Genomic DNA, 57,671 nt, shown 5'->3' on the forward strand with positions numbered 1-57,671 from the left:
AGGTGTCTCTGACTTCTCTGGCCTTCTCTCCGAAGATAGCTCTCAGCAGACGTTCTTCCGCGGTAAGCTCAGTCTCTCCCTTCGGCGTTACCTTTCCTACCAGAATATCGCCGGCACGCACTTCCGCCCCGATACGGATAATTCCCCTTTCATCCAGATCCTTCAGGGCATCATCACCCACGCCGGGCACATCCCTGGTAATCTCTTCGGGTCCCAGCTTTGTATCCCGGGCCTCCGCCTCATATTCCTCTATATGCACAGATGTGTATACATCATCCTGCACCAGACGCTCGCTGAGCAGTACGGCATCCTCGTAATTGTAGCCTTCCCAGGTCATGAAGCCAATCAGAGGATTCTTGCCCAGCGCCAGCTCGCCCATGGCTGTGGACGGACCATCCGCAATCACCTGTCCTGCCTCCACATGGTCGCCCTTGTATACAATGGGCTTCTGATTATAACAGTTGGACTGATTGCTCCTGGAAAATTTGGTCAGATGGAACTCCATCTTCTCTCCATCGTCACAGGTCATTCTGATTAATGCGGAGGACACATAATCGATGGTTCCCGCCTTCTTCGCCACCACACAGACACCGGAGTCCACCGCCGCCTTGGGTTCCATCCCGGTACCCACCACCGGCGCTTCCGTCTTCAGCAGCGGAACTGCCTGTCTCTGCATGTTGGACCCCATCAGCGCACGGTTTGCATCATCATTCTGCAGGAAAGGAATCAATGCAGTTGCCACTGAGAAAACCATTCTCGGAGACACGTCCATGTAGTCGAACATGGAACGGGGATATTCGGAAGTCTCATCTCTGTAGCGCCCGGAAACACTGTTCCTCACAAAATGTCCTTCCTCATCCAGCGCCTCACTTGCCTGCGCCACATGATAATTGTCTTCCTCATCCGCAGTCATATAGACCACTTCATCCGTAACCCTGGGATTCCTGGGGTCAGCTTTGTCCACCTTTCTGTAAGGCGCTTCTATAAAACCATATTCATTGATTCTCGCATAGCTTGCAAGATAATTAATCAAACCGATATTGGGACCTTCAGGGGTCTCAATAGGGCACATTCTGCCATAGTGGGAATAATGTACGTCACGCACTTCGAATCCGGCCCGGTCTCTGGACAGACCGCCGGGGCCCAGCGCAGACAGACGTCTCTTGTTCGTCAGCTCAGCCAGAGGATTATTCTGGTCCATAAACTGTGACAGCTGGGAGGAACCGAAGAATTCCTTCACAGCAGCCGTTACAGGCTTGATATTGATCAGAGACTGAGGTGAGATTTCGTCCGCATCATGGGTAGTCATTCGCTCGCGCACCACACGTTCCATTCTGGACAGACCAATCCGATACTGATTCTGAAGCAATTCACCCACCGAGCGAATTCTTCTGTTGCCCAGATGATCGATGTCATCATCGTTCCCCAGGCCATATTCCAGATGCATATTGTAGTTGATGGAAGCAATGATATCCTCTTTGGTAATATGCTTCGGCACCAGTTCGTGAACATTTTTGCGAATGGCTTCCGCAAGCTTCTCCGCATCTGACGCATATTCCTCCAGAATCTGCGCCAGCACAGGGTAATAAACTTTCTCCTTAATGCCGAAATCTCTGGGATTACAGTCCACAAAGCTGGTAAGTTCCACCATCATGTTAGACAGAACCTTTACATTCTTCTCCTCTGTCTGAATGTACACAAAAGGAACAGCCGCATTCTGAATGTTGTCCGCCAGCTCCAGAGTTACCTTATCGCCGGCTGCCGCCAGAATTTCTCCTGTGGACGGGTCCACCACATCAGCCGCCAGAATCTGGTCCTTGATTCTGTTCCTGAAGGACAGCTTCTTATTGAACTTATACCTGCCCACCTTTGCCAGATCATATCTGCGTGGGTCAAAAAACATGGCGTTAATCAGACTTTCCGCACTTTCCACGCTCAAAGGTTCGCCGGGCCGAATCTTCTTGTACAGCTCCAGCAGACCCTCCTGATAATTCTCGGCAGTATCCTTGGCAAAGCTTGCCTCTATTTTGGGCTCGTCTCCAAACACTTCCCGGATCTCGTCATTGGTGCCGATGCCCAGCGCGCGGATCAGTACCGTCACCGGCACCTTACGCGTTCTGTCCACACGCACATAAAACACATCGTTGGAGTCAGTTTCATATTCCAGCCATGCGCCGCGATTGGGGATTACAGTACAGGAATACAGCCTTTTTCCGATTTTGTCATGTCCAATGGCATAGTAAATGCCGGGGGAACGGACCAGCTGACTTACAATGACACGTTCTGCGCCATTGATTACGAAAGTACCGGTCTCTGTCATCAGGGGAAGGTCACCCATGAAAATCTTATGTTCACTGATTTCTTCTTTTTCTTTATTATAGAGCCGAACCGTTACCGTCAAAGGCGCCGCATAAGTCGCATCTCTCTCCTTGCATTCTTCAATCGAATACTTCACATCATTCCTGCTCAGTTCAAAGTCTACAAATTCAAGACTCAAAGAGCCGCTGTAATCAGCGATAGGAGAGATATCATCGAAAGCTTCCTTCAGTCCTTCATCCAGAAACCACTGGTAGGAATCCTTCTGAACTTCGAGCAGATCTGGCATTTCCAGAACCTCTTTTTGCTGCGCATAACTCATACGCATAACTCTGGTGCCGGCAACTGGACGTATTCTGTTTTTCTCCATTGACATTTCACCCCGTTCTTCTTTCTATTATGCCTGATGCAATCGGACGTAAAAAACCAACCGATGCCAGGAAACAGCGCAAAAAAACATTCTGCTCCACAAGGCAGACCTTCCCGTGCATCAGTACATTATCACTTTCATACAATACACAGCATTTTCATACGAGTGCATCGCACAATAGTGCACTATCCATAATATCACAAATCGAAAACCGGGTCAAGTTGATTTTAGGAAATCTTAGGAAATTTGTTCGCAGAATTCAGGGAAATCAGACATAAAATACGAAAAAGGCAGTCCTTTTTCTCTCTCGGAACTGCCTTTTCAATACACCGCTTCTTATTTCAGAGTAGCCTTTGCGCCTACCTCTTCCAGTTTCTTCTTCACTTCTTCGGCTTCTTCCTTGGAAACGCCTTCCTTTACAATCTTCGGTGCGCTCTCAACGGCATCCTTTGCCTCCTTCAGGCCCAGACCGGTAATCTCACGTACCACCTTGATTACCTTAACCTTCTCTGCGCCGATTTCGGTCAGTTCAACGTCGAATTCAGTCTTCTCTTCCTCTTCCACTGCGGGGCCGGCTGCTGCAACCACAACACCTGCTGCTGCAGATACACCAAACTCTTCTTCGCAAGCCTTTACAAGTTCATTTAACTCTAATACGGTCATCTCTTTGATCGCTTCGATCAGTTCCTGAGCTGTTAACTTAGCCATTTTTAGTATCCTCCATTTTTTATTGTTTTTTAAATTCTAAATTACTTTCCTCATGCAGCTTATGCCTGTTCAGCAGGAGCCGCTTCGGGTGCAGGCGCTGCACATGCGGAAGCGCCGCCTTTTTCCGCCAGCTGATTCAGCACACGGGCGAAATTGGTAACAGGGCTCTGCAGACTGCCAAGCAACTTGGAAATAAGCACTTCCCTGGACGGAATGCTGGCAATTGTCGCCATTCCCTTGGCATCATACAGTGTACCTTCCACTACGCCGGCCTTGATCTCCAGCTTGTCTGCTGTCTTCGCGAACTCGGAAAGCACTCTGGCAGGAGCCGTGGCATCCTCAGTGGAAATAGCCACTGCGCTGGGACCTTCCAGGTAAGGGGCCAGACTTTCAAACTCTGTACCCTTGAACGCAAAGTTCATAAAGGTATTCTTGTACACCTTGTAGGTAATTCCCGCCTCGCGCAGATTCTTACGAAGCTTTGTATCCTGCTCGACAGTAAGTCCGCGATAATCAACCAGAACCACAGACTGCGCATCTTTGATATTTGCAGAAATCTCGTCTACAATAGGTTTCTTTAATTCAACCTTTGCCATTTTTCTACCTCCTTATAGATTTTAATGCCGATAAAGAAGTACATTTAAGTAAAAATCCTTCCGATACAGTCGGGAGCTCTCCTCCGGACAAGCCTTCGGAAAATTCTCCCCTCCGCTTCGAAAGGATGAATCATCAAATGTATGCCCCGATACCCGGATGTAAATAGTTCTGCATTTTCCTCTGGTACCCGGCTCATTCTTCTCCTCGGTAGGATTTACGCCCGGACAATAAAACCTTTCCGCACACCTACTGTCTTCGGCCTGATTTTATAACAATAACACAGTCATTTTCAAAAGTCAATCCCTTTGTGACTGTATTATTTCTTTTTGCTTTTTATGACAGTTCAAACAGCTCGCTGAACGATTGCTTTAGAACTTCGCAACATTCACCTTCACGCCGGGGCCCATGGTACTGGTCAACGTAATGCTCTTCAGGAACTGTCCCTTTACCGCACTGGGTCTTGCCTTTGTAATGGCATCCATCAATGCATTAAAGTTCTCCTGCAGTGCTTCGTCCGTAAAGGAAGCCTTACCTACCGGAACATGAATGATATTGGTCTTGTCAAGCCTGTACTCGATCTTACCTGCTTTAATGTCCTTCACTGCCTTCGTCACATCCATGGTAACCGTGCCTGCCTTCGGGTTCGGCATCAGTCCCTTGGGACCCAGCACCTTACCGAGACGGCCTACAACACCCATCATGTCAGGGGTCGCTACCACCACGTCAAAGTCCAGCCAGCCGTCCTTCTGAATTCTGGGAATCAACTCTTCTCCGCCCACATAATCAGCACCGGCCGCTTCCGCCTCGTTCACCTTGTCACCCTTTGCAAATACCAGTACCTTCACGGTTTTACCTGTACCGTTGGGAAGTACCACCGCACCTCGGATCTGCTGTTCTGCATGACGTCCGTCACAGCCGGTTCTGATGTGTACTTCAACAGTTTCGTCAAATTTTGCCGTTGCAGTCTTCTTCACCAGAGCGATCGCATCACCGGGCTCATAGACTGCAGTGCGGTCTACCAGCTTTGCAGCCTCAACATATTTCTTGCCATGTTTCATTATTCTACCTCCTAGGTTCAAACGACAACTTCTGTTGTCTCCCAATTCTCGTTTTTACAAGTCTCCTGTTCGTTACTCCTCGACTGTGATGCCCATGCTGCGTGCCGTTCCCGCAATCATGCTCATGGCAGCTTCCACACTTGCCGCATTCAAATCCGGCATTTTCAGCTCTGCAATTTCCTGAAGCTTCGCTTTGGAAATAGAAGCAACCTTTGTCTTGTTGGGTACTGCGGAGCCTGACTTTACATTGCACGCCTTCTTCAGCAGCACTGCCGCAGGAGGGGTCTTCGTAATGAAACTAAAGGATCTGTCCGCATATACAGTGATTACCACGGGAATGATGACATCGCCCTTATCCGCGGTCCTCGCGTTGAACTGCTTTGTAAATTCAACGATGTTCACGCCATGCTGTCCAAGTGCAGGACCAACAGGCGGAGCCGGTGTTGCTTTGCCGGCAGGAATCTGTAATTTGATATAACCTGTTACTTTTTTTGCCATTTTGGCACCTCCTATATTGTGGTAAACCGCCGCCATCGGTTTCGGCACAGCTGCCTTAACCCCCTGGTCTGACGGCACTTCGGCGCAGATGCGGCAGAAAAAGCTTCCCGCTTCCCAATGAAACGGTATATTCTGCAACTCTGCTCCCACTTTTTGCCGGGACATCTGTTATGGGTTTTCCACAATGCATATGTCCGCACATGTATTCAACCGCCCTTCCGAACGGGAAATACCTACTTATAACTTTCTGACTTCCGCGAAACTGATTTCCACCGGGGTCTCTCTGCCGAACAGCTCCACATTAATGGTTGCTGTCTGTTTGCTGTAGTCAAGCTTATGCACGATACCGATGGTATCCTTCCAGATACCCGCCACAACAGCAATGCTGTCCCCTTCCGCAAAATCAATGGAAATATTCTCGGTTTTGATTCCCAGAGGCTTCATTTCCGCCTCTGTCAGGGGCACCGGCTTGCTTCCCGGTCCCACAAAGCCCGTAACGCCCCGGGTATTCCGGACAACATACCATGTGTCGTCATTCATTTCCATATTGAGAAGCACATAACCCGGAAACATCTTTTTCTGCACGGTCTTCCTGGCTCCGTTCTTCATCTCCACTACGTCCTGCAGGGGAACCCGCACTTCCAGAATCTGCTCCGCAAGATGCTTATTGTTCTCTATGGTCTTCTCAATGTTGGCTTTGACTTTGTTCTCATATCCCGAATAGGTATGAACCACATACCATTTTGCCTCTGCCATAATCACCCTCGCCTAAATCGATATAATGAAGTCCACACCTGCTTTTGCCACATAATCCAGTATCGCAATGACAACGCCCACCACCACTGAAATCGTAACCACCGCAATGGACTGCCTTAAGGTAGACTGCCTGTCCGGCCACACAATTTTCTTAAATTCCTGCTTAACCCCCTTGAAAAATCCAGGGCCTGCTTTCTTTTCTACAGAATTTCCCATCTTGACCATACCTTTCCCTGGCAACTCCGAGCTGACTGTGCTGCCGGTTCCTTATTTGGTTTCTTTATGCAGTGTATGCTTTCTGCAGAATCTGCAATACTTCTTGATTTCCATCCTGTCGGGATGTGTTTTCTTTTCCTTGGTAGTATTGTAGTTACGCTGTTTGCACTCTGTACAAGCTAAAATGATTTTTGTACGCATTTTGCTACCTCCACATGTTCTTTCGCCGTTTTATTTTAAGCATAAAAAAAGACCTAAAATCTTATCTCGTTTCTCTACTATAACACAGCAAAATATGCCCGTCAACTGTTTTTTCTCGAATTCGTCTGTTTTCGTCTGTTTTTCATTACAGTTCAGTGCCCCTCCGAATGGTTACGTTTTCCGGCCAAACATAACCCTTTCCTTCTCTACATATATTATAACAATATTTTCATTCAGGTGATCCTTTGAAAAAGCATTCTTCCATTTCCTTCAGACAACTGTTTTTCGGCCTCTGCTTCCTGCTGGCCTTCTCCGGCATGACACTGTTCCTTTTTTCCTGGCGGCGGGATGAAAAACGGTTCACCAACATTACCAACACCCTTTTCGTAAACGACATGAAGGCCAATACGCTGAATATGCACTATACCCTGGCAAATCCGGAGGACTTCGGCATTCATGACTATGAGCCTGTTCTGTCCTGCTATCATGCTGACCTTGCACTGCAGAGCCAGGCCGAAACGGAAAATACGCTGGCCGCCCTGAAAGCCATACGTCCGGATAAGCTTTCCGAGTCCGATGCCATCCTCTGGCGGCTGATGACGCGTTCTCTGGAAAACACCCTGGCTCTGGACAGTTTTCCTTATTACAGTGAACCGCTCTCTCCCTCCTCGGGCGCCCAGTCCCGTCTGCCCATCCTGCTGGCGGAATATACATTCCGCGGTAAGCGGGATGTGGAAGATTATCTGGCACTGCTGGACCAGACCGATGATTACTTTGCCTCACTGCTTGTCTATGAACAGGAAAAATCTGCCGCCGGATATGGCATGCCCGGCTCTTTCCTGAGAGAAGTCCGCAGACAATGCGACACCATTATCACCGGAGAAATTCTGGACGCAGGAACCCATTTTCTCCAGACCACTTTTCAGGAACGACTGGAGAAAATGCTTCAGGAAAAGCTGATAACCCCCAAAGAGGCTGCCTCCTATGCGGCACAGAACAACCGGCTGCTGAAAACCGTACTGCTGCCGGCCTACATTGCCCTGGGGGACGGCCTCCTTCAGCTGGAGGATGACTCCATACTGCCTTCCGGCCTGGCAGCACTGCCTGACGGGCAGACCTACTATGAACAGCTGCTGATTTCCGAGACCGGTTCCTATCGCCCGATCAGTGAGATTCAGAAAATGCTGACCGCACAGTTTGGCAGAGAATATGACGAAATCAAAAAACTTGCCCGGAATCATCCCGAAATCGTGCAGAATCTCACCCTGGATACGACAGAAGATTTTCCATATAAAAATGCTTCTCAGATGTTACTGGATTTGCAGAACAGAATGGCAGAAGATTTCCCGGCCATTCCCGGACCTTCTTCGGACATAGCGGTCAAAGCGGTATCCCCCAGCCTGGAAGCATACTGCGCGCCGGCTTTTTATCTGACCGCCCCTCTGGATGACACGGCCGCCAACAACATTTACATAAACCGCAGCAAGACACCCGACGGGCTGGAACTGTACACCACACTGGCACATGAAGGCTATCCCGGACATTTGTACCAGACAGTGTATCACAATCGTACTGCTCTCTCCTCCGGCGAACGTCCGGCCAGACAGCTGCTCTGGTACGGTGGTTATCAGGAAGGCTGGGCATTATATGTGGAATTTCTGTCTTATGATTATGCTGTGCAGCTTCTACTGGAAGATAATCAGGAGACGGCTGCTCTCATGGCCCGGCTCGAAAGACACAACCGCAGTCTGCAGCTGTGTCTGTATTCCCTGCTCGATATAATGATACATTATGAAAACGCTGGCTACAGCCAGATTGCAAAAGTACTGGAAAGTTTCGGTATCACGGACTCCGAATCCTCCCGTTCCATCTATAATTATATCATACAGTCCCCCTGCAATTATCCCAAATATTATCTGGGATATCTGGAGATTTTATCCCTTCGGGAACAGGCGAAAGAGCTGTGGGGAAAAGAATATACGGATTATCGCTTCCATTGTTTTTATCTGGACTGTGGTCCTTCGGACTTTCTCAGCCTTCAGGAGCGGCTGCAATCCTGATCTGCGCCATCACGCCACCGCAGCAGACACCCCATCCGGTCGTCTGCTGCGCAATCTCAAAAGCTTCTCTCCTCTTCAGCCATACTTTCAAGATATCCCCTGTCCCACAGGAGTATCCTGAGCTTCCTGGCCGCTTCCACGGCAGGCTGGGTAAAATATTGATTGGTGAGCACTGCCCCCACCATTCTGTCATAATAATCCCGGCCGGCATATGCTTCCTGAACCGCCTTTACCCCCACCGGCGCACTGTAGCATTTGCATTGAATGGCATATGTGACCCCGTCCTTTTCCGCAAGGACATCTATACCGTAATCACCGCTGCCCCTGGTAACTTCCACGTCCTGGAAACCGCATTTCTTCAACAGCTCCGCACAATAATATTCAAATTCATGCCCTTCCATCAGGTCAAAGTTCTCCGGCATTCTTCTCTTTGCCCGCTTCAGCAGATAGAGCACTGCGCTGACCAGCATGGCTCCCACGGAAATGGCCGTGATAATGATTATCTGATTTGTATTCATAAAATTCTCTTGTCTCTTCCGATCTCTTTCCTGTAATAATGTGATATCTCTATTTTATTCGACAAAAAGAGTTTATGCAACCCCGGTTTGCAAAATCTATCTGATTATTGTACAATAAAGCTACATTTTCAAGCTGTGTAATACCTTCGCGTTTACTTCACAAGGGGCAGGTCCCTGCAAGGACCTGTAAAGGTCCTGAGGCCAGAGGCCAGGATACCCGCAAGGCCCAACAGGGCCCTGCCGCTAAAGGCCAGGATACCTGCAAGGCCCAACAGGGCCCTGCCGCTAAAGACCAGGATACCTGCAAGGCCCAACAGGGCCCTGCCGCTAAAGACCAGGATACCTGCAAGGCCCAACAGGGCCCTGCCGCTAAAGGCCAAGATACCTGCAAGGCCCAACAAAGGCCCTTCCTTTAAAGCGAAGGGACGGCGGAGAAGGGGTGGGAGGTTCTTTCCTCGGCAGGGGTAACGCGCCGATGAACTAACTGCCAACAGAAACTAAGGAGCGAAAGTACCGCTCCCAAGTTTCAGTAGGCAGTGGATTTCATCTCTGCTAAGAGCACCCCTTTGGTGCTGTCGGAAAGAGCCTCCCACCCCTTCTCCGCCTGTCTTTCCGCATGGATTAGTGGGCAATATCACAGCTCAGCTTATGGCTGCAGAAGACTGGAACTTCACGAACCATGCCGGCCATCAAAGGAATCGTCCATACCTGTCCCAGGCCAGTGTAACCTGCAATAAACAGGCAGAGGAGGCCGGTGGTTCTTTTCGACAGCACTGAGGGGTGCCCTTAGCAGAGGTAAAATCCAGCCTCTACGCAGACTTAAGCGCGGTACTTTCGCGCTTTAGTCGAAGTTGAGGCTTAGTTTACCGGCGCGTTACCCCGCCGAGGAAAGAACCACCGGCCTCCTCTGCCGTCCCTTTGCTTTGCCCTGACCTGCCGCAGGAATCTGGACATTAGCGACAGGCCCCCTGTAAGTCCTTGCAGGAATCCCGGCCTCTGGGGCAGTCCCTCGTTGGTCCTTGCAGGAACCCGTCCCTTGTGAATTAAACGTGAAGTTAACAGCCAATAGCTCTACTCAAAAATGATAAAGGTGGTAATTCTCATGAAACATATCTTAATTGTAGAAGACGATGCAGAAAACAATCAGATGCTGCGGGAGTACCTGGAAAGCCACGGCTATACATGCACGCAGGCCTTTTCCGGAAGCGAAGGAAAGCTGCTCTTTTCCATGGAAAGCTTCGACCTGGTCCTGCTGGACCTGATGCTCCCCGGTATCGCCGGAGAAGAGCTTGTCTCCATTTTCGCCCGGAAAACACCTGTGATAGTCCTGTCTGCCAAAAGTGAACTGGACAGCAAGGTAAATGTACTCTCAGCAGGAGCCGATGACTATATCTGCAAACCCTTTGATCTGCCGGAACTTCTGGTACGGATTCAGGTACAGCTGCGGAGACGTACAAGAGATGCGGGCGGACGCGAAGAAGCGTTACCGGAAGGCCGGATTTATCAGTACCGGGAATGGATACTGAATCCGGATACTCTGGAAATGCAGGCCTGCGGCAGACAGATTATCCTGACAAAGCACGAATTTTTAATTCTGGAACTCCTGATACGCAATCCGAAACGTGTTTTTTCCAAACAGATGATATATGAATATGTCTGGGGCGAAGACTATGTTGCCGATGACAAAACCATCAATGTGCACATCAGCAATATTCGCGCAAAATTAAAGGAAAGCGGAACAGATTCCTATCTTCAGACAGTGTGGGGGATGGGCTTTAAACTTTGTTAGGTCACTGCTCTCATATCTTTACCTTTTCTTAAACTTTTCTGAGCGATATATGAACCTTTTTCTCTTAATATATCTTTCAGAAAAGCAAATACTGTTTTTGCAAAGGAAAGGAGACTGGAATGTAATGGAAAAAAAATGGGATTCACTGGCTGTGGAGACAATCGCCCTCACCAAAACTTATAAGGGAAAAGCAGCCGTAAACCATCTGAATCTTCAAGTTCGAGAAGGGACAATTTATGGATTTATCGGAAGGAACGGTGCCGGGAAATCAACCACTCTGAAAATGCTGTGCGGCCTGGCCAAACCTGTATCCGGTGAAATCAGACTGTTTGGAAAGCCTGTGTCGGATCCTCTGGTTGCCAGGAGAATCGGCTGTCTGATTGAATCTGCCGGTTTATATCCAAAAATGACCGCAAGGCAGAATATGCTCATGAAGGCAAAATGCATGGGCCTGTCTGACGAAAAAAGCGTGGACCGGATACTGGACCGGACCGGCCTCTCCAACACCGGCAGCAAACAGACGAAACTTTTTTCCATGGGAATGAAGCAGCGGCTCGGCATTGCCCTTGCCCTCCTGGGGAATCCTGATCTGCTGATTCTGGATGAACCCATCAACGGCCTGGACCCGGAAGGCGTCCGGGAAATTCGCCAGCTGATTTTCTCATTGAACGAAGAAGGGAAGACTTTCCTTATCAGCTCTCATATTCTGGGTGAACTCAGCAAGATTTCCACCCACTATGGAATCATCAAGGACGGAAACCTGGTGGAACAGGTCAGCAAGCAGGAGCTGGAAAGGAGCTGTGCGGATTATTACCAGATAGAAGTAGACGATGTAAAGCGTGCTCTTCCGCTGATCGAAGAACATATAGACAATATTCGGACAGAAGTACAGGATAATCGAACTATACGCATCTATGGGCTGGCCGAAGGCGCCATGCTGAACCAGATTCTCGTGGAGAACCGGATACAGGTCTACGCATCCGGGTTCCACCATATGGATCTGGAAGAATATTTTCTGGCCCGTATGGACAACAGCCATTCAGATGACAGTCAAAGTGTAAAGAAAGGAAATGGAAAAAATGTTTAATCTGCTGCGCATGGATTTATACCGGCTCAAAAGAAGCCGTTCCGTTTATATCTGTTTTGCCATTTTATTGGTAATATCCATAATCTGTTTCTGGTTCGTATGGATGGCGACCACGCCCAGGGGACTGACGTTCGCAGCGAAAATCGGTATCGCGGAGACGCTCAGAGACGACAGTTTCTCCGCAGGAGATTATGATTCTCTGTTGATGTTCCGGGAAATCGCAATAGACGGCGGCGGATACAGCGTCATTCTGGGAATTCTGGTTGCGCTGTTCGTCTGCCTGGATTTCCAGAGCGGCTTCCTGAAAAATATTATGTCACTGCACCGGTACAGATGGAAATACGTGATAAGTAAGGTAATAACCGCAGGAATCTTAAGTTTCTTATACCTTACGCTGCAATATGCCTTCTGCATCCTGCTCAACCTGCTGTTCGGACATCTGGCTCCTTTTACCGGTTTCAGAGATATCCTGTTCTATCTGACAAATGCCTGGATCAACACCACGGCCTTCTCGGCATTGATTATTATGGTCTGCTTCTTCACACGGAGCATTACCGCCGGTGTACTGACAACATTGCTGCTGGCAAGCGGCATTGTCCAGGCTGTCATTTACAGTTTCACAGGCTTATTCCATTTAGAGGGCTGGCAAAATTATACCCTGTATTACAACCTTGCCTTCGCGCCCTCCTCCTATGCCAAAATGGAGGATCTGAGAGGTATTTTCGTGGGACTGGTATTCCTGATTCTCTATTCCGTTATCGCCGCTGTCTCTCTTAGCAGGCAGGACATCTGACAGACAGAAGAATCCGTTTGTATCACTGAAAATTTTCCGGAAAGGACGAGAATAAAAATGTGTGTCTTATTTATCCTGTCAGTTACAGCCTGTGCCCTTCTCGCTCTGTTTTATATACGGCTCTGCCTGGATATCCATTCTCTCTGCGGTCAACTTGACGAAATCGCCCGGGGAAGCCATCTGGAGCTGGCGGTTAACAGCCGCCAGCGTGTTCTGCTCGTCCTGTGCCAAAAAATGAATCAGGTTCTTGCGGCAAAGGATACCAGTCACTTCCGATATGATAAAGCGGAAAAACAGCTGAAGCAGAGTATTACGAATCTGGCCCACGATATCCGCACTCCGCTTACCGGAGCTTCCGGTTATATCCAGCTGGCACGGGAATGTCAAAATTCGGACAAAGAAGACCATTATCTGGAAATTGCTTCCATCAGATTAATCGAGCTGGAAGATATGCTGGAAAAGCTGTTTCTGTACACAAAACTCACAAACGAGGAGTTTGTCTTCCCCGAAGACAGCCTGAAAAAAATACAGGTATTTCCCCTTCTGGAAAGCTGTCTGTTAAGCTTTTATACCGAATTCGAAGAAAAAGGAGTTTCACCGGAAGTTTCCTTTTCCTCGGAATCTTTCTGCATTTTGGCGGAAGAAGACGCCCTGAAGCGTATTTTTATGAACCTGATTCAGAACGCTCTCATCCATGGAACAGGGGGGCTCACTATCTCTCAGCGCGAAATCGTCTCATACCCGCCCAACAGTGCACAGTATTCCTGCCGGAACACTGCCTGCCATCCGGAACTTTCCTCTCAGAAAGTTTCCGGTATCATTTTCGAGAATCCGGTACAGGCAGACTGTACCCTGGATCCGGCCCGGATATTCGATCGTTTTTACAAGGCGGATCCGGCCCGGGGTAAAAGTTCCTCCGGCCTTGGCCTGTTCATCGTACAGGAGCTGATGAAAAAAATGGGCGGCGATGTAAGAGCAGAATTTCACGATCATATACTTCGGATTATACTGCTGTTTTCGATATAATCCGACAGAGCCCTCCTCTGAAAGGCTTTTCACAATTTCCTTTCAATTTCAAAAAAGATTTGCATCTGTGTTCTTTCTGTGGTATAGTCACTTTAGCACTTTAAACTTTCAATGTGTTGAATCAAAAATGCAGAAGGAGCATTGTCATGAAACTTGTATTACTCATCATCTATTTCGCAGTATTGGTTGGCATAGGTCTCTATTGTCGCAAGCATTCCACCGATGTCAACGGCTTTGTACTGGGCGGACGTTCTGTGGGCCCATGGCTGACTGCATTCGCCTATGGTACTTCCTATTTCTCGGCGGTTGTGTTCGTGGGTTACGCCGGACAGTTCGGCTGGAAATACGGCATTGCCGCCACCTGGGCGGGAATTGGAAATGCCATTATCGGCTCCCTGCTGGCCTGGGCGATACTGGGACGCAGAACACGCATTATGACCCAGCATCTGAACTCAGCCACCATGCCGCAGTTTTTCGGGGAACGTTTCGGAAGCCGCTCCCTTAAAATCGGCGCTTCCGTAATCATTTTCATCTTCCTGATTCCGTATACTGCCTCACTGTATAACGGTCTGTCAAGGCTTTTCGGAATGGCATTCAACATTGATTATTCTGTCTGCATTATTCTCATGGCCGTACTGACAGCAATCTACGTCATTGCAGGCGGCTACATGGCCACTGCCATCAATGATTTCATTCAGGGCATCATCATGTTGGGCGGTATCGTTACCATTATCGCCGCCGTCTTAAAAAGCAAAGGCGGTTTCATGACAGCGCTGGACAGCCTGGCAAAAGTCACAGACGAAGCTGTCTCTTCAACGCCGGGCACGTTCTCCTCATTCTTTGGCCCGGACCCGCTGAATCTGCTGTTTGTGGTCATTCTTACCTCTCTGGGCACCTGGGGGCTGCCGCAGATGGTACAGAAATTCTATGCGATAAAAAATGAGGCGTCTATTAAAAAAGGCACCATCATCTCTACCCTCTTTGCCCTGGTTGTAGCCGGCGGCTGCTATTTTCTGGGTGGATTCGGCAGATTATTCTCCGATCAGGTAGATATCGCCGCGGACGGCTTCGACGCCATCATTCCCGCTATGCTGTCCGGGTTATCTCCCCTGCTGATTTCGCTGGTGGTGATTCTGGTTCTGTCGGCCTCCATGTCCACTCTTTCCTCCCTGGTCATGGCCTCCAGTTCCACCTTGACGATTGACTTTATCAAAGAATTGTTCCGCAAAGACATGAGTGAGAAAAAGCAGGTACTATGTATGCGTGCCCTGATTGTTGTATTTATCGCCATCTCCTCTGTTCTCGCTCTGATTCAGTATAAAAGTGCCGTAACCTTTATCGCCCAGCTGATGGGCGTGTCATGGGGCGCCCTGGCCGGATCGTTTCTGGCTCCCTTCCTGTACTCGCTTTATTCCAGAAGAGTCACCAGAGCATCCTGCTGGGTCTGTTTCCTGTTCAGCTCCGTTCTGATGGTAGCCAACATTTTCTTCCGGCCTTCCTTCCCGGAGATTATGCAGTCCCCTATCAACTGTGGCGCTATCGCTATGCTGGCAGGTCTGGTAATTGTTCCGATTGTCAGCCTTTTCACGCCGAAGCCGGATCAGAATCTGGTAAACAGCGCTTTCGCCTGCTATGAAAAGAAGACGGAGGTAGCTCAGAAAACGGCACTGAACAATTGAATACAATTCACGGCAGCTATAAAGGGGAAATCAAAATGACAGTACAGGAAAATGAAATGATTCAGAACACAGAAAAGAAGAGTCTCATATCCATGCTCCAATCTGCGGAGGAGACCTTCAAACTGCTCCGTCAGCAGCAGGATCAGCTTTTGAAACAGGAGGTTTTGCTGGCCGAAAAAGATGTGGAACTGGCAAAAGTCAAATCTGCACTGGCAGAGAAAACCATGGAGCTGGCAAAAGTCAGAACACTCCTTGCCGATAAGGACATGGAACTGGTAAAAGCAAAAGCAGGCCTTTCTGAAAAGGATACGGCTCTGTTCGGGGCCAAAGCGGCACTGGCGGAAAAAGATGCCCGTATCGCCGCGCTTGTTTCTGAATCGGAAAAATGGAAGCAGTCTTCAACCCTGACCCGCTTTTTTCAGTGATATCAGCACCGGCAGCGCCACAATTCCTCCCAGTAACGCTGTGACAAGCTGCGGAACGGAAAACATCCCCGAAATCACAGTGGCCTGGGGTTCTGGCAGTTTCAAAAGCAGGGGCACCGCAATCTTCACAATTCCCAGATACAGCACCAGAAATTTGACTGCCGCCGCTCCAATCACTGCCGCTGTCCGTGCGGCATAAAGCGAAATTCCCCGCAGTCTGCCCAGGAAATGCCAGGCAGTCACAAGAGAAATATTCCCTGCTGCAATAAAGGGAATCAGGCTCCAGAGCGGCCCTATCCCCAGCAGCTTCGCCATGACAGGGGAAACCACGGCAGCAAATACGCCTGACCAAAGTCCCCCTGTCACAGCGGCAATAATTAAGACGGCATTGACCAGTGTTCCGGTGACAATCGTGTTCCCCAGCCCCGCGGTAACTGCCTGTATCACTACCAGCAGTGCTGTCAAAGCTGCTGTATAAGTAATCCGTAATGTTTTCGATTTCATGTTGTCGTCTGGTTCCTCCACATCTGCAGGCTGTCTCCTCTGTGCCGCAAATATTTCTGTTTCCAGTTCAGCTTACCACAGGCGCCGATTCTTTGCAATATCCAACCTGCCAACTTACCGTCAGCTGTTGAATTCCCACTGATAAGCCCTGTACTCTCCCATTTCCACAGGTATGGGAAGCCCTGCCTCCATCAACGCGGAACCGTAATATTTCTTCCCGGAAGCAGTATCCTCATACAGCCTGTCCGCCTTCAGCCCCCGCAGTTTCACATAGCTCACTGTCATGTTCCCATGGTTTTCCAGCATCACCACATTCAGCAGTGCATGGTTCCCCTCCTCCGCCACGAACATCCAGGCTCCGAAATCGTCCTGAAAAGGATTGGACAACCGATAATAGTCCCCTGTCCGGATCAGATCTGCGTATTTCTTATACTGCCGGACCTGTTCCTTTACGGTCTCCTTCTCCTCTTCCGTCAGCTTTCCCGGGTCAAGTTCATAGCCGAAAGTGCCGGCCATGGCCACCACACCTCTCGTTTTCAGACTGATACAGCGGCCTGTCTGATGGTTGGGCACTGCGGACACGTGAGCCCCCACCGCGGAAGCAGGATAAAAAAAGGATGTCCCATACTGAATCCGCACCCGGTCCGCAGCATCCGTATTGTCGCTGCACCAGATCTGGGGCGTGTAATACAGCATACCTGCGTCAAATCTTCCGCCGCCCCCGCTGCAGCCCTCAATCAGAATATCCGGATATCTGGCAGTCATCTTTTCCAGAAAGTCGTATACACCCAACACATAGTCATACAGGACCTTTCCCTGTGGCTTTTCCATGGAGTACACATCGGAAATACTCCGATTCATATCCCATTTCACATACTCGATATTTCCCTGATCCAGAATATCGCAGATTCGGTCAAAGACATAGCTGCGCACATCCTTCCGGGAGAAATCCAGCACCAGCTGGTTCCTGCCCCGAACCGGCTTCCTTCCCGGAACACGCATAGCCCAGTCAGGATGCGCTCTGTTCAGTTCGCTGTCCTCGGAGACCATCTCCGGTTCAATCCAGATACCGAACTTCACTCCCCGGGCATTCACCCTCTCAATCATTTCTCCCAGCGTGCAGCCCAGCTTCTTCTCGTTTACCTGCCAGTCTCCCAGCCCGCTGTTGTCATCCTCTCTCTTTCCAAACCATCCGTCATCCATGACCACCATATCGATTCCCAGCCCGGCAGCATCCTCCGCCAGCCTGACAATGGTCTCACCGTCAAAGTCAAAATAGGCCGCCTCCCAGCTGTTGAGAAGAACCGGCCGGGTCTGATGAGCAAATTTCCCCCGGCAGATATGATTCCTGATACAGCGCTGGAACATATTCGACAGTTTTCCCAGTCCCTGGTCCGTATATCCCAGAATAGTCTCCGGAACCGGCAATGTCTCACCCGTCTTCAGCGGATAATGGAATAAATCTTCCTGCAGCCCCATCAGCACTCTGGTCTGTCCGAACTGGTCCTTCTCCGCCTCACACAGGAAGTTCCCGCTGTAGACAAACACACAGCCATAGCAGCTTCCACTGTCCTCCGTGGTATCCCGTCCCGCCAGAATCACCGCCGGATTATATTGGTGGCTGGAGGTTCCCCTGCGGCTTCCAATGGAAAAACAGCCGTGTTCCACCTTTGTCCTCTGGAAATTGCGCTCCATGGCATGCCTTCCGTAAAATGTCAGCAGGTCATACTCTCCTGTGACAAAGTCCAGACAGACTGAAGCCGCCTTCTCCACAGTTATCTCACTGCTGCCCTTGTTGCCGATTACAGCCCCTCGTGTGATAATATCTTCCTTTGGCAGCACCCCGTACAGCAACCGGACCTGTACCTTGCTCACCGGATCCTCCAGCAGAATCTCCAGTGTCTCGGCTTCTTCCCTGGACGCAGACACTGCCGGAAGCCCGGGCAGGGCATACTTTCCCTTTTTTATCTCATATCCTGCATAACGCAGATCACAGCATTCAGAGCCGTCTGCTCCCCGAATGACAATGGCGCTGTTCCGGTAATCTCCGGTCCCCAGATCCGGATATTCTCTGGGCAGTGCATCCATGGAATAGGTTCTGTCCGCGCCCACATCGAAAGGATTCCCCGAGAATCCCCTGTCAAGATAGGTGAGAAGATAATCCATCTCTCCGGATATCTTTCCGCCATAATACAGATGCAGCAGAAAGCCGAAATCATCCACTTTCATCTGATAAGTCGTATTCTCCGTCTGTAATGTAAATATGCGCTTTTCACTTTGATAACTAATTGCCATAACTTTTGTCTTACCACCTTTTCACAATTGGATAGTAACATTTTAACTAAATTTTCAGCTCTCCGCAAGTGAAAAAATGGCCGGCCTTTCTCGGGCCGGCCGCGTAAGGTTCCTGTTCATTCCATACACAGTACCCCCGAAAATTTCCTTCACTGTAAATGCAGATTTCACATTTTCCTGTTTACTTCACCGCTCCGTTTGTCACGCCGTTCAGAATCTGTTTCTGACAGATCAGATAGAAGATCAGAATCGGAATCAGCGAAAGCAGATAGGATGCAAACGCCAGGTTATAGTTTGTGCCGAACTGGGACTGGAAATTCAGCTGTGCCAGCGGCAGCGTATTCTGTCCGGAGCCCGCCATAATGATCAGGGGAGTCATCACGTCATTCCAGACAGCCAGTGCGGTGATAACTGCAACAGTGGCATGCATGGGTCCCATGATGGGAAAGATAATACTCCAGTAAGTCCTCCAGGTGGAAGCACCGTCCACTCTGGCCGCTTCCTCCAGGGCAATGGGAATATTTACCAGGTATCCGGAATACAACATCACATTCATGGGCATGTAGAACACTACATACAGAATGATAACACCGGCCCAGTTGGCCAGATGCAGCTCTGCCGTCTGCTTTGCCAGAGGCATCATCAGAATGGCAAAAGGAACGAACATACCGCTGACGATAAAAAGGTATACGAAACTGTAAAATTTGCTCTTCGCCTTATTTCTTCCCAGTGCATAGCCCATCAGGGAATGAATGGCTACCGACAGTACAATAGTGGTCACGGAAATCAGAAGACTGTTCCCCAGAGAGCGCCAGAAATCAGTCACCCTCATGGCCTCTCTGAAATTATCCAGACTCCAGGTCTTTGGCAGAGACAGGATGCCTCCGATGCTGTTCGTCATCTCCGAAGGCTGCTTAAAGGCAATCACGATGGTCATATACAAGGGGAATATAATCGTGGAAAGCCCCAGAATCAGCAGGATCATAACGGTTTTGTTCGGTTTACCAATTGTGGATGTATGTTTCATAGCTGCTCCTCCTTCGAACCGGAAAATTTCATCTGGGCAACGGAAATAATAACTATCACGATAAAGAACACCACTGCGTTGGCACTCTGGAATCCGAATTGTCCTCCTGACACACCATTATTGTAAATCAGGTAAGAAATGGATTCTGTACTCTGGGAGGGCCCCCCCTTAGTCAATGCCACAATCTGATCGAATACCATCAGGAAATTCTTCACACTGAGCACCATGTTGATGGAGAAAAACGGGATAATCAGCGGGAAGGTCAGGTGCTTGAACTGCTTCCACCCTGTGGCGCCGTCCAGGCCGCCGGCTTCATATACATCCTCGGGCACTGTCTGCAGTCCCGAAATATAAATGATGGTGTTCATGGCAATAGCCTGCCATGCACATACGATCATAACCCCGATCCAGGCTTTGCCGGGGCTGGACAGGATACTGGTGCTCAGAGACTTGATTCCGGTCATGTCCGCCAGGGCCGGAATAATATATGTAAAAAAGTAATTGAAAATATAACCTACAACCAGAGAGCCAAGAATATTGGGCAGAAAGTACGCTCCCCGGAAAAAGCCTTTCGCTCTGATCTTGCTGTTCAGACCCAGCGCCAGAATCAGGCTGAGCACATTTACCACAATGGTGGTCACCACAGCCAGCTTAATGGTAAACCAATAAGATTTTCCTACCCTGGCATCCGTAAATAAGTCCATGTAATTGCGGAACCCTACCCAGTCATACTTACCGAATCCTCTGAAATTGGTGAAGCTGTACACTACACCTCGAATCAGGGGGATGGTATTAAAGCAGACAAACAAAGCCAGAATCGGTATGGTAATCAGTAAAAATGTTCTCTTTCTATCATTTTTCATCGTCTCTTCTCCTCTCCCTCACAGTTTTCAATGACTTTGTTCATAATCCTGCACCATGCGGATGATATCCCTGTTGTACCGCTGCCAGTTCGTATCAAAAATCGTGAGGAAATTGTCCACATCCTTCTCAATCAGGAAGGTCTGAAGCAACGCATCCACCGACATCTCCGAGGGATAGTAATGGTCCTGATAGTCCGTCATATTCCCCTCTTCGATAAAGGGAAGCATTCCGTCCAGCATGGAGGCAAGCTGAAATTCTCCATTTTTGCAGGGAACCGCATTCTGTGCGTCTATATACTGCTGCAGATTCTCATCCGCCAACAGAAAATCCAGAACTTCATATGCCGCTTCTCTGTTCTCACAGCCTTCCATAATACAGAATCCCAGGTCAATTCCAGAGTTCAGCGTTCTGTCCTCTTTCGCATTGCTGGCCGGCATGACAAAGGAATCAATATTCAGATCCGGATTCACGGACAGAATCTGAGGCGTCGCATAGCTTCCGATAGGGTACATAGCGGATTCTCCCCTGGCAAAAGCGGTACATGCGTCATTGTATCCATAGGCAAAAGGGTCATCCGGTCCATAGGGCAGCAGCTGCACATATTTCTCTGCCAGCTCTCGGTATTGATCGGTAAAGGTGGTCTCTCCCCTGTTCACCTGCTTTGCCGTATCCGAAGGCGCCAGCTCCACTGCCATGGCATTCCAGGGAGCCAGACAGGTCCAGGTATCCTTGAAGCCAAAATAAAATGGAAGAATTCCTTCCGCTTTGATATCTTCGCACAGCTGAATCATTTCATCCCAGGTCTCGGGAATCTCCCAGTTATGCTCTGCGAACATATCTCTGTTGTACAGAATGCCGGCTGCATTGGCCACATAGGGTACAATATAGGTTCCATCTGTGGGTACCAGCTCCAGCGACTCGGCAATTTCCAGGTAACCGGAATTGATATTCTTCAATCCCTCATAATCGGAAATATCCGTCAGAATCTCAGCGTCCACAAAATAGGAATAATTAATATCACCGCCGATTCCTATGATGTCCGGATAATCCTCTCTGATGAACCTGGTCTTCAGGATTGTCATCGCATCATTCGGCGAGCTGATAGTCAGGTGAATATTGTCGTGCGTGGCGTTGAACGCCTCCTCCACCGTCTCAAAATAGTTCGCCGCTTCCGGTTTGTACTGGACAATTTCGATCTGAATCTTCCCATCGTCCCCGTTGCTGCCGCAGCCCGCAAGAGAGAATGCAGCCGCCGTACAGCATAGTGCAAGACCCGCACATTTTGCTTTCTTTCCTTTCATGGCATCTTCTCCTTCATTTTAGTTCCGCAGCCAGACTCCCAGGCTGCTGTTTGATTTTTGGTAAAATTATCTTAACATACCATTATGCTATTAGAAATATCAGTATTTTTGTTTTTTTATACCATTATGCATCTTTTCTGTTTTATATTTGAAGTCTGCAAGCATTTTGGTATATAATAAGATTTGAGGTGGGTTTATGAGCGAAGTAATCTTTTCCGTATTTCCAAGTGAAAATTTTATCGATCTGGGACTGTATCAGTTCGGCTGGGAACAATGCGATCCCGCTCATTCCTTTGGTCCGGCTGCCAGGAATCATTATCTCTTCCACCTGTGTCTCTCCGGCACAGGCAGGCTGATTGCGGCCAACGGCAAAGGAGAAGATCTGGAATATCAGATTAAAAGCGGCCAGGGTTTCATGCTGTTCCCCAATCAGGTATGTACTTATATTGCTGACCGGGATCTTCCATGGGAATATGTATGGCTGGAATTCGACGGACTGCGGGCAAAAGAGGCTGTGGAGCTGGCAGGACTTACCCAGGACTGTCCCGTTTACAAAGCGCGCTATAAAGATATATATGAGAATATGAAGTCAGAAATGCTGTACATTATCAATCATAAGGACGAATCCCCCTTTCACCTGATCGGGCATCTCTATCTGTTTATGGACGGCTTTGTCCGTTCTTCCACTGCCGCACAGATCAGCAAGGGAAACCGCCTCCGGGATTTCTATATCAAGGAAGCCTTTGCTTTCATTGAGCAGAACTTTCAGAACGATATCTCCGTGGAGGATATCGCGGCTGCCTGCGGCCTGAACCGAAGCTATTTCGGGAAAATATTCCATGAGACCATGGGAAAGACACCTCAGGAATTCCTCATCACTTATCGCATGACCAAAGCCACGGAACTTCTAAAGCTCACAGACCTGTCCGTCGCGGACATCGGAAATGTAGTGGGGTATCCCAATCAGCTGCATTTCTCCAGAGCTTTTAAAAATGTATATGGGGTTTCGCCGAGACAATGGCGGAATGAACACAAATAAAATCAGGGGGCTATCTATTTCCCGACAGCCCCCTGTGCGGATGAATCTACATGTAAAACAAGGCAGCTAAGAACAGGCTCAGCTGTAATGGATGTCTCCCAGCGGAGCGGAATCAATTGCCAGCCCTTCGCAGATATCCGTTTTTACAGAATCGCCGAAACGGTATACGGCCGGCAGGTCCGGCTGGCTGGGATGATACACCACGATAGCCTGTTTCTCCGGATCTACGATCCAGTACTCCCTCACGCCGGCCTCCATGTAGGCAGTCAGCTTCCGTCCATAGTCAAGCTTCCTGCTGAAAGGCGACACAATCTCGATCACCCAGTCCGGCGCACCGTGACACCCTCTGTCGTCCAGCTTCTTCTCATCGCATATCACCACAATATCCGGTTCCAGATAATTCTTCCCGTCGTCCTTCAAAAGGACCGCCAATGGCGCCGCAAGCACCTGACATTTTCCTTTTTTCTCCCGGATATGGTTGGAAATCTCCACAAGAAGCCATACCAGAACACCTTGATGCGTTGTGGCCGGTGACGCCATCATCACCATCTCTCCGTCAAATAATTCTGCCCTCTGCCCTTCCGGCAGCGCAATAATGTCCTCCACGGTATACGTCCTGTTCTCTGATGCCATACTGATACTCCTTTTCCGTATTTCCATATGTTCCTCATTTTCCGACAGAATCCACATATGGATGTACTTCTGCCACTGTTTTTATTTTGTTTGTCTTCTCTGTGAGTAAGTGGCAGAAACGCCTGAATGTGCACAATGCACGGTTCATTGATTACTCCTGACCTGTTTAGTATAAATCGGATTTTCAGATCTGTCAATATAAAATCATAAAGAACAATGGTTTAAATGATTTTATTCTTCAAATACTGCCTTACAGTCTTTCACATGGCAGGCCATACCGCATTTTATAATTCTGCTCATTCCGTTTAAGGAAGGCTGCCGGTCATATCCTTCCCGTCTGATCTGCTCCATCGCCACTCTGCAACCGGCCTCCAGATCTCCGTTTTCCACATACTTCATCTCTATTACTATGGCAGTTTTTTCCCGAAAGATTTCTATCACAATATCCGCATATCCGGTGCCGCTTTCTCTGTTGGAGGCCACCTTCCAATCCTCCCTGAACCGTAACAGCCCCAGCAGAAAACCATGGTAAAAATTTTCCTTCAGTCCTGTTCTGACAGCCGTATCTCTGATACTGACAGTCTCATCCAGATATTCCGTAAAAATCGTCTGCACGGTCTCCCCGTCCGCGTTTCTGAAGGCTTCACAGAATGCGTTTAAACGCTCTCTGTCTTCTCTGACTTTGCTCTGCATCCAGCTCCTGATCTGCGTCATGAAGATGTTATGAATCTCCCTGTTGGGAATCACCAGATTTCGCATCTTCTCCTCGGCCTCTCCCCGTTGTGTCAGGTACCCGGTAACAAAAAGGAGACTCCATACATTTTCCGTATTCTCATAAATCTCCTTGTAAGTCAGTTCCTCATGAATTCTCTTCTGAATAGATTCACCGGCTATCAGACGCTCGATCTCATCTCTTGTCTCAGTGGACGCACCTTCCAGAAGTCGCCTTATTACATCATTGCTGCTGGTGTTGATCCAGTAATCCTGCGGCGGCAGATCCCTTTTTACCAGAAGCTTATCCACATAACTGATCACATCCCAGGGACAGTACACATCCGAGCTTCCAAAGCGGTATCCGTCATACCATTCCCTGATCAGGTCGTATTTATCTTCCAGTCCGTAATATTCCAGCATTTCTCTTACTTCTTTATCTGTAAATCCAAAGTAGACGTCACATTCTGGATCCGTGATTGAAAAAACCTTCAGATTATTCAACCCTGTAAAGATACTCTCTTTCGACACCCGCAGACATCCTGTCAGAACAGCTAACTGTACACTTTCATTGGTTTTAAGCCCCTGTTCAAACATATTTCGTATCAGCGTTATCATCTGGCTATAATAACCCTGTTCATTTGCCTTTGCCAGAGGGACATCATACTCATCAATCAGAAGAACCACTTTTTTGCCATAATGCTTTTCCAGTAATCCTGACAGCGTTTTCAGGCTCCCCATCAAAACCGCATCCGACATGGCATACATACTCTTTCCCGTGGTATCAACTGCTGTCAACTGCTTATATATCATTTTTTCCACATCGGTAAGTCGGTCGCTTGTGGCCAGCTCATAGAACCGGATTGCCTCATTTCCAATAATAGAACACATCAGAGAACGCGCCATTGTATAATCAGACCCGTTGGCACTTTTCAGGCTGATTGACACCACCGGAAATTTCCCCATATACTTTTCGCACAGTGAGGTTTCCTTCAAAATATCCAGACCGTCAAATATTGTCTTGTCCCCACCCATCTCAAAGAAATATCTGAGCATACTCATATTCAGCGTTTTCCCAAACCGTCGCGGACGTGTAAACAGATTCACCTTTCCCCTTCTGCGGAGCAAATCCCTTATCAGCGCTGTCTTATCCACATAGTAAAAATCATCTGTACAAATCTCCGTGAAGCTTTCTATCCCGATCGGCAGCATTTTCTTCTCAAAATCGTACATCTGTCCTTCTCCCTTCCACGGCAGTCTATCTGAAACACATCGCTATCCTGTTACTATCCACAAGCATACCTGAAAAACATGTGGGTTTCCATTGTTATTTGAGACAAAAAGTTGTTGCCCTCCTGATTCGCCCCTTTCACTTTCTGTTCCGCAGCACTCCGTCCAGCGTCCGGTAGAGCTTATCCACTTCCACCGGCTTGGACAAATGCCCGTTCATACCGCATTCCACAGATTTTTTCAAGTCATCGTCAAAGGCGTTGGCCGACATGGCGATGACGGGAATGGTGTGACAGTCTTCCCGCTCCATAGCCCGGATTGCCCTGGTTGCATCCAGACCGTCCATCACCGGCATCATGATGTCCATCAATATTACATCATAAGTACCGGGCTCTGTGGTACGAATACGCTCTACCGCCTGAGAGCCGTCATAGACACAATCCACACAAAATCCCCGCTCTTCCAGAAGGCACTGGGCTATTTCCGCATTGATTTCATTATCCTCCACCACCAGAATATGATATCCGTCAAAGGAGACCTCCTCTTCCTGCTTTTCAGCCTTCTCATCTTCCCCGGGTGCCAGCAGGATCCGGAAACTGAATGTACTTCCTTCCCCCAATGTGCTTTCCAGATGAATATTGCTCCCCATAAGCTGAACCAGCCTGCTGCTGATAGAGAGTCCCAGTCCTGTTCCCTGCTGCTTTGACGGATTTCTGTCCACCGCCTGCTCAAAAGAACGAAACACTCTGTCCTGATCTTCTGCGGCAATCCCGATTCCGGTATCACTTACCGCAAAATATACAGGTACCATGCCGGGCATACCCTGTCCCATGCTTTCATGAGCCTGTTCTTCCCGCACTGTCAGTGTTATCCTTCCCTTCGCCGGTGTAAATTTCACCGCATTCCCCAGCAGATTAATCAGTACCTGGCTGATTCTCATACGGTCTGCCGCAAAGAAACCATGGGTCAGCTGAATATCCTGTATAAAAGTAATATTTTTGAGGGCTGCCTGGGGCATGATCAGTTCTTTTATGGTATCCAGCATTTCATTCAAATCAAAGGAGAACACCTCCAGCTTCATCTTACCGCTCTCAATCTTGGACATATCCAGAATATCATTGATCAGTCCCAGCAGATAATCCGATGAAGACTGTATCTTCTGCAGACAGTCCATAATCCGTTCCTGACTTTGATCCTGCTGCAGAGCAATCGCTGTCATTCCGATGATTCCATTCATGGGCGTACGGATTTCATGACTCATTCTGGACAGGAATTCAGACTTTGCCTTACTTGCAATGTCGTGCTGCTGCTGATTCAGCTGGGTCTGGATCACTCTGCCCAGCTCCGCCAGATTCTGACGTTCTTCAGAATCTTCGGCAATCCGCATATCCATACCAAGGATGCAGATATTTCCCATATAATTTCCACTGTCATACATGGGCAGCACAACCCCCTCCTGCCCTGGAATAACATTCAGAAACCGCCGCACCACTTCCCGCTCACTGTCAGCCGCCGAAAAACAGCGCACTTCTTCTTCTCCCAGCCAGTCATAGAATTTTCTTTTCTCATCTTCCCCATACTTTTGCACATTTTCTATATATGGCTGACCGTTTTTATGCCACTGGTATTCCAGATAACTGGAATTAAAATCTGCCCGCAGCACAGATATCAGCACACTGTCGGCCTGATAAAATCTGCCGGTTTTGCGAATCATCAGCATCATCTGTGCGTGGAAATCAGCTCCCTTGCCGAACAGATTCAGTGCTGTGGATACCAGATTTACATCTTCGCCATAGTCCAGGCTGTTGATCTCACGCCCCTGCAGCACAGGCAGCACTCCGCTTTCCCCTGCAGGAATGTCCTCATAGAAGAAATAGTTCTCACCGGCACCGGGATTCACATAGTTCCGGGCCAGCTTCGCCCTGCAGATCAGGTTCTCTGCCGTCTGCTCCTTTTCCCCACAGGCCAGTCCCGCATATACATCCACGCCGAACAGTTCCCTGTCAAAGCTTGCGGAAATTTCTTTCAGCAGCTTCTCCGTAAATTCCGCTGCCTCTCTCCCGGACTGTTCTTCCAGCCACAGAACAAATTCATCCCCGTCAAGCCGAAAAGCCACAATTTTCCTCTTCGTCTTTCCGGCAGCTTCTCCGCAGCTGTTCTGAATCAGATTCCCGATCTCCTCGAGAATCATATCTCCGAACACAATACCATTCTTCTCATTAATCTCCTTCAGCTGATTCAGAAGCAGCTCTATCATGACACCGGAAGGCCGGAGGCTGCGGCATTTCTGTACCTGTTCCATGCCTGCGCTGAAGGCGTAAAGCCCGGTCACGCCATCTCTTGTATTTTTCCGCAGCTGCCTTTCTTCCCGCTCTTTCTGTTCCTGAATATCCCGGATACTTCCCACCAGCTTGCGCCGCTTTCCCTCTGTGTCATAAACCGCTTTGCCGGAAAACAGCACCCATGCAAAATCCGAGTCCTCCGGCCATTTCATTCTGAACTCCACAGACAGTCTGTCCGCCTTGCTCTGCAGCGCTTTTATGGCGTCTTCCCGGTCCATATCATAGATATATTCGGGATTGATAAAGCTGCTCTCGAATTCTTCACATTGCCACCGCCCGCTCATAGTCTTATGATTGACAATGTCCAGCGTATGATTCTGGATATCATAAGAGAAAAACAGATCCTTGGAGGATTCCAGGGCCATCCGATAGCGCTCTTTTTCCTCCAGCAGAACATTTTCGGCCTCCTTCTGTCCGTCAGTCAGTTCCTTCATCACATCATACAGTGCGTCAATCTCCAGAATATTGGAAGCTCTGAACTCCGCCAGACCGTCTCTGCCTCTGCTGATACATCCCATAAGGCGCTGCACAGGTCTGGTCAGATGCCGCACAACAAAATAGATGCCGAATACCCCGAAAGTCAGTCCCACCAGAACGGCAATCACCATCCAGATATAAAGCTGACGGCTCATTCCGAAGAGGTCCTCCTCCGTATCCAGTCCTAAAAGCATCCATTCCGTATTCTCATAGGGTACATTACTGCCGTATAATTTCAGCGGACAAACCACTGCATAAATATTCTGCTTGTCAAGATATACATCCCTTACCTGAGAAAGTTCATCATAATACGTCTTATCCAGCGAAAACAAACCGCCCCGGGAACGCACAAGATTATAGAGAACCCCCTTTCCAACCAGGGGTACATAGCTGTCCTCTCCCCCCCTGACTGCCAGCATATATCCGGACTGCTGGGAAGCATTCAATTCCACTACAGGGAAATAATCATACAGAGTACTGCTGGAAATCTCCACTCCCAGCACTCCATATACTCGCCCATCATGGCGAAGCGGCAGAGAATACGTAATCATTTCATAGGAATCAGCCATTTTCTTTTCCAGGGAAAAAGGCAGAGACCAGTACCCTAAATCCACCGCATCCGCATCCGGATGTTCTTCTCCGGCTCTCCAGGGTTCATAAAAGAAGTTGTCAGAAGCATGCTGTCCCCTGCCGTCCATATGAAATCTGGTTGTCCAGGAAGTATCCAGCGGAATATTCCACTCTCTGGACAGATGCTTTCCTCCCCTTTCAAGCAATAAATCAGTATAATTGGCAGGATTGGTATCCGGGTCCGAATCTCTGATAAAAAAGCCGTCAAAATCCGCCGGAGCCTGCATATCCGGCCCCGCCAGAATAACGAAAATTCCGGTTGTGGAATTGTTCTGCAATATACTCAGACACTTCGGGAAAAAAGCTTCCAGCAATTCACTTTTCATCTCCTGAGAATCAAGGAAATCCTCCAGTTCCGTTCCCTTTTTATTCAGATACTGCACCAGAATTCCATCCATGGCCTCTTCCTGCTCATGGAGAATCGCCCATCTCTGATTCATATCATTCTGCAGAATAACCCGTCTGTTCTCCACCACACGGTTCATCATACTGATGGAATACTCTTCCAGTGCCTTGGTGGTCCTTCTGACCACCAGGGTACCAATGGTAATCACACTCTGTATCAGCATGATAAGAATCAGCGGAATCAGAAAAATTCTGAATATCGTTGTTTTTTTACTTTTCCGGCGCTTCTCTTCCACCTCACTCATACTCATCCCTGCTTATCTCTACTTGTTTACCGCTGCATTTAACGCCTCGCAGAAAGCCTGATACCACTCTTCAAAAGCCGCCTCCGTTACATAAGGTCCCGCTGCCTCCTCCAGACTTTTTCCCTGCTTCAGCATTTCTGCCACGTCTGTTCTGTCCTGAGCCGCTTTATCCGCAAGATTATATTCCAGCACTTTTCTGGCTGCAGAGCCATTCTCAAAGCTTTTGTTCGTATATAGTGTCAGGCTGTCCATCTCTTTGAAAATGGTAGTCAGACAGTCATAGGTTTTGGGTGCTACCTCCAGCTGCTGTTCCGCAATTACCTGGTCAAGCTTCTCCGCACTGTTTGCCTCTTTCCGCACTGGCAGGTAACCTGATACACAGCCAAACCGCAGATTATTCTCGGCCTCTGTAAACCATTTCAGAAATTCCACCGAAGCATACTCGTGCTTTTCATCTGATTTGCTGACCACCATTCCGGCTCCCTGCTGTACTGCGTAACGCGCTCCGCCCTCAAACACAGGCGCCGGCATTACAATGTATTCAATGGCATAGCTGCTGTCATCCAGTTCCACCTGCCCCGGAAAATACATAGCCGAAGAGGTAGATCCTGTATACGCCAGCAAATCTCCCGTCTTCACATCATCGGAACGGAATGAACCGTATGCTCCGAAATACCCCCTGACCATGGGCACATAATAGTTCTCCCAGAGACGGTATAATTCCTGCTTTGGCAGATTCAGTGTCACCTGGCCATTTTCCACCATAAAAATCTCCACCCCCAGCTGCTGCATCCCGATAATAAAATAATTGGCCACCGCATCCCGGCCATAAAATGCTCTTCCATCCCCGGGTATGTCAGGCGTCTGACTGTCCGTCCATTCATAATAGGCCTGTGCCGCAGCCGTGACTCCCTCTATTGTCTTCAGCTCTTCCAGCGATGCCCCGGTAGCCGCCGCAAAGGGCTCCCAGTCTGTCCTGTTGATCATCATAATCTCTGTGGATTTTGCCGTTGGGAAAATCCGCAGAGTGCCATCCGCGGCAATACATCCTTCTTCGATATAAGAATCCACATATTTTTCCAGCTCTTCCTTATCAAGATAGTCCGACAGATTCGCAAGCGCGCCTACCTGCTCCACCTCATAGGCGGTATCTGCATAGGAAGAAAAAATATCGGGCATTTCTGCAGAACCTACTTTTTCACTGATAGACTCTCTCACTGCCGTCTCCAGGTCAGAGACTGACCCCTGACTATAGCTCTGTACATAGATTCCCTTTTCCCTGCCCACCGTATCGTTAAACTCTTCCACAAGCGCGTCAAATGCTACCTGCTGGGAACCATTATAGTAATGCCACACTGTCAGAGACACCGGGTTTCCGGGATCCAGCGGACTCTTATCTCCGCATCCCGTCAGTCCCAGAGCCAAAACTGCCGCCAGACATATGCTTCCTGTCAATCTCCCCGTGCTTTTCATAATCTTCCATTCCCTCCCTCATGCAGCCATATCCCTGAGATTCTGTTTTACCTGCATCTTTTCCTTTTCGTATCATTATATAATCATACAGATCAAAAAGCAAGCATTCAACTGCTGTTCCACACCTGTCACCCCGGGATTGTAACGGTTCAGGCAGCACACTGAGCCGTTATGCAGAACTCATATTCCGGTATATGTATCATAAAGCGTGACAACATTTTCCCTGGTATCATACAGTGTGATCTCCCCGCAGTCCAACGGCAGAACAAGGGCAAAGGGTTTGCCGGGATTCACCGGGATGACTGTCTCATCTGAATCCTCACCCACTACAATTTTGCATACTTCATCATGATTCAAAGACAGCAGCGCAATGCCTTTGTCTTCCAATACCACGGCTTCCACATTTTCTGTCATGTAGGCGTCCGTCCCCCCTTTTCCGAAGAAGTACCCAAAGGAAAGTCCTTCCCGGCTCACATAGATGGAATAAGTACACTTGTCCCTCTCCTGCGTGTAAAAGAGCATGGCACAGATGTCCTCATTCATTCCCTGCGCCACCTCCCAACTGTTGTCAATTTTCTGGTTCTCCCTTGCATCCTGCTCCAGTCTGGCGGCGGACACCCCGAGAATATCTGCCTGCCACACAATCAGAAAGGCCAGCAGAATCATTACAATGACCCCCAACAGCATGGATATTTTTTCCAGTTTCACGTTTCTCCACCTCCTCATCTTACTGTTTCATATAAGTAATAAACTGATTCCCATTTTCCTCAAACCATTTTGCGGAATCATTCATTCCCATTTTATCAATACTTCCAGTCAGAGGATTCAGCATTCCCGCATTATATTCATTAAATCCTACCAACAGTACAGCAGACCCGTTTTCCAGCAATGCAAGTACAGGAATGTCCCGGTTCACATAATAAAGCACCGCATCCAGAGGACATCCGGTAAGGTCCAGTATCTCCGCTCCCTCCATATTTTCTTCCAGTATCCGCAGAACATTCTCTCCTCTGTCCAGTAGATACTGTGAATTTCTGGTGATTCCCTCATTGGCCAGCATGGCGTCAAGGCATACGGCCAGAGCGCCTTTTTCTTCCGTGACAGCCTCTTCCTTAATGGCCATAATCTGATTCTTTGCCGCCCGATTCCCCCGAAGCCAGACACAGGTTCCCTTTTCGTTCACTACTACCCCCGGCAGATTGTATGCGAGATTCACCGCACCTGCAGGTGAATTAAAAATTCCGTACACTCCGTATGGTCCGTACACATAGTATCTGATATTGTCTTCCGCGTCCGGCAGCTGCAGCGTTCTTCCTCCCTCATAGACGATTTCCTTGGGAGTCAGTGTCATTACCGTCTGACTGTCTGTCTCATTTCTGAGCTGTATTTCCACATAGCGCTGATATTTCTCTGTATCGGCGGTCACAATCATGTTCTTCCCTTTTTCCGCCTCCAGATTATTGGTAATGTGCTCCTGTTCCGTCTCCTGATATGCTCCCGTCTCCAGACGCCTCACTCTTTCCAGAGTAATCTGATTATCCGTCACAGTACATTCCGTCACATAAACGTCCTGCTGCCTGTATTCCTTCAGCAGCTCCCCCGCGGAATTGCAGATACACACTTTATACATGGGATAGAAAATTCTTCCCGAATTTTCCACCACAATGTCATCGGCCCGAGCCACCCCGTAAATGATATCCTCCTCCATAAATCCCAGGGGACGGATTACCTCCCCCTCCTGAACAGATACTGTATTCCGGGTATCATTTCCAAAGTTTCTGATTTCCAGGGAAGTACTGTGATAGATATCTTCCCCTACCGGCCACACAGCTATTTTATGATCTTCCGACACCTGCAGCCCCTCGTCCTGAGCAGTCTCAAGCAGCCGGGAATACGTCCTTCCCGCCAGGTCAATTCCATACACGGCATTGTTCAGCATGAGATACAGCTTCTGCTCCCGATTCAGATACAGCAGCCGCTTCATCTCCGCATCCAGCACAGCATAGGATTTGTCATAGGGAATATACAACAGTTCTTCAATGGTATTCTGAGCGCTGTTGTGGGTATAAATCTGAACACCCACTTCCCCTTCATGCCTCCCCCGGTTCATATAGCCATAGACGGCAAACTGTACATTTCCGCCCTCGTCCACATCCAGTATCTTGATGGAGTGCTGATTATACATGGTTCTGGCATCCGCGTTATCCTCATCATAAAATCCGAAGATAACCGTCAGCTTATTTGTGGTCAGGTTATAGCCAAACAGCCTGCCCGCCGCCTGGAACACCACAACATTGCCGTCTTCACTTTCCATCATGGGAACGTCCGTCCCCGTGATTCCCAGCAATATCTTATCATTTGCAAACATATGATCTGTCTCCGGAATCTGCGTCATAGTACGCTCATAATCCAGCAGATAGATTCTGTCCGATGTGTAACGTATGCGATAATATTCCGTCACCGTATAATAAGTCCTGCTTCTCCCCTCCTCCGTGGCCACAATATAGTCCAGCAGCAGAGAAGCCGTCTGTGTGGCAATCTCCGCCAGGCGGATGGAAGGTGCCTGCACTTCTGTTACATTCAGCTCTCCCCAGGTAATCTGTCGGAAACTGCTGTGAATATTTACCTTGTGAAAGGAAGCATTGCTCTCCAGCTTTGAATTCGTCTCCAGATATTTTGCCAGCTCTCTGGCAGCTTCCCTGTCGTAAAGCCTTTCATGAAAATCCAGCACATAGTCCAGCTTTTCTGTCAGGTAAAGCGCATCACTCCATATTACTTTTGTATAATAGGAGACTCTGCTGGCCCCGTCCAAATCCAGCAATATGGTAAGGGAATACTGCATGTCCCTTTCAATCAGATCCTTTAGGGCGATCGTTCCGCTGATTCTTCCGTCATTGACCTGAAATTCCTTTATCTGTGTGCTTTCAATCAGCCTGGAACCATCCTCACTGCGCACTTCAATGGATATTCCCGACACGTTTCTGCCACAGGTGTCCACCACAAATCCGGTATCTCTGGCTTCTCCCAGCACAGTCACATGCTCTCTCTGGAAAGCCACATCCGTATCTGTACAGTAGCCATGAAGTCGGTTATATTCCACCCCGTTGGTCACCATGGTAACCATGGGCAGAGTGGACGGCGCCATTTCCATAGTCAGATTATCATGCCCTCTGTTCCTGATTTTACTGACAATGATCAGAGACAATACAAAAACCAGGAAAAAAACAGAAAGCTTGATTATAGTTTTCCTCATATCAGCTCCTTCAAAGTGGGATTTACCCGGAGAAAATCCATGAGCCTGCAGATGGAGTCTTCCTGCATACCTGTCCGTCCTGCAGGACGGACAGCGGTACTCTTCACCGCCCGTATCATCAGATTCTTAGGCGTGTGCTCCATATCAATAAATTCCAGAATCTGCGTGTCATACCCCTTTTGTTCCAGCAGATTAGCCCGCAGCGCATCCGTAATCAGCGCTGCCATCCGTTCTTTGATGACGCCATACTTCAACAGGGGCTGCAGCATGTCACATCGTATCTGTCCATTCAGCTCATGCTGGCAGCAGGGCACGGCCATAATCACAGAGGCTCCCCATTTTACAGCCTTCTCCAGCGCATAGTCCGTAGCCCTGTCACATGCGTGGAGAGATACCACCATGTCCACCTGGCCGGCTTCCTGAAAGCTTTGAATATCGCCTTCCTGAAAGGACAGCCCCTCATAATGCAGCTTTTCCGCCAGTGCACTGCAATGCCTTATCACATCGGCTTTCAAATCCAGTCCCATCACCCGGATATCCCTCTGCTGCACCTGATGCAGATAATAGTACATGGCAAAAGTCAGATAAGACTTTCCGCAGCCGAAATCGACAATGCGGATAGTCCTGTCCGACGGCAAGATGTCCAATATATCTCTTATAAACTCCAGATAACGATTTATCTGTCGAAATTTGTCGTATTTTGCATTTATAACTCGCCCTTCCGGGGTCTGAACTCCCAGTTCAACCAGAAAGTCCACCGGAAGTCCCTCCGGTAAGACATATCGTTTAGAGCGATTATGAGACAAGTCGGGAAGTCTTCCTTCATTTCCGCCTGCGTCCGGACGACGTCTGCGTTTCACCGTAACCTTTCCCTTCCTGCTGACCAGCACCGTTGCCTCCTCCGTCATGCTGTTCAGCTGAGCCTGCCGAAAGCAGTCTGTCATATAGTCCACAAGCCGGCCCTGCATTTCCTCCTTTGCATAATTGGAGTGATACACTTTTGTCCCCCGGTAAAGCGTCTCCTGAAATACCAGCTTCTCTCTGGTCATCACCGGCCGTACCTTCACCTTAGCCGCCCGTTCTCTGTGGGCCGTATTGCTCAGTGTTATCTGTATTAAATCCTGATTCAGCATCTGCTGAAAAAGTTCTCTGAGTTCATCCATATTCTGTCCCAAATTACGGTTCAACACAGCTTATATAAAATAATAATTTCCTCTGTGTCCCCCGTGTCTGCGTTTATATACTTCGTTAAAGAGGAGAACCTGAATCATGGCCTCACCGGGTGCTTCAGATTCTTCTTTCTCCAGGACGCCGCAAATCGATTTCGTCATGGCAAGCAGACTGTACCTGTCCGGGTACTCATCATAAATCATACTTCCTTCATAGTCTGCCTTATCCAGCATATCCGCTATTCTCTTCTGATACCGCTTTACATCATTCGGATACATCTGCTGCAGATATTCCAGATCCTGCAGCAACATTGCCTCCCTGTTGGAGGCCTGATAATCAGGGTACGTCATATAAAAAGGAAGGGGCCCATTCCAGCCCCTTACCTTATTTTCCGGCAACGGCTGCAACAGCTTAGAATGAAATTCCATACACATTCCTCTTTGTTTTTTAACAGCATATGCACGTTTTCATCTAATTGTTACCGGAAAATGTTCTGCGTCAGCCGCAGCTGCATTTATTTATTGCGTCAAAAACCAGAATAAATCTTAAGAATTATTTCCGGTTTCGGCTAATTGCGAAGCAATTTGCAGGAATGGTTAAAATTTTTAACCATTCCTTAATACCTGAATCCGTGCCATTGCCCTCTGCAATGCCGTCTCAGCCTTGGCAATGTCCGTATTTGGTGCTTTTCCGCTCAAACGTTTCTCCGCACGCTTTCTTGCGGATTTCGCACGCTCCTCATCAATCTCTCCGGGCCATTCGATAACCTCAGCCAGAATAGTCACACTCTCCGGCAGAATTTCTGCAAATCCCGAGTGAAGAGCAGCTTTCTTTTGTTCATCCTGTTCACTGATGTGCAGGATTCCCGGCTTTACAATCACAGTCATCGGAATATGGCCGGGCAGTATGCCTATCTCGCCTTCGGTGGTATTGAACTCCACCATGTCCACCGACTTCTCATAGAAAACCCGGTCGGGCGTAATGATACGCAGAAGGAACTCATTCTTATCCGCCATATATATACCTCCTGTTTCGGTCCGGCAGCCTCTCCCCGGCGCCCTTTCCTATACTCTGGCCAGCACGTCGTCAATGCTGCCTGCATTCAGGAAATAGCTTTCCGGAATATTGTCATGTCTGCCTTCCAGAATCTCTTTGAAGCCGCGGATGGTCTCATTGATGGGTACATATTTGCCTTCCATACCGGTGAACTGGCCTGCCACGAAGAAAGGCTGGGACAGGAATCTCTGTACCTTACGAGCACGGGACACCACCAGTTTATCCTCTTCCGACAGCTCATCCATACCCAGAATGGCAATAATATCCTGCAGTTCCTTATAGCGCTGCAGAATTTCCTGCACACCGCGGGCCGTCTGGTAATGCTCTTCCCCAACGATTCTGGGATCCAGAATACGGGAAGTGGACTCCAGCGGATCCACCGCCGGATAAATACCCAGCTCCACGATGGAACGGGACAGTGCCGTGGTGGCATCCAGATGAGCAAATGTGGTGGCCGGCGCAGGGTCAGTGTAGTCGTCTGCAGGCACGTAAACAGCCTGAACGGAGGTGATGGAACCGTTCTTCGTGGAGGTAATTCTCTCCTGAAGGGCACCCATCTCCGTCTGCAGCGTGGGCTGATACCCCACTGCGGAAGGCATACGGCCCAGCAGTGCGGACACTTCGCTTCCCGCCTGTGTAAATCTGAAAATATTGTCAATGAAAAGCAGTACGTCCTTACCGCCCTTGTCACGGAAATACTCCGCCATGGTCAGACCTGTGAGGCCCACACGCATTCTGGCTCCGGGGGGCTCGTTCATCTGACCGAAGACCATGGTGGTCTTGTCGATAACGCCCGACTCCGTCATTTCGTGATAAAGGTCATTCCCTTCTCGAGTACGCTCTCCTACACCGGTAAATACGGAATAGCCGTTATGCTCTGTGGCAATATTACGAATCAGCTCCTGAATCAGAACAGTCTTGCCCACGCCTGCACCGCCGAACAGACCAATCTTGCCGCCCTTCTGATAGGGACAGAGCAGGTCAACTACCTTAATCCCCGTCTCCAGCAATTCCTTCTCCGTAGCCTGCTCTTCAAACTTAGGAGCCGGTCTGTGGATTGGCTCATAGGATACCTCTTCCGGAGCCGGTTTATTATCAATTGGCTGACCCAAAACATTGAAGATTCGCCCCAGCGTCTTCTCGCCTACCGGAACGGAAATAGGGGCGCCGGTTGCAACCGCATCCATTCCCCGCACCAGACCATCGGTACTTCCCATGGCAATACATCTGACGGTGTCATCTCCCAGATGCTGGGAAACCTCCACAGTCAGTGAACTGCCCTCTCCGGTAGGAATGCGAATTGCTTCGTTAATCTCAGGCAGTTTCCCCTCATCGAAACGGATATCCAGAACCGCTCCGATGACCTGAGTAACTTTGCCTTTGTTCTCTCCTGCCATTTCTACCTCTTTCCTGCCCATTTGCACGGGCATAATCTCGTTTCATAATTACCTGTACACACAAAGCACACCGCCTATCATCCTATTGCTTCCGCTCCGGCGATAATCTCAGTCAGCTCCTGTGTGATGGAGCCCTGGCGGGCTCTGTTGTATTTCAGCGTCAGATCGCTTATAATTTCTTCCGCATTGCTGGTAGCGCTGTCCATAGCCTGCATACGCGCACCGTTCTCACTGGCCGCCGACTCTCTCAGCGCACCGTAAATCAGACTGGTGACATATTTGGGAATCAGCAAATCCAGCGCTTCCGAATCTTCCGGCTCGAAATTCATAATGGCGGAAGTTTCCTTCTCCGCCGGCGCCGTGTCCTGTCCCGAAGTCTCCACCGGAAGCAGACGAAGCAGTGTGGGGATATGGCTCACCGTATTCTTGAAAGCGGTATAAGCCAGATAAATTTCTCCGATTTCACCTTCCGCAAAAGCTTCCAGCAGTCTGTTGCACAGAGCAGCCGCATCCTTATACTGCGGGCTCTCCACAACTTCGGCTTCGCATTCTTTCACACAATATCCGCTCCGCACAAACGCATCTCTGCCCTTGGTACCCAGACAGTAGATATCCAGCTCTTCTTTTCTCCACTGAGGATGTCTGGTCACCAGCTTGATCACGTTGGAATTATAGCCGCCGGCCAGTCCTCTGTTGGCAGTGATCACAATGACAGCTTTCCTGGAGGAAGCACCGGAAGTCAGATATCTGTGCTCAACCTGTCCCACCCGCTGCAGGATACTGTTCACCGTATCATACATGCAGGTAAAATACCCTTTGGAACGTTCCGCACTTGCTCTGGCACGCTGGAGCTTTACGGTGGATACCAGCTTCATGGCCTTCGTAATCTGCTGAGTACCCTGAATACTGCTCTTGCGGCGCTTTATATCACGCATTGATGCCATGTTCTATATCCTCTTTCTATTCAAACTGCTTCTTGAATTCCTCAATTGCCTTCTGAAGCGTCTTTTCGGTCTCATCGGAGATCACCTTCTCCGACGCAATATTGCCCGGAACCTCAGGATATTTTGTATCCAGGAACTCGAAGAATTCCTTCTCAAATCTGGTAATATCCTCCGTCGGTACATCCAGCAGGTACTTATGTGTCACCGCATAAATGATGATAACCTGATACTGAACAGGCATGGGAGCATACTGGGACTGCTTCAGCACCTCTCGGATACGCTCACCCTGTGCCAGCTTCTCCTTGGTATCATTGTCCAGCTCGGAACCGAACTGTGCAAAGCTTGCCAGCTCTCTGAACTGGGCCAGCTCTGTACGAATAGGAGCAGCAATCTTCTTCATGGCCTTAATCTGTGCAGCGCCGCCTACTCGGGATACTGACAGTCCTGCATTGATAGCGGGACGGAAACCGGAATTGAACATCTCCGTCTCCAGATAAATCTGACCGTCGGTAATGGAAATCACATTGGTAGGAATATACGCGGACACATCACCTGCCTGGGTCTCAATGATGGGAAGCGCAGTCAGGGAACCTCCGCCGTACTCTTCGTTCATTCTGGCCGCACGCTCCAGTAATCTGGAATGCAGATAGAATACGTCTCCGGGATAAGCTTCACGACCGGGCGGACGTCTCAGGAGCAGAGAGAGTGTACGATATGCCGTTGCGTGCTTACTCAAATCGTCGTACACCACAAGCACATCCTCTCCGTTCTCCATCCATTCCTCCCCGATTGCACAGCCTGAATAAGGCGCAATATACTGCAGGGGAGCAAGGTCACTGGCTGTGGAAACCACTACCGTGGTATAAGCCATCGCCCCGTATTCTTCCAGGGTTTTCACAATATTGGCAATCGTGGATGCCTTCTGGCCGATTGCCACATAGATACATTTTACGTTCTGTCCTTTTTGATTGATAATCGTGTCGATTGCAATGGCCGTCTTACCTGTCTGACGGTCACCGATGATCAGCTCACGCTGTCCCCGTCCTATGGGAATCATGGCGTCGATAGCCTTGATACCCGTCTGAAGAGGAGTGTCAACGCTCTTTCTGGTGATGACACCGCTTGCCACTCTTTCAATCTTACGGTACTTATCTGTCTGAATGGGCCCTTTGCCGTCAATCGGCTGTCCCAGCGAATTAACCACACGTCCCATCAGTGCGTCGCCTACCGGCACTTCCACCACGCGTCCGGTGGTTTTGACGGTATCGCCCTCATTGATGTTCCTTGCGCTGCCCAAGAGTACCACGCCCACGTTATCTTCTTCCAGATTCAGCACCATGCCATACACTTCGCCGGGAAATTCCAACAGCTCACCCTGCATGGCATTTTCCAGTCCATGTACACGGGCAATACCATCCGCCACCTGAATTACCGTACCCACATCGGATACATCCAGAGTGGATGCGTATCTCCTGATCTGATCCTTGATAACAGAACTGATTTCTTCCGGTCTTAAATTCATGGATCTGTCGCACCTTTCTTCCAGCCGGTCAGCCCAGCTGAATTTGTAATAATTGTTTTGTCAAACCGTTCAACTTCGTGCGGACACTGCTGTCCACCACTCTGTCTCCTATGCGGATGATCATCCCGCCTATAATTGAGGTATCCACCTGATAATTCAATTCCATCTTTCTGTATCCGCCGGTCTCCAGCAGCTTTGCCTCCACAGCACTGCGCTGAGCGGCGCTGAGCGGCACGGCAGTGGTCACATAAGCCACTCCCACTCTCTGCTGTTCCTTTACTCTCTCGGTAAAATGAGCAAAAATTGCCGGCAGATCGCCATAACGTTCTTTGGATACCACAACCTCAAAGAGGCCTGTCAGCTCATCACTGACCCGCCCTTTAAAGACATTATCCACCACCTGCAGTTTATCCTGCTTCGGAATCCCCGGGTGTTTCATCAATTCGTCAAACTGCGGATTCGCCTTCAGCAGCTCGCTGATACCGCGGATTTCCTCCAGCAGCTCACCGGCCCTGTCCACGCCTGATTCCATGGCTATCTCATACAGGGCCTCGCCGTATGTTTTGGATACTAATTTAGCCATGTCTTATCACCCATTTCTTTCAAGGTTTCATCAATCAGCTGATTCTGCATGGCAGTATCTACGGATGCGGACACAATTTTACCTGCCATAAGCGATGCGACAACTATGATTTCACGTTTTACGTCGTCAGACATCTTCTGCTTTTCAAGCTCTGCCTCCACACGGGCCCGCTCCAGAATGCGGTCTGCCTCTTCCCTGGCCTGGGCCACAATCTGATTTTCATTGGCCAGAGCCTTTTTGCGTGCTTCACTCAGGATGCTCTCCGCTTCCTTGTCAATCTCCTGCAGCTTTGTCTCATATTCCTTTTTCAGACTCTGGGCATTTTCCATAGCCTGCTTTGCCGTATCCAGCTCGCTCCGAATCTTGTCCCTGCGGCCGTTCAGCGTCTTCCTTGCCGGATTGAACAGACAATAGCTCAAAATAAGGAACAGGAAAAAGATGGCAATGATCATCAGAACAGAATCAGCCAACAGCTGCCAGTCCAGGTCAAACAGTCTTGTCATGGACCCGTTCACTGATAAAAATACCATTTTAACCTCCTTTCTGCCTTCTAAAATGCATTCAATCTTCTCACATTATTAGGGCAGAAGGGGTTTCACGAACATCAGCAGAATGGCAACCAGCAGACCGTACAGACCGGTGGTCTCTGCAACTGCCTGGCCAAGAAGCATGGTCTGCATAACCTTGGGCTGAGCCCCGGGGTTACGTCCCACTGCCGCCGCCGCGTGTCCGGCTGCAATACCCTGGCCCACACCAGGTCCGATACCGGCGATAACAGCCAGACCTGCACCAATTGCGGAACATCCTAAGATAAAGTTTTCGTTGAAATCCATTCTATTTTCCTCCTGAATATAAAAATGATAATAAGGTTTTGAGAAAAATCCGCCTGCGGATTCCCCTCTTACTGCTAACGGCGCGTGCCATCGCCAATCTCATTTGAAATGTATGTCATGGTCAGCATACAGAATACATAAGTCTGAATTGCTCCGGAGAACAAATCAAAGTACACATGAAGCGCCGCAGGCCAGGCTGTGGCAAACCATCCCAGCAGCCCGTAAAGCAATGCCATCATGGCCGTTCCTGACAGAACGTTCGCAAACAAACGCAATGACAGTGAAATCGGCACCGCAACGGCACTGATCACGTTAATCGGCAGCCAAATGGGCAGCCACGGCGGCAACGGAGAACAAAGGTCTGTCCAGATTGTCAGCGGTTTCTGATATTTCCACTTGTTATAGTGAATCAGGGAAAATGTCAGTATTGCCAGCGGCAATGTAACGCCATAATCCGCCGTCGGAGGCCGAAGCCCCAGCAAGCCGGAAATATTGCTGACCAGAATAAAGATAAAGATGGTTCCGATATAGTTAAAATATCTCGGAGCTGCCTGCCCCATGGAGCCGCCTACCATATTGTCCAGCATCTCGACAATCATTTCCACCACATTCTGGAAACTGCCCGGTACTTCCGATGCCTTCGCCATACATCTCTTCGCTGCGATGGCAAAAACTGCCAGCAGCAGCATAACAATCAGAATGCACACATGTGATGTGGTTATCCATACCTGATGTCCGAAAAAGGAATACTGAAATACCCCGTGAATTGTAAAGTCAACGCCAGACTCACCGGACAGCAAAATTCCATGTCCCATACTCTCACCTCTCTTTCCTAAGAATTTTGTGCAGGAATCTCTCCCTCCTGCGCAGCAGCCTCTTCCTCCAGAGGTTCCGCCACCGGATCCGTCTCATGGAACAGCTTATTGCACAGTTTATGAGTAATCGGCTGAAGATAAGCCGTTACTTTCAGGCTCATATAACCAAGGAAAAAAGTCAGCGGATTCATTGCCCCCGTCACAGAAATGACAATCAAAACCGCCGCCACCATACAATATCGGAACAGATACCCTCTCGTCACGATTCCCGAAGCGTCCCCGCCGGACAGAAGCGCCCTGTCCAGCGTCCGACACATATGAATACTGCCGGCCACAGCAAAAGCAACCCCGAACCAGAGACTCAGGGTATAATTTCCTTTATCCTCCACAAACCAGACGCCCGCCGCCTGACAGACGACACCGAAAAACACCATCCCCAGCTGCATCTCCAGCAGCGTTCTATTCGTTTTCTTCAATGTCTCGATTATCTTCATCGGCGTCTCCCTGTTCCTCATCTCCTTCTCCGTTCCCGTACAGACGTTTCGCCATGCGGTACACATTCTGCCCTCCCGCCACTGCCCCCGCCGCAAACAGCAGAATTGTCAGATAAGAGGTACCGAATTTTCTGTCCAGCCAGACGCCCGCCGCGGATAACAAGCAGATAGGAACAATCATATTCAGGCCGAACTGTGTAACCATGGCAAGTGACTGATACACTATTCTGTCTTCGTCTTTCCGCTTCTTCATCCGACACCACCAAAATCAATGCTTCCAAAAGACCAGCATAATTTTCCAACATCGTATATTATAACCTTTTTTATCAGAAATGTCTAGGGTATATTTAGAGGTCAGTCTGACGATAATCCGGAACAGGGAACGGTTCAGGCAGGCCACCGGACTGTTATCTGCAAAAAGCAGAGCCATATAAATAATATACAGCCCTGCTTCTTGGATGCTTCCATATTCTCTTCTGTCAGCCGCCGTCCATTTCAGCACGGCGGCGCTGTGTTTCCGACTCTGCCGCTCCTTCAGACCCGGCCTTTGCCCTGACCAGTTCATAATTCCGCATAGACATCATCAGATGCTCCCGGATAACCGCCTCACTCCGATCCCTGTCACCGGAACGCAGCACCTCAATGATCCTACTGTGATAAGAGACACCGTCTTCATGAGACTGCAGCAACCGGAACACACTCTCCAGCATCGTCTGCAAAATACCGTTCATGGACTGCACAAAAATATTCAGAAGCTGGTTGCCGGAGGCCTCTGCCAGCTGCTGATGGAACTTCAGATCCAACTCCGTCCGCACCTTCGCATTTCCCGTCTCCCGCTCCATCTCCCGGTTGATCTCCGCCATACAATCCAGCTGTTCCGGCGTCGCATTCACCGCCGCCAGACGTGCCGCCATGACCTCCAGCTGAATACGGACCTCATAGACTTCCTCTGCACTTATGTGACGCATTCTCGTCAGGCGATTAACCACATCCAGCATCTGAATGGGCTCCGGGATAATGATGCTGGAGCCGCCGCCTGCCTGGACCGTCACCAGCCCTCTCGCACGCAGAATTGCCAGCGCCTCCCGTATCACCGGACGGCTGACGCCAAAACCGGTTGCCAGCGCCTGCTCTGACGGCAGCTTCTGCCCCACCTGGGCCTTGTCACTGAGAATCATCTGTTCTAGCCGATCTGCTACCTGATCGCACAGAACTTCTTTACTGATATGGTAATTGATGTCCATGAGTTCTCCCCGTTTTAATCACTGCGTTAAATCTGTCATACAGCTTTACCGTATAATCTTAAGATACATTTTGTTGCTTGTCAAGCTGCTTTCACCGTTCCGCATTTACGGATTCTCTCAGTGCTTCCCGTATTCTGCGGCAAGCCTGCGCATTACAGTCAGATTCTCCCTGGACCCCTGGACAATGCAGCCGATATCTGTGCCGGCTGAGATGAAATCCACATCTTTCTGAAACCAGTGTGTCAGGATTTCCGGGTCTGTCGATGCTGCGGACAGCCCAATCGGCTTACCGCAGCGATGTGCCTTCTCGATTGCCAGGTCTATCAGCCGGTCAACCTCCTCTGTCCACCACTCACAGGGAATTCCCACCGACCCGCTCAGATCATTGGGTCCCAGGATAAATCCATCCACATATGGAATCCGCGCTATCTCCTCCAGCTCCATAATCGCATTTTTACTCTCAATCTGCAGAAAACGCAGCATTTCCTTATATCTGCCGCGAACATACTCATGTGCGTCGTCAATTCCGTAGCATATCGCACGGCTGGGCCCATATCCTCTCTTTCCTTCCGGCGGATAGATACAGGTATCAATTGCCCGCCTGGCCTCCTCGACGTTGTCAATCATCGGGATCAGTATCGCATCCGGCCCGGTCTCCAGCACACGCTTGATATCCGGGATATCATTCCAGGGCACACGGACCAGCGTAGGCGTCCCTGCCGCTTTCGCTGCGATCAGATGCATTTCCATACTGTTAAAATTGATGGAGCAGTGCTCCATGTCGATCCAGAGATAATCAAATCCGACAGCCCCCATCATCTCACATATATGGTAGTCGGTCAGGTTGACATGCGTGCCAAGCAGCCTCCGGCCCGAATTCAGTTTTTCACGAAATAAATTTGCCATTACAGCTTCTCCTCCTTTATCCGTCAGCCACCCCACACCCCGATACAGGCTTTATTCCCGGCTGATGGTCTCCTTCTCCTTTAACCACCAGTGGTATACATTCGTTCTGTTCTGGTCATAGGCGTGCGATGCCTGAATCAGCAGCTGCTGCCGGCCATCCGGACAATGCACAACCAGATTGTTGGAATAGGCGCCGAGCCCCTGGTCCGCCAGCCTGACAAAGCTTCCCCTGTCCCATTCGACTCCATCCTCAGAGTGATACAGAACAAAATGTCCCTTGTCCCGTCCAAGGTTTCCGCTCCTGCCGTGAATCCACCACCCGCCGGCAAAGTACACAAGCTGTGGATTGCGCAGCTTTTTCTCGAAGAAAGCCCTGCGGTTCACCCCCCAGCTCCTTCCCGCATCCTCACTGACCAGGTATTTCAGATTGTGTTCGTCCTGCTTATCATAGATATAGGCGATAAGTTTCCCGTCCGGTCCGAATTCCATCGTCCCGTAGACACACTGTACCGTACTCTCAAACGGAAGCTCCGAGCGGAGCGTATAGGTAGCCCCATTGTCCTCACTGACATAAAGCCTGTATTTGTATGGGCGCATAAGCTCAATCCCCGGCAGCTCCGGGCAGTCGGCAAACAGGACATAGATCTGTCCGTCATGATTCAGAACATCCCAGATGCGGCCGGCCTCATGAACGAACATCTTCGGTTCGGAAAAGGTCTCTCCGCCGTCATGGCTGACCGCGTAATGCGGTTCAAAAAACGGTGCCCAGCGATGTCCGTTGGTCTCCATATCACAGGTCAGATAATAGAGAATAATCGTTCCGTCGGACGCGCAGACAGCTTTCTCGCACATCAGGGTGCGGCCGCAGTGCCGTTCAAACATGGCTTTCGAGTTGGGCTCCATAATCGGCTCCGACCAGGTTTTCCCGCCATCCATGGAACGTCTGTATTCCATCCAGCCATAACCCGAGTGCCCATTCCACTTTGGATCTCCGGCATCACAGCTGGCATAGAAGGCCAGCAGCTTCCCCGGTTCGTACTCCACCAGGGCATGTCCCAGGTGTCCGCTGCGCCTTAGCGGTTCATGATTGGCAAACAGATACCCCTCGCTGGGCGGATTCCCCGGCATCATCTGAAAACGCTGTGTCCAGTTACTCATAAATTTTCTCCTCCTCATTCCTTTTCTCCGGATCCTGTAACAATCCTCCGGTCCCTTCACCCCCGCCGGCCAGTTTCTGATTTTCTTCCGTAAATTCAAAATTCCGCATGGACATCATCAGATGATCCCTGACAATCGCTTCGCTCATATCCTTATCCCCTGTCCGGAGTGTTTCAATGATGCGGTCATGATAGGCCACTCCGTCTTCCCGGGCCCTTGGCAGGCCCAACGTGCTTTCCAGCATATACTGCAGGATTCCGTTCATGGACTGGACAAATATGCTCAAAAGCCGGTTGCCGGACATCTCCGCCAGCTTCTGATGGAACTCCAGGTCCAGCTGTGCCTGGCGTCTTACATCCTTCCTGCTGTCTTCCATCCTGCGGTTGACAGCATTCAGCTCATCCAGCTGTTCGCCAGTCGCATTGGCCGCTGCCAGATACGCCGCCTTCGCTTCCAGCCAGACCCGGACTTCATATACCTCTCCCGGGCTGATATACCGCATCCTCGTCATACGGTTAACCGCATCTACCACATGGATCGGCTCCGGCGGTACGATGTGAGAGCCTTCGCCGGACTGTACCGCCACCAGTCCCCGCGCCCTGAGAACTGCCAGCGCCTCGCGGATCACCGGCCTGCTGACTCCAAAACCGGTAGCCAGCGCCTGCTCTGACGGCAGCTTCTGTCCCACACGGCTTTTATCGCTTAAAATCATCTGTTCAATCCGGTCTGCTATCTGATCACACAGTACTTCTTTACTGATATTGTAATTAATATTGATATATATTCACCTCCTGTAGCCGGGAGCTCTGTTCTTCCGTTTGCAGTTTTTGCCACACAGTTCTTATATCAATACCATCTGGTTGTAAACCTGTCTTACAGCTTTATGGGCTTATAATATTACATACTGTCAATACTGTCAATATTTATTTTAATAATTTTAAAAAACCGTTAAAACTTAATAAACTTATGTACCATGTCCCTGGAAAGCAGTGTGATATAAAAAAATGGCATCCCCCGATAAATCAATGGGTAACGCCATTTTGCTTTTCTTCATTTACTTTTGTCATATCCAAAATTTAAGCTCCTGATCACGTCTCCACTTTTACTCTGTAGACAACGTTCCAGTCACTTGTTTCCTGAGGACAAATTTCATCCTGCCCACAGAAGCCTCCCACTATGAAAACACCCAGATAGCTTTCCAGACCATGGCTTATTCTTATTCATGCCATATGAATCACTTGAACAGCAATGACAGCACTTTGGGTCTGGCTCCTGTTCCATATTTGAATTTCAAGGCATGCCTGATGATTTCCGGCAGATAATACTTATCGTTCTCTATCCTTAGATAGCCCTCCTGTTTCATAATCCTTTCTTCTGCCTGAGTCAGGTTAAAGGTATCACTATGGAACGGCAATATTTTCTTCTCTGCCGGCGCCTTCTCAAGTTTGTCAAAAATCGGGTCCAGTGCCTTGATTTCCTCTCTAATTTCACGGATTTTTTCAGCAGAACAGTCCGATACCGCCTTTTTAATTTCAAGAGGCATCAAATATCTGTCCGGATAAACAGGTTTTCCTGCTGTTACAGTGGCTTTTTCCAAAAAGCGTATGATATCCCGAGCCTGAAGCTGTCCGTTGAAATCCGACAGCGCTGCCAGAATCCATCTGGAAGAATTTGCTTCATTTGACGTTGGTTTTCCCAGTTTTATTCCCCACAATTTATGCAGAGTCTTGTCAATAATCTCTCTGGGTGCCATCTCAAGAACTGCTTCCTCTTTATAAAAATCAGGCACTACCTGGCTGACCAACCATACTGCAAGCCTTAACGCCTCCGTACTGTTCCACTGCAGCTCAACACTACGATACAGTGAATGGAACTGTTCATAATTAACTGTCAAAGAATCCCTTGCCATATCTTTTCTTAAAAACAACATGAGTCCCACATTTTTACAGCGTATTTTTACCTCATCCAACAAATCTCTGCACAGTGCTACCACAGCGTTTTTTTCCGTTTCAGAGGATATTGTTCGCTGAAAAATTTCCTCCAAACCATCTATTAAGAATAATATCTTAATTCCCTTGTCACTTAAATCCTCTTCCATTTCTTCAAGGGACTGGTATGCACCGTTCACAGCCCCCAGTATTACCTTCTTCCATATTTCTTTCCATCCCAAAACATCATATTTCTCTCGTGCATATCCTAACAACGCATCTCTGTTTTTAATATATCCCGATGGACTCACTTTTCCTTTCAGACCATAGCTGTTATAATTTTGTATGGCCTGTTCTATAATTTCATGAAATCCCCCTGCATTGCCTGACGCCAATAAAGGAATTGTTATCACCTGTCCCCCATGACTTTCCTCCGCTGTCCTGTACAGGTTACTTTTATCCATCTGCGAAACAAACTTTTCCCATGACTGACTTCTCAAAATCTCTCTGTACAAAAAGGTTTTTCCTGAACCTTTCGCCCCCATAATTACTGCGTTGGGCACAGTGTTTCTATATTTTCTTATCAGATTCTGAATGGACTCTGTCATCAGAACTTCAAAAGCACCATTTCCCTCCGCTGTAATCTGTCTTACAGCAAAGTCATGAATACGTTCGATAGCCTCCTTCCGTGTCAATTGCGTTTCTGTTTTCTGTACTTCTTTCTGAACACCATAGCTGTTTCGGACGATTTCCAGAATATTTTTATAGAAATCTCTGCCGCTCAGATTTTTCATGATTTTCTCCAGAGATTCCAAATGCACAAGCTCACCTGCAAAGGGCAGTTCCGTCACAATATTATCTGTTATGGACACATTGTCATCTGCAACATATTGATCATAAACAGAAACCAGTTCACTGATGATATCTGTAACATTGGTCCCTTCCTGCCCCATGGTCAGCAGTATTTCCGGAATCATCGAATCTGCCTTCAAAGGCAGTCCCTTGCTCAACTGATGCAACAAAATTTCAGTTCCCTTTACAGACTGATAGGAAGTAGATGTTACCAAATATTTTTTTACACGAGGATCAAACAACAGAGGTGCCGAAAACTCGCTCAGCCCTGCCCGTAAATCAACCAGTACCAATTCCGCTCCCAGCTTATCCCCAAGCCTTGATAAAACTTCTGCCAGAATATACTTTTTATTATAACTGACAGCCAGGCTTTCCGGACTTGAATACATATCCAGTAATTGCTCTAAATATCTATATGTGGGTAAAACCATATGCTCTATTATGCTTTTTTCCGTCTCTATTTTAACGGTCAACTGAGATACTCTGTCGGCAACGGCTTCTATGATTTCATCAACGCAATCTTTTTCCTGTGTCACTTCCAATAAATCCAAAAAGCTGAACTTTGCTTCTTCTGCGGAAGTAAGCCATGTGATTCCCGGCGCTTCTATATCTGCGTCTACAATAAGCAATCTTTTAGGATTCTTCAGGTCTGTAAGCGATGACCATGCCTTAACGAATGCCAACACTGACAATGTGCGGCCCACTCCTCCCTTATAAGAATGAAATGCCAACACAGGTGCTCCTGGCAGTTCTTTGTCTATAAGTTCACTGTAGTATGCACTTTTCTGATATAATACATTTTTAAAAAGAGGGATTACATTATCATTTTCCTCTTCTTTTTTCCCGGTTTCCTCTATTTCAAAAACAACTTTTAAAAATGCTCCGGGCAAATCCAGAGAAATCTTTTCATCGTCATATTTATTATCCAGTATTTCATTTATTCTGTTTTTTGCGGCATTTACAGAATCATTATTATTTAAATGAATTACCATCTCCTCCGCATATATTTCAATATCGTTTATTATATTCTTCCACTTTTCTCTGTTCAGCCATAGCTTTCTTTCCACATCTTTCCATGTATACAATAACATCTCTTCACATCCCTTCTCCTATCCAACAGGCTACGTTTTTCAGAGTTTCCTCCAATTTTTCTTCCTTATCACGATCTCTTTCATTCAGGTTGATACAATAACGATAAAGCTGATGATATGCCTCTGTGGGAACCGAATCTTTATGTATTGATTCCAATTGTGGGAACCTGAAGATCCCCTGCTGTCCCAGTTCTTTTAATATTTTTTCCAGGTTATGGGATTTTAAAATAGTTTTTTTCTTTTCGTCCACACTCTCCAGTATTCGTCTGGGGTTTTCTTCCCTCCATTGAACCAGCAATTTATATTTCAGTCCGCATTCCACACTGTAGATTAACAGCAATCTTCTGCTGTTAACATCCGAGTTCTCATTCTTCAGGCGTTTATACAATTCGTAATGTTTCTTATAGCCTTTTCTATAGTCCCGTTTATCTGCAACTATCATATTGACATTCTCCTTCAAATGATTTTACATCCGCTCATCTTCCAGACATACCATAATAACTTTTATAATTTTCCTGACAAGAATAAGGTAATTATACCATATATTCCTTCTCTTTCCTACTTCTATTTCAGAGTTTCAGGCACTTGTCCAGTTCCACCTGATTTTACCTTTTTGCGCCTTCTGTGCATAAAAGACAGGGCTATACAAACAATGTACAGCCCTGTCTTTTATATTCCTCTATTTTCTCATCTATCAGCTCCGGCGGCACATCCAGTTCCCCTGCAAGGCAGATGCGGCACAGGAACGTCGTACTGCCTCGATTGATAAACTTTTTGTGTGCGCCGATTTCATTGGGAGTCAGTTTTTTCCCACATTGCATACATACGGAATCCATGGCTACTGCCCCACCACTCTGGCTCGAAATACTTCGCAGTCATATGCTTCCAGATTACGGGCAACCGTGGAGTTCTTCACGGTAAATTTCTCTCCCGTCCATACTTCCGTCATCTCCAGGGTCTTCCCGGTACTCATGGGCAGCCCCAGCTCATCCAGATTAAATCTTCCGGCACTTTTGCCTTCGCTGAGGTTGAACAGCCCTATGGCAATATCGCCGTCCGAGAGCATTCTGGCATACATCACCATGTCTTCTCCGCTCCAGATGCCCGTCAGCTTCACAGGCTGGCGACAGAGCGGGTCCTGATTGATGCGGATCAATTCCCGGTTCATGAGAATCTTCCTGGTTTCCTCATTCATGTTCCGGATGTCACAGCCAATCATCAGAGGGGAACCCAGCAGCGCCCACACAGAGTAATGGGTCTTATACTGGACATCGGTACAGCCCTTCAGTCCCACATTCCCCTTCCCGTACATTCCCACAATCAGCATGTCCATATCGTTAAAGCAGCCCACGCCGTTATAGGGATGCAGTTTCTCCTGCTGTTTAATCAGCTTTTTCACAGATTCCCAGGTGTCAAAAATGTCTCCCGTGGAACGCCACATGCCTGCAGCCGATTCCTTAATCCACTCATGTGTCTCATCTGCTCCCCAGGAACAGGCGCTGAACAGAATATCTCTCCCGCAGTTTTCCAGTGCAAGTCCCATTCGACGATAGAGATACTTTCCGGCCACAATCGGGCTGTGATAGCAGTAGTCATACTTCAGAAAGTCCACACCCCATCCCGCAAAGGTCTCCGCGTCGATAAATTCATGTTCATAGCTTCCGGGATATCCCGCACATGTCAGATTCCCCGCGCAGGAATACATACCGAATTTCAGCCCTTTGGAATGGACATAATCCGCCACTGCCTTCATCCCTCCGGGGAACTTTTCAGGGTCCGGAACCAGTCTTCCCGTCTTGTCTCTCTCCTTCAGAGACCAGCAGTCATCAATGACCAGATAATCATATCCGCATTCCAGCAGACCGTTCTCCGCCATGACATCAGCTGTCTCCAATATTAATTTCTCACTGATCTTTTCTCCGAATGTGTTCCATGAGTTCCATCCCATGGGCGGTGTCAGTTTTACCATAAAAGCCCTCCTTCTCTGCCGCATCAGCCATCTCTTCCAATTCCCTTTTACTATAACAGATTATCTGCACTTCCACAATGGCTAAATATGTCCTGACGGAATCCTGAAGATGGGATACTCCCCGAAGTGACGTCTCCCTTCAAAATCAGCCCTTCCGCCGTAAGCCAGATAGCAGCTGCATCTCTTTCTGCCGCACAGGGGCCGGAAAATTTCCTCCGCATTGCCGGTATACCAGTTGACCGTTTTTGCCTTGCTGATATTGCAGGTATGAACTCTGCCGTCAGCCTCCACAAAACATCTGTCCGCGCACATGGCGGCATCGGCGGCGGGGGGATTCAGCTCCACTTCAAAAAAAGGATCTATTACAGAGAAAGCCGTTCGCTCCTCTTCCGTATAGTTACGCCTCAGCCCATCCATCTTATTGATCCACAGATAAACATCCAAAGGCAGCTTTTCCCGCAGTCTGCCAAGCAGAGAAAGGTTCTGTGGTACGCCAACCGCCCCGACACACAGATTGACTCCATTTTCAGTCAGTTTATGACAATTATCCGAAAAAGTATCCACATCTGTCATCTCCGGGTGAAAGGTTGCCCAGATACACAGTTTCTTCTGTGGCCTGCCTTTCCCTTTCCTGGCGCCGGGCATCTCTCCAACGTCGTTTCCTCCGCAGTGAAATTCAAATATATTCAGACATGCCTCCACAGAGAAGCTCAGGTTCGTCTGCATTCCCACCCGGTCAATTCCCGGGAGCCCCGCAAGCCGCCCCAGGCCCTCCCAGTACCACCTGTGTATGGATGCTTCCCCATACGGCACAATAAATACAGCACCGATGTCTGACTCCGCCGCCTTTTTCTCCATACTGTCGCAAAAGCGCACAAACTGCTGTCTGTCCCTTTCCAGCTCTGCTGCCGAAGCTCTGTGTCTGGAAAAAGGACAGTACGAACAGTGGTAATTACAGCTTTTCAGGCTTCCCCTGTAGCAAATGGTTTTCCTGCCCATTGACTCTCTCCCACTCCAGCATTTTCTCTCTGATATTCTCCGAAATCAGCTGCGGCCCAATGTAATCGGAAAGTCCCATTCCCTCCACCGACAGGCTCAGGAAAGTGCTGTCCTCTATCACCCATCCGCATTCCGTCCACGTTCTGAGAATCGGAAAATCCTCTGTCACCACTGTCCCGAAGCTGTCCGCGTATGCACCTTTTGAGATGCCGGGATGAATCAGCAGATGTTTTATCACATATCTTCTTCTGACTTCCTCGTCGGAAAGCAGAATACCATGGCTGACCGGGCAGAAATCCTCTCTTTCCAGATAGGCTTCCATCTCCTGCAGCACACCCTGTCTTGTCGTCCGATAAGGAGTGCAGGTGTGAAGCCGTCCCAGATAGCTTCTTCCTCCACATCCCAGAGCCAGCGCACCGGTAAAGCCGCACTCCCGGAATTCCGCTTTGATACTGTCGGAACCCTTTTTCTTCACAAAACGTCTCATGGACATCTGCTCATACCCATGCTCCTTCAAATACGCCGCGCCCCGTCCATACAGCGTATATGTATGATCTGAATCCAGCATGGCGTCTTTTCCGTCTCTTTCCAGCCTGACGCCATGTTTGATGTACAGAGGATAAAGGAAAATCTCATCCGGGGAAAAAGAAACCGCCCGCCCCAGAGAATCCACAAGGCTTTCCCCAGTCTGTCCCGGCAATCCATATATAAAATCAAAATTCACACAGTCAAATGCCGCCTCTTTCAGGCAGTCTGCCGCTTCCTGCGCCCGACAGCTGTCATGATACCTTCCGAGCCAGGCCAGCTCCTCATCCGCAAAGCTCTGAATCCCCATGCTGACTCTCGTTACGCCCAGCTCTTTCAGCAGCCGTGCCTTCTCCCTGTCCGTCTGCTTCGGAGCCGTCTCTATGACAATCTGGCATTCCGCCCCCAAAGGCATACCGTTCCTCACCATCCGGAACATCCGCACAAGCTGCCCTGGGTCCAGCAACAGCGGGGTGCCTCCCCCTATGGTAAAATCCCCGAAAACTGTGCTCTCGGGCAATATCTCCCTGTACTGCCCAATCTGGCGCGGCAGCACATCCAGATAGGCATCCATCTGTGATTTGCCGCAGCCTGCCACGGAGAACAGGTTGCAGTAGCCGCATTTGCTCTCACAGAAAGGAAGGTGAAGATACAAGCTGTGTCCTTCACCCTCCAGATTCGTCATATAATTCTTCAGATTCACATTCTGCATTGCTCTGTATGCGGTCTTGTGTGGATAGCTGTACATATACTGGATATATCTGTTCATGAAAGTCACCTCTCCGGAAACGCTCTTCTCCCCACGGGAGATCTGTTACGTTCCCTCCGTTCACAGTAACGGAAATTTCCCTCACAGGAAAAAGTGTTTATAGGGCACTGTGCTCACCATCGGATGATTCACCCCGTGGAATACATAGCCGTCCTCCCCATAACAGGTGCCATGATCGGAAAAGCACACCACAAAGGTCTCTCCCCGCTTCTCCTTCCAGCCGTCAAAAAGCCGTCCCAGCTGGCCGTCCGCATACCGCAGTGCCGCCCGGTGGGTCTCCAGACTGTCATTTTTCTCTCCATCCAGATAAAAATAATTGGGATAATGGATGGAGCACACATTTAAATACAGGAATATCTTCCTGGGATCCTCATTCTGTTCCAGGCGCTTCAAAATGAAATCCACCTGATTTTCCGTACTTTCCTTCACCGGACAGGAAAAAGAAGGATTCCAGTAGCTCTTCTCGAAAAAGGAGGGAAACACCTTTCCCAGCGCCGACCGCTTATCAAAGAAAGCGACGCCGCCCACACACCAGGTGTCATATCCGTCTCCGTGAAGTCCCTCCACCAGATTACCGGTATCAAATCCATACGCGCCTTTGGGAACCTTCTTTCCCATGCCGATGCTTTTGGGGAAGAACAGTATCTCCTGTTCCGCGATGCTCCTGGCTTCCTCCTTTGCCGGAAGAAACCCGGCAAAAATCGCATGATGAGAAGGATAGGTGAAATTCCCCGGTGCCTGCCGCTTCTCCCAGGCGCCGTACCTGTTTAATACAGGTGTGCCTCCGCTTCTCTCCTCCGCTGTGGCGGCGTCATACCGCAGAGTATCCAGGCAGATAAACAAAATATCACAGCTGCCCGCCACCCTGTTCATGTCAACAGAACATTCCTTTTCATCCATACCGGCCCGAAACGCCGAAAAAGGTACCTCACTCATCATTTTCCCTCCGTCATCATCTCTATCTGCCGTCCATATATCCGATTCTCCCCATAAGCATCCCTGTGAAGCAGGTCCCCCTGGGCATTCATTTCGATGATTCTGGGCGTCAGCTTCCCCTGCTCAAGCAGCACATCCATTCCGATACTTTTCAGTCCGGGATAACAGTCCGCCGCCCTGAGACAGACTTCTGATATCCGCTCCACTGTGATTTTGTCCAGGTGCAGCTCAGGAAACGCCATGGCGTGATTGTTCAGGTGCAGATTGGTAATGGGACCTTTGGAAAGTCTTGGCAGGATATAGTCAATCCGGCCTCCCTGGACAATCACCCGGAGATCATAGCAATACCCCTGAAAAACCGCTTTCCCGTACCACCTTTCCACAATGCAGTCCAGCTTTAACAGGCTGTCCAGAAGGTCTACCGCTTTCTTTCCCTCCAGCCTGTACATCCGCTTTGTATTGAACAGCACCCCCTGCTCCAGGGCTGCGCAGGTATAAAGCGCCAGCTTCCCGTTCCCCGGCGAGAACCGCAGCGCCGCCACACCTGCGGCTCCCGCTCCCCGCACCGGCTTCACGAACACCTGACCGAGCCTGTGCTCCTTCATAAAGGCAAGCAGTTCCTCCCCCCGGGAGAACCTTTCCTCATACATCTGTGTCACCGATACGCCGTTTCGGACAAGCCGCTCCTTGCACTTACGTTTATCCAGTACTTCCGCAATCCCGGAAGGCTGATTCAGGAAATTCCCCGCCTGCAGTCGGGAAAGCCGCCGCAGCCATTCCACATACTGGTCTGTGAGCCGTCCCAGCTCACTCAGCTGGCAGCTCTCCCATTCCGGCGCATCAATCTTGACCGCATACTGTCGCAGATTCTCCTGCTGAAAAAGCAAGGAGTCCCGGTGTTTTGAAAGCAGTCCCCTTTCCCCACCGGCATTCACATCCTCCGCCTCCGGACACAGGGACCAGATCTCCTTCCAGTCCAGAAAGTCAACCGGAATCCCCCTGCTGGCAGCGGCCTTCTGGAAATAGTGTCTCCTCTTCCCTCCGTCCGCCCCGATCAGCAAAATCCGGCTCATTCTGTCAGCATGGCATTGTACCACACCTTCCCGCCCCATTCTTCCGCCTCTTCCTGCTCGGATACATCCACCGCAATGGGCAGCTTTTCCAGCTGGTCCATCATCTCATCCGACAGATAATGGTAATGTACATCCAGTTTCTCTATGTTGGAAAGTCCGGGCAGCTTCTCCAGCAACAGCTGTCCCCCCTTGTCCGTCAGCGTTCCGTTGGACAAATCCAGTGTGGTAATCTGCCCAATGTACTTGCTTTCCAGCACAACCTCCGTCAGTTCATCCTGAATCTCGCTGTCTGTAATCCCCAGATAGGCAAGCTTCGGGAAATCAGAAACGGCAAGCAGTTCCCTGACAGTGTCCGCATTCCCGTCAAAGCCATAGTCTTCAATCCCGATGTACAGAAGCAGCTTTTTCAGGTTCGGCAGCTTCGCTTTTGCGATTTCCTCTATTACCTCCTTTCCCAGACCACCGCAGATGATGGTCAGGGACTCCAGGCTGTCATGCGCAATGGTTCCCAGCGTTAAATTCGTGCTGCCCTTTATGGTCAGCTCTTTCAGCCCGGGCATAGCCTTCCAGAGACTGCTGTAATTTCCCTGCATAATCCAGGAAACCTCGCATACTTCAAAGTCCATATCCCCCACAAACAGCTTTGTAATATGGCTGAATCTGTCCGCGTTCTCGACAATGCCGTCTATTATCGCCTGGCAGTCCTCCTCATATTCGCCGCCCCAGCCCCCGATAATCAGTTCCTCCAGTTCCGGGAACTCCGGATCCGCCAGAATCTCCTTTATCATGGACTCTGCATTCTTCCCCTGCTCATAGTCGTCATAATCATAAGAATAGAGCTTGCTTTTCCCCATTTCTCCTGTCTCCAGCGGCATCTTCCG

Annotated in this window: 53 protein-coding genes (2 of these 53 running past the window's edge); 8 read left to right on the forward strand and 45 right to left on the reverse strand. The window is 49.1% G+C overall.

The genetic code is table 11. The features are described from left to right. The 8 genes from rpoB to rpmG form a co-directional block, all read right to left on the reverse strand. Positions 1-2,686: the 5' portion of a DNA-directed RNA polymerase subunit beta gene (gene rpoB, locus NSB25_RS12365; protein WP_103240012.1), read on the reverse strand. The gene continues 1,190 nt to the left of window position 1, outside the view; the window shows 2,686 of its 3,876 coding nt (coding positions 1-2,686); it begins with the start codon at positions 2,684-2,686; the stop codon falls past the left edge of the window. A 336-nt stretch (positions 2,687-3,022) separates the two neighbouring features. Beyond that, on the reverse strand, positions 3,023-3,394 hold the full coding sequence (gene rplL / locus NSB25_RS12370) for a 50S ribosomal protein L7/L12 (RefSeq protein WP_103239926.1): 372 nt from the start codon (positions 3,392-3,394) through the stop codon (positions 3,023-3,025). Between the two features lie 59 nt (positions 3,395-3,453). Then, positions 3,454-3,990 carry a 50S ribosomal protein L10 gene (rplJ, locus tag NSB25_RS12375; protein ID WP_103239925.1) on the reverse strand — a complete coding sequence of 179 codons (537 nt, stop codon included), beginning with the start codon at positions 3,988-3,990 and terminating at the stop codon, positions 3,454-3,456. Between the two features lie 369 nt (positions 3,991-4,359). Beyond that, positions 4,360-5,049, reverse strand: coding sequence for a 50S ribosomal protein L1 (gene rplA / locus NSB25_RS12380; protein WP_103239924.1), 690 nt, complete (start codon positions 5,047-5,049; stop codon positions 4,360-4,362). A gap of 72 nt (positions 5,050-5,121) precedes the next feature. Next, a complete protein-coding gene (gene rplK, locus NSB25_RS12385; protein WP_103240011.1) occupies positions 5,122-5,547 on the reverse strand; it encodes a 50S ribosomal protein L11 in 426 nt (141 codons plus the stop codon). A gap of 237 nt (positions 5,548-5,784) precedes the next feature. Then, a complete protein-coding gene (gene nusG, locus NSB25_RS12390; protein WP_103239923.1) occupies positions 5,785-6,303 on the reverse strand; it encodes a transcription termination/antitermination protein NusG in 519 nt (172 codons plus the stop codon). 12 nt (positions 6,304-6,315) lie between these two features. Further along, positions 6,316-6,528, reverse strand: coding sequence for a preprotein translocase subunit SecE (secE, locus tag NSB25_RS12395; RefSeq protein WP_242982416.1), 213 nt, complete (start codon positions 6,526-6,528; stop codon positions 6,316-6,318). A 42-nt stretch (positions 6,529-6,570) separates the two neighbouring features. Next, entirely contained in the window at positions 6,571-6,720 is a 150-nt protein-coding gene (gene rpmG / locus NSB25_RS12400; RefSeq protein ID WP_103239921.1) for a 50S ribosomal protein L33, read from the reverse strand. 245 nt (positions 6,721-6,965) lie between these two features. On the opposite strand from rpmG, the gene NSB25_RS12405 reads away from it, so the two are divergent. Beyond that, positions 6,966-8,780, forward strand: coding sequence for a DUF885 domain-containing protein (locus tag NSB25_RS12405; protein WP_103239920.1), 1,815 nt, complete (start codon positions 6,966-6,968; stop codon positions 8,778-8,780). A gap of 56 nt (positions 8,781-8,836) precedes the next feature. On the opposite strand, the gene NSB25_RS12410 is transcribed toward NSB25_RS12405, so the two are convergent. After that, positions 8,837-9,298: a restriction endonuclease gene (locus NSB25_RS12410; RefSeq protein ID WP_103239919.1), complete on the reverse strand. Its 462-nt coding sequence runs from the start codon at positions 9,296-9,298 to the stop codon at positions 8,837-8,839. Between the two features lie 1,102 nt (positions 9,299-10,400). Here NSB25_RS12410 and NSB25_RS12415 point away from each other — a divergent pair. The 6 genes from NSB25_RS12415 (at position 10,401) to NSB25_RS12440 (ending at position 16,097) form a co-directional block, all read left to right on the forward strand. Next, positions 10,401-11,087: a response regulator transcription factor gene (locus NSB25_RS12415; RefSeq protein ID WP_103239918.1), complete on the forward strand. Its 687-nt coding sequence runs from the start codon at positions 10,401-10,403 to the stop codon at positions 11,085-11,087. A gap of 124 nt (positions 11,088-11,211) precedes the next feature. Then, positions 11,212-12,174 carry an ABC transporter ATP-binding protein gene (locus NSB25_RS12420; protein ID WP_103239917.1) on the forward strand — a complete coding sequence of 321 codons (963 nt, stop codon included), beginning with the start codon at positions 11,212-11,214 and terminating at the stop codon, positions 12,172-12,174. After that, positions 12,167-12,967 carry an ABC transporter permease gene (locus NSB25_RS12425; RefSeq protein ID WP_172455107.1) on the forward strand — a complete coding sequence of 267 codons (801 nt, stop codon included), beginning with the start codon at positions 12,167-12,169 and terminating at the stop codon, positions 12,965-12,967. The genes NSB25_RS12420 and NSB25_RS12425 overlap by 8 nt, the downstream gene beginning before the upstream one ends. Positions 12,968-13,024: 57 nt before the next feature. Continuing rightward, positions 13,025-13,993 carry a sensor histidine kinase gene (locus NSB25_RS12430; protein WP_103239915.1) on the forward strand — a complete coding sequence of 323 codons (969 nt, stop codon included), beginning with the start codon at positions 13,025-13,027 and terminating at the stop codon, positions 13,991-13,993. Positions 13,994-14,139: 146 nt separating this feature from the next. Next, positions 14,140-15,672 carry a sodium:solute symporter family protein gene (locus NSB25_RS12435; protein WP_103239914.1) on the forward strand — a complete coding sequence of 511 codons (1,533 nt, stop codon included), beginning with the start codon at positions 14,140-14,142 and terminating at the stop codon, positions 15,670-15,672. 35 nt (positions 15,673-15,707) lie between these two features. After that, the gene (locus NSB25_RS12440; RefSeq protein WP_146040044.1) at positions 15,708-16,097 is read left to right on the forward strand and encodes a hypothetical protein; all 390 of its coding nucleotides are present in this window, start codon (positions 15,708-15,710) and stop codon (positions 16,095-16,097) included. On the opposite strand, the gene NSB25_RS12445 is transcribed toward NSB25_RS12440, so the two are convergent. The 5 genes from NSB25_RS12445 to NSB25_RS12465 form a co-directional block, all read right to left on the reverse strand. Next, the gene (locus tag NSB25_RS12445; protein WP_103239912.1) at positions 16,071-16,601 is read right to left on the reverse strand and encodes an ECF transporter S component; all 531 of its coding nucleotides are present in this window, start codon (positions 16,599-16,601) and stop codon (positions 16,071-16,073) included. The two genes, NSB25_RS12440 and NSB25_RS12445, sit on opposite strands and share 27 nt — an antisense overlap. A gap of 120 nt (positions 16,602-16,721) precedes the next feature. Then, complete coding sequence (locus NSB25_RS12450) at positions 16,722-18,896, reverse strand: alpha-galactosidase (protein ID WP_103239911.1); 2,175 nt, start codon at positions 18,894-18,896, stop codon at positions 16,722-16,724. A 181-nt stretch (positions 18,897-19,077) separates the two neighbouring features. Beyond that, positions 19,078-19,923, reverse strand: coding sequence for a carbohydrate ABC transporter permease (locus NSB25_RS12455; protein WP_172455106.1), 846 nt, complete (start codon positions 19,921-19,923; stop codon positions 19,078-19,080). After that, on the reverse strand, positions 19,920-20,786 hold the full coding sequence (locus NSB25_RS12460) for a carbohydrate ABC transporter permease (protein ID WP_103239910.1): 867 nt from the start codon (positions 20,784-20,786) through the stop codon (positions 19,920-19,922). Before NSB25_RS12460 ends, NSB25_RS12455 begins: the two co-directional genes overlap by 4 nt. Positions 20,787-20,813: 27 nt before the next feature. Continuing rightward, positions 20,814-22,088: an ABC transporter substrate-binding protein gene (locus NSB25_RS12465; protein WP_103239909.1), complete on the reverse strand. Its 1,275-nt coding sequence runs from the start codon at positions 22,086-22,088 to the stop codon at positions 20,814-20,816. 196 nt (positions 22,089-22,284) lie between these two features. On the opposite strand from NSB25_RS12465, the gene NSB25_RS12470 reads away from it, so the two are divergent. Continuing rightward, a complete protein-coding gene (locus tag NSB25_RS12470) occupies positions 22,285-23,127 on the forward strand; it encodes an AraC family transcriptional regulator (protein ID WP_103239908.1) in 843 nt (280 codons plus the stop codon). A gap of 78 nt (positions 23,128-23,205) precedes the next feature. On the opposite strand, the gene NSB25_RS12475 is transcribed toward NSB25_RS12470, so the two are convergent. The 31 genes from NSB25_RS12475 to NSB25_RS12625 form a co-directional block, all read right to left on the reverse strand. Next, positions 23,206-23,760, reverse strand: coding sequence for a Uma2 family endonuclease (locus NSB25_RS12475; protein ID WP_103240008.1), 555 nt, complete (start codon positions 23,758-23,760; stop codon positions 23,206-23,208). 231 nt (positions 23,761-23,991) lie between these two features. Continuing rightward, positions 23,992-25,704 carry an AAA family ATPase gene (locus tag NSB25_RS12480; protein WP_103239907.1) on the reverse strand — a complete coding sequence of 571 codons (1,713 nt, stop codon included), beginning with the start codon at positions 25,702-25,704 and terminating at the stop codon, positions 23,992-23,994. Positions 25,705-25,840: 136 nt separating this feature from the next. Continuing rightward, entirely contained in the window at positions 25,841-29,800 is a 3,960-nt protein-coding gene (locus NSB25_RS12485; protein ID WP_172455105.1) for an ATP-binding protein, read from the reverse strand. 18 nt (positions 29,801-29,818) lie between these two features. After that, positions 29,819-31,273, reverse strand: a complete 1,455-nt coding sequence (locus NSB25_RS12490; RefSeq protein ID WP_103239905.1) for an extracellular solute-binding protein — start codon at positions 31,271-31,273, stop codon at positions 29,819-29,821. Between the two features lie 180 nt (positions 31,274-31,453). Next, on the reverse strand, positions 31,454-31,981 hold the full coding sequence (locus tag NSB25_RS12495; RefSeq protein WP_103239904.1) for a hypothetical protein: 528 nt from the start codon (positions 31,979-31,981) through the stop codon (positions 31,454-31,456). A gap of 19 nt (positions 31,982-32,000) precedes the next feature. After that, positions 32,001-34,526, reverse strand: coding sequence for a hypothetical protein (locus tag NSB25_RS12500; protein WP_103239903.1), 2,526 nt, complete (start codon positions 34,524-34,526; stop codon positions 32,001-32,003). Beyond that, a complete protein-coding gene (locus tag NSB25_RS12505; protein WP_103240007.1) occupies positions 34,523-35,689 on the reverse strand; it encodes a class I SAM-dependent methyltransferase in 1,167 nt (388 codons plus the stop codon). The genes NSB25_RS12500 and NSB25_RS12505 overlap by 4 nt, the downstream gene beginning before the upstream one ends. Positions 35,690-35,719: 30 nt before the next feature. Beyond that, complete coding sequence (locus NSB25_RS12510; RefSeq protein WP_103239902.1) at positions 35,720-36,124, reverse strand: hypothetical protein; 405 nt, start codon at positions 36,122-36,124, stop codon at positions 35,720-35,722. A 177-nt stretch (positions 36,125-36,301) separates the two neighbouring features. Further along, on the reverse strand, positions 36,302-36,712 hold the full coding sequence (gene atpC, locus NSB25_RS12515; protein ID WP_103239901.1) for an ATP synthase F1 subunit epsilon: 411 nt from the start codon (positions 36,710-36,712) through the stop codon (positions 36,302-36,304). Between the two features lie 48 nt (positions 36,713-36,760). Further along, complete coding sequence (gene atpD, locus NSB25_RS12520) at positions 36,761-38,149, reverse strand: F0F1 ATP synthase subunit beta (RefSeq protein ID WP_103240006.1); 1,389 nt, start codon at positions 38,147-38,149, stop codon at positions 36,761-36,763. A 77-nt stretch (positions 38,150-38,226) separates the two neighbouring features. After that, a complete protein-coding gene (gene atpG / locus NSB25_RS12525) occupies positions 38,227-39,093 on the reverse strand; it encodes an ATP synthase F1 subunit gamma (protein WP_103239900.1) in 867 nt (288 codons plus the stop codon). A gap of 16 nt (positions 39,094-39,109) precedes the next feature. Next, positions 39,110-40,615, reverse strand: a complete 1,506-nt coding sequence (gene atpA / locus NSB25_RS12530) for a F0F1 ATP synthase subunit alpha (RefSeq protein ID WP_103239899.1) — start codon at positions 40,613-40,615, stop codon at positions 39,110-39,112. Between the two features lie 28 nt (positions 40,616-40,643). Further along, on the reverse strand, positions 40,644-41,198 hold the full coding sequence (gene atpH, locus NSB25_RS12535) for an ATP synthase F1 subunit delta (RefSeq protein ID WP_103239898.1): 555 nt from the start codon (positions 41,196-41,198) through the stop codon (positions 40,644-40,646). Then, complete coding sequence (gene atpF / locus NSB25_RS12540; protein ID WP_103240005.1) at positions 41,186-41,701, reverse strand: F0F1 ATP synthase subunit B; 516 nt, start codon at positions 41,699-41,701, stop codon at positions 41,186-41,188. Before atpF ends, atpH begins: the two co-directional genes overlap by 13 nt. 75 nt (positions 41,702-41,776) lie before the next feature. Next, entirely contained in the window at positions 41,777-42,031 is a 255-nt protein-coding gene (atpE, locus tag NSB25_RS12545; protein ID WP_103239897.1) for an ATP synthase F0 subunit C, read from the reverse strand. Positions 42,032-42,105: 74 nt separating this feature from the next. Continuing rightward, the gene (gene atpB, locus NSB25_RS12550; RefSeq protein WP_103239896.1) at positions 42,106-42,846 is read right to left on the reverse strand and encodes a F0F1 ATP synthase subunit A; all 741 of its coding nucleotides are present in this window, start codon (positions 42,844-42,846) and stop codon (positions 42,106-42,108) included. A 17-nt stretch (positions 42,847-42,863) separates the two neighbouring features. Continuing rightward, positions 42,864-43,340, reverse strand: coding sequence for an ATP synthase subunit I (locus NSB25_RS12555; protein WP_172455104.1), 477 nt, complete (start codon positions 43,338-43,340; stop codon positions 42,864-42,866). Continuing rightward, positions 43,306-43,593, reverse strand: coding sequence for an AtpZ/AtpI family protein (locus tag NSB25_RS12560; RefSeq protein WP_103240004.1), 288 nt, complete (start codon positions 43,591-43,593; stop codon positions 43,306-43,308). Before NSB25_RS12560 ends, NSB25_RS12555 begins: the two co-directional genes overlap by 35 nt. A gap of 226 nt (positions 43,594-43,819) precedes the next feature. Then, complete coding sequence (locus tag NSB25_RS12565) at positions 43,820-44,584, reverse strand: FadR/GntR family transcriptional regulator (protein ID WP_103239893.1); 765 nt, start codon at positions 44,582-44,584, stop codon at positions 43,820-43,822. 117 nt (positions 44,585-44,701) lie between these two features. Beyond that, entirely contained in the window at positions 44,702-45,490 is a 789-nt protein-coding gene (locus NSB25_RS12570) for an HpcH/HpaI aldolase family protein (RefSeq protein WP_146040043.1), read from the reverse strand. Between the two features lie 51 nt (positions 45,491-45,541). Further along, the gene (locus NSB25_RS12575; RefSeq protein ID WP_103239891.1) at positions 45,542-46,648 is read right to left on the reverse strand and encodes a sialidase family protein; all 1,107 of its coding nucleotides are present in this window, start codon (positions 46,646-46,648) and stop codon (positions 45,542-45,544) included. Beyond that, positions 46,641-47,432: a FadR/GntR family transcriptional regulator gene (locus tag NSB25_RS12580; RefSeq protein WP_330671174.1), complete on the reverse strand. Its 792-nt coding sequence runs from the start codon at positions 47,430-47,432 to the stop codon at positions 46,641-46,643. Before NSB25_RS12580 ends, NSB25_RS12575 begins: the two co-directional genes overlap by 8 nt. Positions 47,433-47,882: 450 nt before the next feature. Next, the gene (locus tag NSB25_RS12585; protein WP_103239889.1) at positions 47,883-50,519 is read right to left on the reverse strand and encodes a KGGVGR-motif variant AAA ATPase; all 2,637 of its coding nucleotides are present in this window, start codon (positions 50,517-50,519) and stop codon (positions 47,883-47,885) included. A 4-nt stretch (positions 50,520-50,523) separates the two neighbouring features. Then, the gene (locus tag NSB25_RS12590; protein ID WP_103239888.1) at positions 50,524-50,961 is read right to left on the reverse strand and encodes a hypothetical protein; all 438 of its coding nucleotides are present in this window, start codon (positions 50,959-50,961) and stop codon (positions 50,524-50,526) included. A 199-nt stretch (positions 50,962-51,160) separates the two neighbouring features. Beyond that, entirely contained in the window at positions 51,161-51,355 is a 195-nt protein-coding gene (locus NSB25_RS12595; protein ID WP_103239887.1) for a hypothetical protein, read from the reverse strand. Between the two features lie 2 nt (positions 51,356-51,357). Further along, on the reverse strand, positions 51,358-52,488 hold the full coding sequence (locus NSB25_RS12600) for a glycoside hydrolase family 27 protein (protein WP_103239886.1): 1,131 nt from the start codon (positions 52,486-52,488) through the stop codon (positions 51,358-51,360). An 81-nt stretch (positions 52,489-52,569) separates the two neighbouring features. Further along, complete coding sequence (locus NSB25_RS12605; RefSeq protein WP_172455103.1) at positions 52,570-53,487, reverse strand: STM4011 family radical SAM protein; 918 nt, start codon at positions 53,485-53,487, stop codon at positions 52,570-52,572. Next, entirely contained in the window at positions 53,441-54,781 is a 1,341-nt protein-coding gene (locus NSB25_RS12610; protein ID WP_103239885.1) for an STM4012 family radical SAM protein, read from the reverse strand. Before NSB25_RS12610 ends, NSB25_RS12605 begins: the two co-directional genes overlap by 47 nt. Positions 54,782-54,862: 81 nt before the next feature. Further along, positions 54,863-55,720 (reverse strand): STM4013/SEN3800 family hydrolase, encoded by an 858-nt coding sequence (locus tag NSB25_RS12615; protein ID WP_103239884.1) that lies wholly within the window; start codon positions 55,718-55,720, stop codon positions 54,863-54,865. Then, positions 55,717-56,829: an STM4014 family protein gene (locus NSB25_RS12620; protein WP_242982415.1), complete on the reverse strand. Its 1,113-nt coding sequence runs from the start codon at positions 56,827-56,829 to the stop codon at positions 55,717-55,719. Before NSB25_RS12620 ends, NSB25_RS12615 begins: the two co-directional genes overlap by 4 nt. Further along, positions 56,787-57,671: the 3' portion of an STM4015 family protein gene (locus NSB25_RS12625; RefSeq protein WP_306817597.1), read on the reverse strand. It continues 111 nt past the right edge of the window; only the last 885 of its 996 coding nucleotides appear in the window; its start codon lies beyond the right edge, outside the window — the gene reads right to left on this strand; the stop codon is at positions 56,787-56,789. The genes NSB25_RS12620 and NSB25_RS12625 overlap by 43 nt, the downstream gene beginning before the upstream one ends.

The sequence above is a fragment of the Acetatifactor muris genome, from assembly GCF_024623325.1.
GTDB classification, from domain to species: Bacteria; Bacillota; Clostridia; order Lachnospirales; family Lachnospiraceae; genus Acetatifactor; species Acetatifactor muris.

Bases quoted from the DNA above. Each gene is read 5' to 3' on its own strand.
- atpH (WP_103239898.1), bottom strand. From the start codon at position 41,198: ATGGCTAAATTAGTATCCAAAACATACGGCGAGGCCCTGTATGAGATA.
- NSB25_RS12590 (WP_103239888.1), bottom strand. From the start codon at position 50,961: ATGATAGTTGCAGATAAACGGGACTATAGAAAAGGCTATAAGAAACAT.
- NSB25_RS12440 (WP_146040044.1), top strand. From the start codon at position 15,708: ATGACAGTACAGGAAAATGAAATGATTCAGAACACAGAAAAGAAGAGT.
- NSB25_RS12575 (WP_103239891.1), bottom strand. From the start codon at position 46,648: ATGAGTAACTGGACACAGCGTTTTCAGATGATGCCGGGGAATCCGCCC.
- NSB25_RS12595 (WP_103239887.1), bottom strand. From the start codon at position 51,355: ATGGATTCCGTATGTATGCAATGTGGGAAAAAACTGACTCCCAATGAA.
- NSB25_RS12475 (WP_103240008.1), bottom strand. From the start codon at position 23,760: ATGGCATCAGAGAACAGGACGTATACCGTGGAGGACATTATTGCGCTG.
- atpC (WP_103239901.1), bottom strand. From the start codon at position 36,712: ATGGCGGATAAGAATGAGTTCCTTCTGCGTATCATTACGCCCGACCGG.
- NSB25_RS12445 (WP_103239912.1), bottom strand. From the start codon at position 16,601: ATGAAATCGAAAACATTACGGATTACTTATACAGCAGCTTTGACAGCA.
- NSB25_RS12570 (WP_146040043.1), bottom strand. From the start codon at position 45,490: ATGGCAAATTTATTTCGTGAAAAACTGAATTCGGGCCGGAGGCTGCTT.
- NSB25_RS12465 (WP_103239909.1), bottom strand. From the start codon at position 22,088: ATGAAAGGAAAGAAAGCAAAATGTGCGGGTCTTGCACTATGCTGTACG.
- NSB25_RS12560 (WP_103240004.1), bottom strand. From the start codon at position 43,593: ATGAAGAAGCGGAAAGACGAAGACAGAATAGTGTATCAGTCACTTGCC.
- NSB25_RS12615 (WP_103239884.1), bottom strand. From the start codon at position 55,720: ATGATGAGTGAGGTACCTTTTTCGGCGTTTCGGGCCGGTATGGATGAA.
- atpE (WP_103239897.1), bottom strand. From the start codon at position 42,031: ATGGATTTCAACGAAAACTTTATCTTAGGATGTTCCGCAATTGGTGCA.
- rplK (WP_103240011.1), bottom strand. From the start codon at position 5,547: ATGGCAAAAAAAGTAACAGGTTATATCAAATTACAGATTCCTGCCGGC.
- NSB25_RS12480 (WP_103239907.1), bottom strand. From the start codon at position 25,704: ATGTACGATTTTGAGAAGAAAATGCTGCCGATCGGGATAGAAAGCTTC.
- NSB25_RS12450 (WP_103239911.1), bottom strand. From the start codon at position 18,896: ATGGCAATTAGTTATCAAAGTGAAAAGCGCATATTTACATTACAGACG.
- NSB25_RS12620 (WP_242982415.1), bottom strand. From the start codon at position 56,829: ATGGGGCGGGAAGGTGTGGTACAATGCCATGCTGACAGAATGAGCCGG.
- NSB25_RS12420 (WP_103239917.1), top strand. From the start codon at position 11,212: ATGGAAAAAAAATGGGATTCACTGGCTGTGGAGACAATCGCCCTCACC.
- atpB (WP_103239896.1), bottom strand. From the start codon at position 42,846: ATGGGACATGGAATTTTGCTGTCCGGTGAGTCTGGCGTTGACTTTACA.
- NSB25_RS12565 (WP_103239893.1), bottom strand. From the start codon at position 44,584: ATGGACATCAATTACCATATCAGTAAAGAAGTTCTGTGCGATCAGGTA.
- NSB25_RS12455 (WP_172455106.1), bottom strand. From the start codon at position 19,923: ATGAAACATACATCCACAATTGGTAAACCGAACAAAACCGTTATGATC.
- secE (WP_242982416.1), bottom strand. From the start codon at position 6,528: ATGGTCAAGATGGGAAATTCTGTAGAAAAGAAAGCAGGCCCTGGATTT.
- rplL (WP_103239926.1), bottom strand. From the start codon at position 3,394: ATGGCTAAGTTAACAGCTCAGGAACTGATCGAAGCGATCAAAGAGATG.
- atpG (WP_103239900.1), bottom strand. From the start codon at position 39,093: ATGGCATCAATGCGTGATATAAAGCGCCGCAAGAGCAGTATTCAGGGT.
- NSB25_RS12500 (WP_103239903.1), bottom strand. From the start codon at position 34,526: ATGAGGAAAACTATAATCAAGCTTTCTGTTTTTTTCCTGGTTTTTGTA.
- NSB25_RS12600 (WP_103239886.1), bottom strand. From the start codon at position 52,488: ATGGTAAAACTGACACCGCCCATGGGATGGAACTCATGGAACACATTC.
- NSB25_RS12410 (WP_103239919.1), bottom strand. From the start codon at position 9,298: ATGAATACAAATCAGATAATCATTATCACGGCCATTTCCGTGGGAGCC.
- NSB25_RS12505 (WP_103240007.1), bottom strand. From the start codon at position 35,689: ATGGATGAACTCAGAGAACTTTTTCAGCAGATGCTGAATCAGGATTTA.
- nusG (WP_103239923.1), bottom strand. From the start codon at position 6,303: ATGGCAGAGGCAAAATGGTATGTGGTTCATACCTATTCGGGATATGAG.
- NSB25_RS12460 (WP_103239910.1), bottom strand. From the start codon at position 20,786: ATGAAAAATGATAGAAAGAGAACATTTTTACTGATTACCATACCGATT.
- rplJ (WP_103239925.1), bottom strand. From the start codon at position 3,990: ATGGCAAAGGTTGAATTAAAGAAACCTATTGTAGACGAGATTTCTGCA.
- NSB25_RS12605 (WP_172455103.1), bottom strand. From the start codon at position 53,487: ATGGGCAGGAAAACCATTTGCTACAGGGGAAGCCTGAAAAGCTGTAAT.
- NSB25_RS12430 (WP_103239915.1), top strand. From the start codon at position 13,025: ATGTGTGTCTTATTTATCCTGTCAGTTACAGCCTGTGCCCTTCTCGCT.
- NSB25_RS12470 (WP_103239908.1), top strand. From the start codon at position 22,285: ATGAGCGAAGTAATCTTTTCCGTATTTCCAAGTGAAAATTTTATCGAT.
- NSB25_RS12490 (WP_103239905.1), bottom strand. From the start codon at position 31,273: ATGAAAAGCACGGGGAGATTGACAGGAAGCATATGTCTGGCGGCAGTT.
- NSB25_RS12415 (WP_103239918.1), top strand. From the start codon at position 10,401: ATGAAACATATCTTAATTGTAGAAGACGATGCAGAAAACAATCAGATG.
- atpD (WP_103240006.1), bottom strand. From the start codon at position 38,149: ATGGCAGGAGAGAACAAAGGCAAAGTTACTCAGGTCATCGGAGCGGTT.
- NSB25_RS12435 (WP_103239914.1), top strand. From the start codon at position 14,140: ATGAAACTTGTATTACTCATCATCTATTTCGCAGTATTGGTTGGCATA.
- rplA (WP_103239924.1), bottom strand. From the start codon at position 5,049: ATGAAACATGGCAAGAAATATGTTGAGGCTGCAAAGCTGGTAGACCGC.
- NSB25_RS12485 (WP_172455105.1), bottom strand. From the start codon at position 29,800: ATGAGTGAGGTGGAAGAGAAGCGCCGGAAAAGTAAAAAAACAACGATA.
- rpmG (WP_103239921.1), bottom strand. From the start codon at position 6,720: ATGCGTACAAAAATCATTTTAGCTTGTACAGAGTGCAAACAGCGTAAC.
- atpF (WP_103240005.1), bottom strand. From the start codon at position 41,701: ATGACAAGACTGTTTGACCTGGACTGGCAGCTGTTGGCTGATTCTGTT.
- NSB25_RS12610 (WP_103239885.1), bottom strand. From the start codon at position 54,781: ATGAACAGATATATCCAGTATATGTACAGCTATCCACACAAGACCGCA.
- NSB25_RS12555 (WP_172455104.1), bottom strand. From the start codon at position 43,340: ATGAAGATAATCGAGACATTGAAGAAAACGAATAGAACGCTGCTGGAG.
- NSB25_RS12585 (WP_103239889.1), bottom strand. From the start codon at position 50,519: ATGTTATTGTATACATGGAAAGATGTGGAAAGAAAGCTATGGCTGAAC.
- atpA (WP_103239899.1), bottom strand. From the start codon at position 40,615: ATGAATTTAAGACCGGAAGAAATCAGTTCTGTTATCAAGGATCAGATC.
- NSB25_RS12425 (WP_172455107.1), top strand. From the start codon at position 12,167: ATGTTTAATCTGCTGCGCATGGATTTATACCGGCTCAAAAGAAGCCGT.
- NSB25_RS12510 (WP_103239902.1), bottom strand. From the start codon at position 36,124: ATGGAATTTCATTCTAAGCTGTTGCAGCCGTTGCCGGAAAATAAGGTA.